The sequence below is a fragment of the Proteus hauseri ATCC 700826 genome (genome assembly GCF_001654965.1).
Classification (GTDB): Bacteria; Pseudomonadota; Gammaproteobacteria; order Enterobacterales; family Enterobacteriaceae; genus Proteus; species Proteus hauseri.
Genome location: NZ_LXEV01000011.1, coordinates 173,015 through 230,685, shown reverse-complemented (window position 1 = coordinate 230,685; position 57,671 = coordinate 173,015). Strand labels below are relative to the sequence as shown.

The following is a 57,671-nucleotide window of genomic DNA, read 5'->3' as shown; positions in this document are numbered from 1 at the left end:
TGGTCATACCAAGCAAAGTCCCCCACGGGTAATAATTCAACACCCGCTTTAGCTTGTTGTTCCCAATGACGGGCACGTAGTGTTTTACCAACTTCAATTAATTCTGCTTGAGAAATTTTACCTGCCCAATAATTTTCTTGCGCCTTTTTTAGCTCTCTATCTAAGCCGATACGCGGGAATCCAAGTGTGTGATTGCGAATTGTCATCATTAAAATCCTATTTTTAGCCGTCTAGATGTTTACACATCCATAATCTACAGGTAGTGTATAAATCACAAGCGCAAATTTTTCATCAACAACCTGAAGGTTTCTCATGATAGAAATAAAACATTTAAAAACGATACTGACTCTTAAGCAAACAGGCTCTCTGGCCAATGCTGCTAATCAGCTACATCAAACACAATCAGCTCTTTCACATCAATTTAGTGAATTAGAACATCGTCTGGGCTATCGAATTTTTGTGCGCAAAAGTCAGCCTTTGCGCTTTACATCACAAGGAGAAGTGTTATTACGCTTAGCGCAAGAGGTATTGCCTATCGTGCGTAGGGCTATTGAGGAATGCAATGAACCTGGAAGTGATAATCTCAATATTGCTATTGAATGTCATAGTTGTATTCAATGGTTAACACCCGCGTTACAGCAATATCGCCAAGCATGGCCTGAAGTAAATGTTGATTTTCATTCAGGTGTGACGTTCGATCCTCAACCTGCTTTATTACAACAAGAGTTAGATGTGGTACTCACTTCAGATATTTTAGATGATACCCGTTTAAACTATACCCCACTGTTTGATTATGAAGTGAAACTGGTTTTATCACCGGATCACCCTCTTGCTAATCGCTTACATATTCAGCCACAAGATTTAATTTCAGAAACACTGTTTATTTATCCGGTACAGAGAGAACGCTTTGATGTATGGCGTCATTTTTTGCAACCAGCAGGTATCACGCCACATTTTAAGCATGTTGATAACACACTATTATTAATACAAATGGTTGCTGCCGGCATGGGGATCGCTGCACTACCTCATTGGGCCGTTGAGAATTTTGAAAAACAAGGGCTAGTGGTAACAAAAACATTAGGTGAAGGGCTATGGAGCCGGTTATATGCTGCAAATAGAGCAGGAGAACAACATCAACCGGCAATTCGTGAATTTATACGCTCAGCGTGTCAGCATGCGATTAACAGCCTTCCTTTTGTGAAGCAGGTCGGTGGATCCAACGCCTGTGGATCCATAGAGACGCCACAATTAAGCTCGCGCCTATGATAAAACTAGGCCAATTAGGATGTTGCTGCCAAATAGAAAAATTCACTAATAATCCCGCTGGAACCATCATGTTATTCATAATAGCAAGGGTTCCAGCATCCACTTGTGTGGCGCCGTAGTTCCACATAAAGTAACCTATTCCAGAAGCACCAATTCCCAACCAAAGTAATACACCCCATTGCAATGAGGTTGTTGGTACTTTTTGCCCATCACCAAAACATATCCACCCGACCAATGCGACCACACATGCACCAATATAAAACCATGAAAATGCATGATGTTGAGGAATAGGATGGATCTCCATTAGTCGTTTATATCCCACTTGTCCGATAGCAAAGAAAATATTAGCAAGCTGAACTAATAACAGCCCATACCAAAAATCATCACTTAAATGGTCATAACGAATAATTGCCGCGCCCAATACAGCAAGCAGCGAGCTAAATACATAACCCCAACGTAGCCGCTGACGCTCTAATAAATCATAAATTAGCGTGACATAAAGCGGTGTTAACACAGTAAAAAGCAAAAACTCGGCAACCGTTAAGTAGTTATAAGCATGAAAAACAAATAAATACATAATGCCTAGCTGACACGCGCCCACACACATATAAAGCAAAATCACTTTAGCTTTAATACCTTTCCAACGTAAAAAAGGTAAAAAAACGAAAGCGGCTAAAGAGACGCGAATAAGAACTGAAAGCCAACTATCAACCTGACCCGCAAGATATTCGCCGATCAAGCTGAAAGAGGCTGCCCATAACAGGGTTGTAATAACGAGCAGCCACATAATTAATTATCTTTCTCTACTAACAATGCTTCCATTAAATCCAACTCATGTAGCAATAATTGAAGGGTTTCATTGCTGATTTTTCTAGTTGCACGTAAATGATAAAGCTCACCACGTTCAGCACGTAATGCTGTCAAACGAAAACGCCTTTCGAGGTCTTCTTCCAACATATTATGAACCATCTCATCTTGCGTGGCGGTTCGACGCCTTAAATATCCCGTTACACGAGATGCAACTTCGTTAATTTCTTCAGCATCTAATTGTTCTTCAGTGCTTGCGGCTAAACGCTCTTCCATTTTATTAAGACTAACAATAGCCACTTCTGCCATTACTTTTCTGGCATAGCGCACTTCGTTTTTATCTGCTTCTTTATCTGTCGCCTGTATACCTTTTAGTAAGAAAGGCAGTGAGATAATCCCCACCAAAATAGAAAGCAAAATAACCCCAGCTGCGATAAAGATAATTTGATAGCGTCCAGGGAATGTACTGCCATCAGTTAAAAATAGCGGAATAGAGAGTGCACCAGCTAATGTTATCGCCCCACGAACCCCCGCGAAAGAAGACAACCATAACTCACGAGTAGTGTAATTTGAAAAGTCTAAAGGATGCTTTTTCATAAAGATACGGCTTATCTTTTTCATCAGCCATAACCAAGTGAAACGCAAAATGAGCAGTGCTAAGTAAATCACAAATACAGCCGCAAACAACATCCAAACTTCCACTTCTGGATCTAAATCGGCTTGAATAACAGAGCTAGTCCAAATAACAGGAAGCTGTAGCCCCAGCATAATAAACACAAGGCCATTGAACACAAACTCTAACATTGACCAAACGCTATCAGCGCGTAAACGCATAGCTAAAGGCGCATTACGAATAACGCCGGATTTACTAATTGTCATACCTGCCGCAACTGCCGCAAGAATTCCAGAAAAGCCGATATGCTCTGCAATTAAATAAGAAGCAAAAGGTAGCAACAACATAAAGACAATTTGTGTCGCAGGATCATCACCGCTCCAACGGCTCATTAATCTTAATGATTTGCTGTAAATTAAAGTCACACCGATACCGGCAAGCAAACCACCCACAGCAACTTTAAAGAATTCAAGTGTTGCGCCACCAACAGTAAACACCATAGTGCCCATTGCGACTGCAACAGCAAATTTTAAAGCAACCAGACCTGAAGCGTCATTCATTAACGCTTCGCCTTCTAAAATACCCATTATTCGTTTAGGTATTCGTCCTTTCCCCACAATAGAAGAAAGTGCGACAGCATCGGTAGGTGAAAGAACCGCGGCAAGGGCAAAAGCAGAAATCAGAGGAATACTTGGCATCATCCAGTAAATAAGATAGCCAATACCCACAACCGTGACCATAACAAGCACAAGCACAAGGATGAAAATTTCGCGCCCATTTTGAATAAACTCACGCGTTGGTGTTTTCCAGCCATCAACAAATAACAGAGGTGGAATTAATAGAACGAGAAATAATTCAGGATCAAATGTGACATGCAAACCAAACTGAGGCCATGCCAATAAAGCCCCTATAACAATCTGTATTAATGGTAACGGAATACGAAAAGGAATAACTTTTGTAATTAAACCTGAAACTGAAACCACCAATATTAAAATTAAAATAGTAAAGAAAATTTCCATGTTACCCTTACATGCCCATTTTTACCCTGAAAACTGCTATCTTCACGCTAGATGAAAAGAACCCCTGCTTAATGATAAAGAATACACACCTGTAAAATCTAAGCACTATGCCTATTCTTTACCTTTTCTTATTTTAAACTGATTCTTCTTTAACCCATGAGTAATCATTTAAAATTAAGATTAATCGTACTTTAATTGCTAGAACACATTTATCTTTTAAAAGATAAGCGTACTTTTATTAACGGCATATGAAAAAGAAAGAATACGTTTTTATTCCTATTTTTTGTTCTATCAATGTAATAGAGGGTATAAAACCGTAAAACATACAATAGTTAGAAAAAACTAGCCGATGAAAAACGATATTTATAAAAAATAGTTATAAAAATAGAGTATTCAACTTACGCTTCAATATTTTTTAAACGTGCCATCATAACAACATCACAGTATTTGCCTTCTTTAAATGCAGCATTTCGACGAATACCTTCAACTTCAAATCCTAACTTTTTATACAGATGCAATCCTTTTTCATTATCTGAATAAACCTCTAATTCTAATCGAGTCGCAGCTAACCAATTGAAAGCATAATCAATCGCCGTATTAATTAATAATTTCCCGACGCCTTTTCCTGAATATTCGGCACCAACACCAATACCAAAACTGACAATATGCCGACGTCGAGGATGTGAATCAAGGATCAACGCTAAATGCCCAGCCACCTGATCATCGATAGTCGCAACAAAGTTAGGAATACCTTGCTCTGCAAATTCAGTAAGTCGTTTTTTCCATGTTGTGACGGAAGGATAAGGAAACTGACAAGTACATATATACAGATCAGGATGCATATACAATTGCTGTATTGCACCCGCATCTTCAGGTTCACTATGTCGAATTTTTATTTCTTGCATATGTTCTACCAACTATTTAATAACTAGCCTTAATTTCGACAATAGCGAATAAAAGTAGATAAATAAATAGCAAAAAGGCGGAATAAAGATATATTCCGCCTTTTGTTATTAAACCTGATTATTTAAATTAAATTGCCCAGTGCCCCGCATAAAATGCCACTAATGCAATGGTAATTAATACTGTACCAATATTGAGTTTACGCCATTCGCCAGCAAATATCCTACCAATAACTAAGCAGCCAAAACCTAGCATAATACCCGTGACAATATTACAAGTAAGAACAATAAATACAGCACACACCATGCCAGACATTGCATCAACAAAATCACTAAAATCAAGCTTAGTGACATTACCTAACATTAATAATCCTACATACATTAAAGCAGGTGCAGTTGCATAAGCTGGTACTAAATAAGATAGTGGCGATAAAAAGAGAATTAGTAAAAATAAGATCCCGACAACCGTTGCTGTTAATCCGGTTTTACCGCCTGCTGCGGTTCCTGCGGCTGATTCGACATAAACTGCGGCAGGGGCTGCACCAATTACCCCTGCAAAAATACTACTTACTGAATCCGATGTTAACGCTTTGCCACCGTTAATAATTTGCCCACGTTTATCAAGTAAATTGGCTTGACCTGCAACGGCGCGAATCGTGCCTGTAGCATCAAAAATGGCTGTCATGACTAAAGCTAACACACTAGGTAATACTAATGGCTGTAAAGCACCTTTAATATCCATTGCAAATAATAAAGAAAGTCCTTCTTCACCTAATTGAGGCATTTTAAATACGCCTTGATATTTTACATTAGGATCAAAAATAAGCCCGATAATAGAAATAGCAATAATCACTAATAATACGCCACCGGGTACTTTACGTTTTTCTAGGCCAAAAATCGCAGCAAGTCCACCAATAGACATTAAAACAGAGAACGAAGTAAATTCGCCCATTGCAACAGGAAGTCCTTCAAAAGGATTTTTTATGACTAATCCAACGCTGTTGGCCGCAATTAAAAGTAAAAATAATCCGATACCAATACCTGCACCATGTGCGATACCTGTAGGAATATTTTTTAATATCCAAGTTCGAATGCCAGTTAAAGAAAATAAAGTAAACAAACAGCCCATTAAAAATACGGCACCTAAAGCAACAGGAACCGAAATGTTTTGCCCTAAAACAAGACTAAAAGCTGTGAATGCGGTTAGCGAAATCGCACAACCTATCGCCATTGGTAAATTAGCCCATAATCCCATTAACAGTGAGCCTAAACCTGCAACCAAACAAGTGGCAATAAATACGGCTGTATGTGGAAAACCGGCTTGTCCTAACATACTAGGAACGACAATAACAGAGTACACCATAGCAAGAAATGTTGTTAAACCTGCGATCATTTCTTTACGAACCGTGGTTCCTCGAGCGGTAAGTTTAAAATAGTTATCTAGTTTACCTGTTGCTGCTGATTGATTAGCGGACATTACATTCCTCTGACATAAATACGGTTCTCTATCCATCAATACGAAAACGATTACGTATAAATAATAATATCCTCTTCAGAAGTAAAAATGAGGAGAGGAAATTTAGGCGCAAACGTTTGTTTTTCAGCGTGGATAAAGCGATAGAATTTGACGCAAACGATTATCTGGTGAATTTAGGGTAACAATCAAGCAAAAAAATGCTTTTTACATAAAAAAATCATAAAAAGATAGTTCAAAAGGGATAAAAAAGAAAAGAAGAGCATAGTGACCTACACTCTTCTAAATTTGATTTTTCATTATTAATAAAATTTTCAATATTTACCATATTAATAATTAAAATTAATTAATATATTAATCTATTGTTATTTTTTCTACATTTCCCTAGCTTGGCTATTAATCATTCAATTCTTCATCATTAATCTGCTTAAAAAGCACTCATGTACTACTATAAAGTTAGTTGAGCTTGAACAGTTTTAGCAAATAATTTCCTATTCAATATTAATATTTCTAGATTATTCTTAATAAACTAAGTTAAATAACCTGGATATAAATGATAATTATATTCAATTCATAGAAAACAAATGGATAGAAGACTATCTTTAAGAAAGATACAAAATAGAAAGAAATGATTTAGACAAACAATAGAAAACAAATAAGACTTACTGTATATCACCTACTTAACTATCGCACTCTACAACTTACAGTAAGTAGGTGAAAAAACGATTAAATAAAGCATTCCATTACGGAGTACTCTTGTTTAGCGCATCGACACTCACATTAAAACGCTCTAATGTCGAAAGTAAAAATAGCCCCGTCATCACAACGAGCAAAAAAGGCAACGATGACGACGATATCTCAGACATTGCACCAGCTAGGAGTGGTCCAGAAAGATTCCCAATCCCCCATAACATCGCGGCAGAAGCATTTGCTACCATTAAGTCATTACCAGAGAAATATTGTCCAATTTGTACCAATGCAATGGTATAAATTGCGCCCGCAGTTGCACCCAATACTAATAAAAGAGGCCAAATTAAAATAGGATGAGACATAGTCACTGGCAATAACAAGCTAGAAAGTAGTGTGATCACCCCGCAAATACGATATAACCTTGTCCGATTCATATGATCAGCAAGCCAACCAAATGGCATTTGCATAATGGCATCACCGGCAAGAATGGCACTGATCATCATTGCTGCTATCGCTTCAGTGTGTCCAAGGCTTAAACCATAAATAGGGAACATCGACAATACCGTGCCGTCGAAAAAAGCAAAAAATAAAATACCACCACAAATAGCAGGTGCCACTTTAACAAAGCGGAAAATAGAAAAATTAGGTTCTTCAGTATTTGTTGGTAATTTGTCGCCTTTTTTCTGATCCATCATTAAAAATAGAACAATAGAAATAAGATGAATAAAAATGCTAATTAAAATAGGTGTTTTATCCGCGACGCCATAAAGCGCAATAATAGAAGGCCCTAATAATTGGCTAATAGTGAACACTGTTGTATATACCGCTAAAATACGCCCTCTTTTGTTATCTGGCGAAAGCTCATTAATCCATGTTTCGCCTAAACAAATCATCACTCCACTAGCAATCCCTGTAATAAGCCGTAAAGGAAAGAGTAACTCAAGCGGTAATGTGCTCATTAAAGGCAACAAGCTAATAGCAGATAGCATTGTCGCCAATAACATCGCAAAACGTTTACCAAACCATTGCACAATACGTCGTGCAAAAGGCGAAATAATTAACATACCAATTGCAGGCGCAGCCGAAATAAGTCCAATAATAGATTCACTAATTCCTGCTAAATTAAGGCGTAATGCCACCATAGGAATAGTTAATCCGATAACAATACCGATAACACCAATGCTTACTGTAATAGTTGTTATCGCAAAAATTTCAGATTGACGATAATTAGGATGAGACATGTCATTTTGTTTCTACAGGCTGTAGAAACCTCTTTATAAAGGAAATGGGTTAAATAAAATATTGTCGTATTATAGGGGATTAGAAATAGATAAACATGCTTAAAAGTAGTAATAAACCAGCGAAAGATCTTAATTTGTAGTAGCTCGATCTCTCGCTTTCACAATATTCTCGTTTACATAATAGTTGGCTTTAATCTTAAGCAAAGTAACGATAAATCAATACAGTGCCAGAAATTAAAACAATAGTGTAAATCACACCCATAAATCGCTCTTTAGACATCCGTAAAGTGAAATGTCGGCCTAACCAAATACCCGCTATCATTGCGGGTAAAAAAATGAGAGCGAGTTGCAAAATTTCTAATTGCCAGTAAATGCCAGCAAAAAGAAAAATAATAACCCTCGTTAATGTGCTAAAACCAATTAACGTTGTTTGAGTAATACGAAACGTATTTTTATCTGCTATTCGCCCTGATAAATAAATAGCATATAAAAAACCACCACTGCCGAAAAGTGCACTAAATACACCGCCAATTAAACCAAAGGGATAAACTAAATGCTGAGAAAAACGACTCTCTTTCTTTTTCCAACATAAGGCATACAGCGCATAACAAGCAGCAAAGACACCTAACAGAAGCGAGAGTAAATCAGGTCGTGTGGTTAACAAGATAGCAGCGCCAACTAAACTTCCGATAATAATTAAGGGAATAAGGTAACGGATCTCTTTAAAATCCGCTTTTTTGCCATCTCTTAAAACATTAATAACCGCAGCGGTTAAATCAATCAATGCTAGTAAGGGGACTATTGTTGATAATGGTAAATAAAGTGCCAACACAGGGCCTGCAATTAATGCCGAGCCGAAACCCGCCATGCCAAATATAATATAAGCAAAAAATAAGGTAAGAAGGCAGACAATAATATCTGTCCAAGAGAGCAATTCGATCATAATTAACCTTGAATAATTATCATTTATAGCCAAGATATTAGCTTAGTAACTGAAAATCGAACAGATGGCGTAAAACTATTCACAAAATACAGTAGAAACAGAGTCTCATTTTCCCGAATGAGCCTAATTAGTGCTATTATCTAATGCGAATAACACTTTTAAACTGATGATATCTTGAATTGGCAATGAACCCACAACCCACAAAGAAAACCAATGAATACCTTGGTAATAAAGTCAAACAGTTAAGACAATCCCGAAATTTGTCACTTAATGAGCTATCAAGAAAATCAGGGATCTCCAAGGCAGCATTGTCCAAATTAGAATCTGGCGATTCTAATCCTAGAATAGACACGCTAGAAGCGATTGCAATAGCCCTTGGCTTCCCTTTAGGTGATCTATTTAGTTTTACACGAGAAGAATATCCTCGTTTAGAACGCCATAAACCGATTATTGGTGATTATGCTCAGGAATTTAAATTCCGTATTGGTATCGGGAATATTACCGAAATTTGGCATATTGAAATGAAACATGGCGCAATTATTAATAGCCCTGCTCATGCCGATGGTACCCAAGAGCATATTATGGTCTATTCAGGAAAACTGATGATGCGCTTTGCTAATGATGAAACCGTATTATTAGAAACTGGCGATTTTTACGCATTCCATGGTAATGCACCGCACTCTTATATTTGTGTTGAAGGACATATGCGCGCTTCCGTTATTATGTCTAGTCCGAATCAACAACATTATCACCACCGCCCTTAAACTCTTTTCTGCCTTTATCACACGATAATTAATAAACTACTTATACTGTATTTTATTATCGTGTGTTCTCAATTTATTTTTATTTATTTTCAGCTATGTTTTAAATAGTGCTGTAAAAACAATAAGGATACTTGAATGAGTGGAAATCATGAACATGCAGATGTAAAAGCATTACCTGAATCACGCTTATTAATTGCGTTCGGTTTAACATCATCATTTATGTTAGTCGAATTTATTGGGGGATATCTAACCGGTAGTTTAGCATTAATTTCCGATGCTACGCATATGATGACAGATGCTTTTGCTCTTTTACTTGCACTAATTGCTATTCATGCCGGTAGAAAAACCGCTGATGTCTTGCGAACTTATGGTTATGCACGCTTTGAAATATTAGCAGCCACCATGAATGCTCTTATTTTAATGGCTGTTGCTTTTTATATTTTATATGAAGCCTATAAACGTTTATCTTCTCCTCCTGAAATTCAATCTGTTGGTATGCTTATCATTGCGCTAATAGGTCTTATTGTTAACTTAATTTCAATGAAAATGCTCGCCAGTACAAAAGACGAAAGCCTCAATGTAAAAGGCGCCTATTTAGAAGTTTGGGCTGATATGTTGGGCTCAATTGGTGTCATTATTGGCGCTGTGATTATTTGGCTAACGGGTTGGGCGCTCGTTGACTCGATTATTGCGGTATTAATCGGCTTTATGGTCTTTCCACGAACTTGGATATTACTTAAAGAGTGTCTGAATATTTTACTTGAAGGTGTGCCACGCGGTATCGATTTAATTAAGGTTACTAATACCATTAATAATACAGAAGGGGTTATTGACTCTCATGATTTACATTTATGGGCGCTCACACAAAGTAAACTTATTTTAAGTGGTCACATCGTTTATCAACCCAATGCCAATCATGAAGAATTAAGAATTCACCTTGAGCAACAACTTCGTGAGCAATTTCATATCAATCATATTACGTTGCAGATGGAATGCGAAGACAGACAACATCTAGAAGAAAACCACCATTAAAACAAAATACGCTGATATCCTTATAAAGTTCTGGCTCTCTCTTAATTATTAAAGAGAGAGCCAGTAACAGGCTAATTAATTTAAATAGCTTTCCATCTGCTCAAAAACACGCAAATCATCACTAAACCTGACTTCTTTAACATCTTCTAGTTTTTCAACCTGACTTACCATCTGCATTAAACGGTCATCTTTCTGTACTAATAACCAAATACGACTTTTATCACTATTTTTCATTGGCAAACAGAGAATGCCATCAACGTTAAATGCACGACGAGCAAATAATCCACAAATATGAGTCATCACACCAGGGTGGTTGCGAACAATTAGCTCTAACGCGATAGGTTGTGTTTGTTGTGACATAAATTAAGCTCCTATCATATCGGTATTTGCCGCACCTGGCGGAACCATTGGAAATACTTTTTCGTGAATATCAATCATTACATGAATTAAGCAAGGGCCTGGTTTATCTATCGCAGCTTGTAGTGCTTGTTGCGGATCTGCTTCTTGGTTTAAATCACAGGTTTCTAATCCAAAACCTTCAGCGATACGAATAAAATCAGTTTGATAAGGATAAGCCGCAGCATAAATACGCTTATCAAAAAAGAGTGTTTGTTGCTGATGAACTAATCCTAATGCCTGATTATTTATCAAGATAATCTTAATATCCAATTGGTGTTCAGCCGCCGTTGCTAGCTCTTGAATATTCATCATAATGCTACCATCGCCTGAAAAGCAGAGGACTTTTTTATTCGGCTCTGCTAACGCAGCACCAATTGCCGCTGGCAGTCCAAATCCCATCGTACCTAATCCCCCAGACGTTAACCATTGTCGAGGTCGATTTAATGGATAAGCTTGTGCAACCCACATTTGGTGCTGACCAACATCTGTAGTAATTATCGCGTCATCATCAACACAACGCGCTGCGGCTAATACAATGCCATAACCACTAAGAATGTTTTCTGAATTTTTCATTTCCAGTGGATATTCTTGTTTCAATGTATTTACGCGCTCTATCCACTCACTGCGCTTATTATTATTAATAAGTGGTAACAGTAGTGATAACACCGATTTGGCATCAGCATGAATCGCGATATCTGGTTTTTTGATTTTGCTTATTTCCGCTTTATCAATATCCACATGAATAATTTTGGCATTAGAGCAAAATTTTTCTGCTTTACCTATCGCACGATCATCAAAGCGGGCACCTAAAACGATTAATAAATCTGACTCTTCTAACACAAAGTTTGTACTACGCGCCGCGTGCATTCCTAACATACCTAAATACAGAGGATGTGAAGGTGGCATTAATCCTAATCCCATTAAGGTCATGGTGGTAGGAAGATTATTTTTCTCTGCCAGTTCAATCGCTTCTTTGCAGGCGTCGGCACTAATAATGCCACCACCAAGATATAACACAGGATTTTTAGCTTGATTGATCATTTGAGCCGCTTGAATAACTAAATCCGTATTAAATGGCGGCACCAGATCTTTTTGTGGAATGGGCGGTAAATTATCAAAAGTAATAGTGGCTTGTTGGATATCTTTTGGTACGTCAACCCATACCGGGCCAGGTCTGCCTGACATGGCTAAACGAAATGCATCACAAATAATTTCAGGTAAATCTGCAATATCACGCACTAAATAATTATGTTTAGTAATGGGAATAGACATGCCATAAGTATCAACTTCCTGAAAGGCATCTGTACCAATCATTGCAGAAGAAACCTGCCCTGTAATACAAACCAGAGGAATAGAATCCAGTTTAGCATCAGCAATAGCAGTCACTAAATTCGTGGCACCTGGGCCACTCGACGCGATACAAACCGCGGGTTTGCCATTAGTTCTAGCAATACCTTGCGCAATAAAACCAGCGCCTTGTTCATGGCGAGTAAGGATATGACGAATAGATTGGCTTTGGCTCAATGCATCATACAAAGGTAAAGCGGCACCACCGGGGATCCCTGCAACCGTTGTAATGCCTTGCCGTTCCAGTAAATAAACGATTAATTGCGCGCCAGTAAAGGTTCTTCCTGTGGCATTGTCTTGTGATGCACCCATTTCTCTGTGTCCTTCATTTTAGGCCGGACTCCAATGGGCGGTTAGAATAAAAAACCCCGCCCGGTTTGTGCGCCGGCGGGGTTGCGAAACTGTGTTGATTCGGACCCGTTACGGCGCTTTGCCGACGACCACCACCACACGCACGACAACCACAGCCGCAATGTGCGCTGTTAGTCGTAGGCCTTGTAGTAGAGTAGTGATGATCATGGGTTACCTATCAATTTATTTAGTGATGTGTTTATTTGTTGTCTGTATTTAAAAAAACATAACTTATACAAATTAACAACCTTTTTTTACGGTTTATTTTTTATTGCCATTAAAAACGAGATCTTGATCACTGATATGAGATGCAAAAAAAAAACCTTAGTTTGGAATAAAAAACTATATTAACTTGCATTATTAGCATAATAAAAAACAAACTCAGTTAAATAAATACATCAATCACAAATTATAAAAGTGCCACTTGCACCAATAATAATGTCGCTGACAGTACAAACATAAATAACACCATTGGTATAATAAACTTGAGCCATTTATTATAAGAAATATCTAGCATTTGCAGTGTGGCTAATACTAATCCTGTTGGTGCTAAAAATAACATAATATATTGTCCCCAATTATATGCTGATACCACCATATAACGAGGAACACCCACAGCATCCGCTAATGGTGCCATAATTGGCATTGCTAATACCGCTAATCCTGAAGACGACGGCACAATAAATCCCAAACAAATAAAAACCAATAATTGTGCAATTAAAAATAAGCTTGGTGGCATTCCAGCAACCATATGAGACATAAATTCGAGAATAGTATCTGCTATTTTTCCTTGTTCCATAACAAGGTTAACACCACGAGCTAAACCAATAATCAGTGAAACTCCCACTAATTCTGAAGCACCATGAATAAAACCATCAATTGCTGTTTTTTCTTTTAAACCCGAGATAAAAATAATGACAATGGCGATGGCTAAGAAAAGTGCTGCCATTTGTGGAAACCACCATCCCATATGCATAACACCCCAAACCATAATTGGGAATGCGGCAACAAATAAGCATAAGATGATTTTGCGACGCCAAGAAAAATCAAGTATCTCATTAGGATCATAATGACTTAAAAAACGCTGTTTAAAACTTTCTGCATTTTCATAATTATAAGAAAAAGAAGGGTCTTTTTTAATTTTCTTACAATACCAATATAAATAAACAATAACGCCTATTGTGCCAATAATAAGCCCAATAGTACGAAAACCAATCCCTTCAATAAAACTTATCCCTGATGCATTAGAAGCAATAACCACAGAGAAAGGATTTACAGTTGAGAATCCAGCCCCCATTGACGAAGCTAAGAAAATAGCCCCAACACAAACAATAGCGTCATAACCTAGGATTAAGAATATTGGTACTAATATGGGATAAAAAGCGACCGCTTCTTCTTCAATCCCACAACTGGTCCCCCCTATGGATAAAATAATGGTGACACCAAATACCACCAAAAACTCTTTTCCTTTAGTTCGATTAGCCAGTGCTGATAAACCCGCATTAAATGCACCCGTTTGATTTACAACACCAATTAAACCACCTAGCACTAAAATAAAAACAATAACGTCAGCCCCCTCTATTGTCCCTTTCACCATGCTTTCGGTAATATCCATAATACCTTTGGGCTGCTGCGCAACTCTTTCATAAGTACCGGGTATCGCAATAGGTTTTTTTATTGTTCCATCAGTAAATTTATCAATTTCAATAGAAACATTTAAATTATCTAATGTTGACTGAGTAGCAGGTAATATTTCACTAGAGCCATCTATTTTTGCCACAATTAATGATGAATCTACGGAGTTATAACTTAATCGTTCATATTCTCCTGCTGGAATAATCCATGTTAAGCCAACCACTATTACTGTAATTGCAAATAAAATAGTAAAAGCGGTCGGAAACGCAAACTTTTTAAGTTTCATAGCGTCCTCGACTTAAATAAGGGAGTAAACTCTGCTAGTAGAGATAATATCTATCTAACAGAGTTAATTATTAGAATTAATTTTTAGTTAAAGATGATTAGGATATTAATTTAGTGTTATTGTTGTACCCGTTTTCCCCTCTAATGCAGATAACGCATTATCTAATGAAGTAATAATAGCTTGAGATGAAGAACCTCTTTCTTTAATAAAATTAAGACAAGCTTCTACTTTAGGTAACATACTCCCCTTAGCAAACTCACCATTATTTATATATTCTTGCGCTTGAGAAAGCGTTAATTTATCTAAATTCTTTTGCTTAGGTGTATTAAAATGGATCGCCACTTTATCTACAGCAGTTAATATTAATAAAGTTTCTGCTTTTAATTCGACAGCTAATTTAGAACTAGAATTATCTTTATCAATAACAGCATCAACACCTTCTAATACACCATTTTTACGAATAACAGGGATCCCCCCACCACCGACAGTAATAACCACCACGTTATTCTCTACTAATTGCTTAATAACCAAAGATTCAACAATTTCTAATGGCTTTGGTGAAGGAATAACACGACGATATCCTCGTCCGGCATCCTCCATAAAATGAAAACCATGCTCTTTTTGAATTGTCTCAGCTTGCTCTTTAGTATAAAAAGCCCCTATCGGTTTGGTGGGTGATAAAAAAGCAGGGTCTTGTTTATCAACCACGACTTGCGTTACCACCGTAGCGCAACTGTTATTCAGATTTCGTGCACATAATTCATCATTAATCGCTTGTTGCAGATGATAACCAATATAACTTTGGCTCATGGCACCACATTCAGCAAATGGCATATAAGGAGTACCAATATTTTGTTGTGATGCATAATCCATTGCCAAATTGATCATACCTACTTGAGGGCCATTACCATGGCCAATAATCACTTGGTAGCCCTTTTCTACTAAATCGACTATCGGTTTTGCCGTTTTTCTTACTATTTGTTTTTGCTCTAGTGGCGTATTTCCTAGTGCATTTCCACCTAAAGCAATGAATACCTTTTTAGGCATTTTAATCTCCTTGCTTTAGCTTAATGTTGCAAACATCACTGCTTTAATGGTGTGCATACGATTTTCAGCCTGATCAAATACTTTAGATTGGCGAGATTCAAATACACCATCAGCCACTTCCATTTCGGCTAGGCCAAATTTTTGATAAATATCTTCACCAATAATCGTCAAGCGGTCGTGGAATGAAGGTAAACAGTGCAAGAAAATTGCATGCGGATTTGCCATTTTCATCATTGACTCATTCACTTGATAAGCTTTTAGCAGACGTATTCTTTCATCCCAAACACTATCTGGCTCACCCATAGATACCCAAATATCGGTATATAAAACATCCGCATCTTTCGCACCTTTTTTAATATCATCAGTGAGTGTTATTGAGCCTTCATTTTCAGCCGCAATTTCACGACACACTTTCACCAACCCTTCTTCTGGCATTAATGATGCTGGGCCACAAGCTGTAAAATGCAGACCTAGTTTGGCGCAAACCACCATTAAAGAATTCGCCACATTATTACGAGCATCACCAAAAAATGTCAGTTTCAAGCCTTTTAAATGGCCAAAATTCTCTTCAACAGTTAGCATATCTGCCAACATTTGTGTTGGGTGAAATTTATCTGTTAACCCATTCCATACTGGCACTCCTGATTTTGCTGCCAGCTCTTCAACCAGAGACTGATCAAAACCACGATATTCAATCCCATCATAAAAACGTCCTAAAACCCGCGCAGTATCTTCAATAGATTCTTTCTTACCCATTTGAGATGAACCAGGATCAAGGTAAGTCACTCCCATGCCTAAATCATATCCAGCAACCTCGAAAGCACAACGCGTCCGTGTTGAGGTTTTTTCAAATAACAAAACAATATTTTTGCCTTCAAGTGAGCGATGAGGAATTCCCGCCATTTTTAATGATTTAAAATGTTTAGAAAGCTTCAATAAATATTGAATTTCATCAGAAGAGAAATCGAGTAATTTTAAAAAACTTCTGCCTTTAATATTAATAGACATAATAATCCTATCTCCTAATTATTTTGAGAATAATAGAGTGAAAATACGTTATTATTAAAAATAGAAACTCACCCGATAATATTGAAGGTCAATATAATCAGGGAATATTTGCATACTATTAGAGAGAGAAAGCGAAATTATCCGTTAAATACAGAGAAATGAAAGCATTGGCGCTGCTTATACATCATGATATGTGTAATACGTCTTATATGAGGCGTTTTCCTATTATTATTTTCCATAATACTAGCACCCTCCTATATAGGTATTTAAACGAGGGATTAAGTGAAACATATAGGAAATAATATTATTGTGACTATCATCTCAATTATCTATTTATAGCTAAAACTAGTTTTAGTTATAAATTAAGGGTGAAAAACACATACTGTTAACACTAAAAAAATGATAGCAATATATTATGGCCATTATCTTATTAATCTATCTCGATTAATTAGTAAGTATAAAAAATAGCTATAAATTTTATAAGATTTAATTTATAGCTGTTTTTTAAAATTATTTTTTATTAACATTACAGATACATTAAATATCAAAATAATCTAGCTAACATCATCACCGCACTACAAATAATTAAAAAAAGCGTGGCATATTGAAATACGCGATCAGGCATTCGGGTAAGCAACCACTTTGATAGCGGAATTGAGATTAAAGATCCTAAAAAAAGCATCAGAGCAAGATGAACATCAGTGTGGCCATCTTGCATATAAGCTAATGCTGAAGATCCCGATAACAGTGTTGTGGTAAAAATAGATGTACCAATGGCTTGTTTAATAGAAAGATTGGCATAACGCAAAAGCAAAGGCAGCACGACAACCCCGCCACCGACCCCTGTTGCACCTAATACTACACCTGCACTTATCGCCGGTAATAACAATGCACGAATATTTAATGGTACAAGTTCTGTACTATCATTAACGGTTTTAGTCGGTAATGAAAAAAACATACGCTGAATAAACAAAAATAGAGAAAAAACTATCGCAGCAACTACCAGCGCATTGATTCCCCATTCGACTTGCTGCTGATACTCATTTAATGAACCTAAATAATTGACGAATATACTGGCTAAAAAGGTACTTGGTAGCATTATTCCTAATACAATTAAGGCGCGTTTAAAAGGAATATTACCTAAACGAAAATGCATGTAAGAAGAAGTTACTTTCATTAGCATAGAGAGCAAATTAGCGGTTGCTACAGCCATTAATGCATCCATACCAAAAAAATAAGTTAAAACGGGTAAAACAATAACACCACCACCCACACCTGTTGTGCTAATAATTAAACCAATTGCCGCACCAACAGCTAATATGGTGACTAATAACATTTACTGATTCCCCTGCATAACAGCTTGTCGTCCTTTTAATAAGGCTCTTTCTGCTTGCTCATTTACCAATGTCATATATTTAAAAAACAGCACATCAAATGCCACCATTTGTAAAACTTGAGGAGTAATAACACCTAATTGGGAGTGCTGCTCATCATAGAAATAAGGCAAAGTATAATCAGCAAGTCGTGTTGCTTCATCTTGACCGAAACGGGTTAACGCGATAGTTAAACACTTATCTTTTTTTGCTGATTTTAGCATACGGTTAATATCAACCGTGTTTCCCCTCGCTGTCACCGCAATGGCTAAATCATCGGAAGATAAATTGGCAGAATAAGCTAATTGAGCATGCAAATCGGGGCTAAATAAGGCGTTTTTATTTACTCGAATTAATTTATGAAAAATATCGCTCGCAACCACCGAAGATGCGCCTATACCAAATAAAACAATACGTTTTGCCGACACCATATTTTGAGCTAACACATCAATAGTGTTCGCATCTAATAATGCTAATGAATCCTGAATTGCACTGGTAAATAAATGACCTGTTTTAACAATAATCTGTTCTGTCGTATCTGTTTTAGCTAAATTTCCATAAAGTACATCGCCATTGTTTTTTTGTTGCTTTTCTTCTGAAAGGTAATCAACTTTAAATTCAGGATAACCGCTATATCCCATTTGGCGAGAAAATCGGATAACAGAGGCACTGCTAACACCCGCTTTAAGCGCAAGCTCTGCCGCATTCATACTGGCAATATTTTCGCTATTTTCCAGTAAATAACGCGCTATACGCTGTTCAGTTCCTTTGCCTTGCATGAGTAAATTTTCAAGCTTTTTTGTCACTGTAGACATGCTGTTATCCTTTTTATTATCGATTTTTTTCTTACTTTTCTGGGTCTGTAAATCCGATGATCATACTGGCAATAAAGCCAACAACCCACGCCCCTAATACAGCAATTAAGAATTTAGTGATTTGCCCATCACCAACTAAAGGAATTAATGATAAACCCGCAGTACCAAATGGAATAATAATGCCCACTTGGAAATAAGCCATTAATGCGCCCCCAGCAGCACCACCAATACAACCCGCGATAAACGGTTTTCCTAGTGGCAATGACACACCGAATAATAATGGCTCACCGACACCAAAAATTCCCACAGGTAATGCACCCATTAATGTTTTCTTTAAGCGCTGATTTTTAGTACGTAAATAAACCCAGAAACAAGAACCAACTTGTCCCATTCCCCCCATGGCTAAAATAGGGAATAAATAATTTAACCCGAAGGTATTTAAAATCTCAGTATGAATAGGAATTAAACCTTGGTGTAACCCTGTTAATAATAAAAATAAGAAGCTACCACCTAAAGCAGCACCCGTTACAACAGCACCGCCACCTTGATTTAATAACGATAACGACACACCTTGTGCCAATAATTGATTAAGATAATGACCAATAGGTTGGAAAATCATTATCGCTACTAGGGAAGAAACTAGAATAGTGACAAATGGCGTTAAAATAAGATCGAGGCTTTCTTTAACAATGCTACGAAACCATAACTCTAATTTTGAAGAGAACACCACAACCATTAATACTGCAAAAATTCCGCCGCTATTTGGCTGTAATTTTTCACCCAATAAAGTGATATCTGCAAGCCCTGGCATCGCCAGTAACCCTGCCATTACTGCACCAATAGAGGTTGATGCACCTAATTCTTTTGCCGTATTAATACCAATCATAATAGAGAGATAAGCAAATACGGTGCTACCAATTAATTTAAATAATTTAAATAACTCAGGAAACTGTTCGACTAACCCAGGAGCTACTAAGCGAATAATATTAATTAGCCCCATAATCAAACCACAGCCAATTAACGCTGGAATAGTCGGAACAAAAATAGCAGCCAACGTATTCAATGTACGGCGAATTGAAAAACCTTTTTTCACTGGTGTTGACGCTGATTCTTCGTCGCTATTTTCTGCATTTTTTTGCATGCGCTTATTCATAATAGAATAGACTTTTGCTGCGGTTCCCATTCCAACAATAACCTGATGCTGTTCACCATTAAAAACAACACCTTTAACGCCTTCAACTTGTTTTAACGCATCTGAATTAAACAGTGAGCCCTCTTTTAAAATTAAACGAATACGGGTCATACAATGGGTTAAGGTTGCGATATTTTGAAACCCACCGGCTTGTTTTTCTATTTCTAATGCTAATGTATCGAGGTGTTCTATTTTATTAGCCATAAGTGTGCCTGCTAGAATTTAAGAGTATTGACTCATCTTGTTATTAGTTAAATAGAGCAAGTTGTTGTTGTAGTGAACGATAAGGGTATTGCTGTGTGATCTGCTCTACCTTATCCACGCTAAGGTGTAACTCATACATTAAAATGGCTTTTCGTGGATGATAATCAACCATATTTAACAGCTCTGCGGCTTTTTCTGCTGTGATACCACACACTTCGCTCACAATACCTTCAGCACGTCGTTGAAGCTTTTCATTACTCGCAATAACATCAACCATAAGATTTTTATGCACTTTTCCAAGTCGAGTCATCACACTGGTGCTTAACATCCCTAAAATCATCTTTTGCGCAGTGCCACTTTTCATTCTGGTTGACCCAGTTAAAACTTCAGGGCCAACATCTGGAGCAATTGAAAAATCAGCAATATCACTCATGATGCTTTTACCGCGTGTAGTAATAGATACGGTTAGTGCGTGAATTTTTTTGCCATATCGCAATGCTGCCACGGTAAATGGTGTTCGACCGCTGGCTGCAATACCAATCACAACATCTTTTTCGCTCACATTACGGCGATGGAGTTCTTCAATTGCGGCACTTTGGCTATCTTCAATATTTTCAACCTCTTTTAGCATTGCATCATGCCCACCAGCGATAATAGCTTGCACAAGTGTTGGCGATACACCAAAAGTAGGCGGACACTCTGCGCTATCCAAAACAGCCAATCGACCACTGGTACCCGCACCAACGTAAAAAATACGTCCACCTTTTTGTAATCGCTCAGTAATGGCTTCCACTGTTTGAGCTACGGCAGGTAACACTTTCTGAACCGCTTGTGCCACTGTCATATCAGCGCTGTTTATCAAGGTGACTAATTCTAATGCTGTTAACTCAGAAAACTGAGCTGTTTCTTGATTACTCTCATTTATAAGACATTGGCTCAATGCATCATCTTTCATCGCAACAACCTTAATGAAACCAAATTTCACACAAAAATACATCCTGTGAAATTTTATTTCAATCTAGCCTGTTACTATTTTGTGAGATCAATCACACTAAAAAAATTCATAACAAAATATTTTGATAGATAAGAAATTGTCCAACATCTCGCATTAATGCCGTTTTTTTCAAAACTAAATTTGATAGCACTATTATTTTTATATTCTCCTATCTCAATAAGATAGGAGAATTAAATGCAGTTACTTTAGCGATTAAATAGAATTATTTTTATTTGATAAAAATAAGCCAAACTCTTCAATACTCGGATATGACGATTGAGTCCCTTTACCTGCAACACTTAATCCTGAAAACATAACTGCTTTATTTAACGCCTCTTCAATATTACCTGTGTGCACATAATAGTGAGAGAAACAGCCAATAAAAGCATCGCCGGCACCACTAGTATCAATAGCATCGACATCTATTGCTGGAATATATTTTTCTATTTCGCCGTTCATCCACAGTGCGCCTTTTTCACCTAATGTCACAATGATATTTTTAAAGCCTTTCTTCAGCAAAAAGCTAGCTGCTTCTCGGATTTCATCCATTGTGGTGATTGGCATTGCAGTTAAAATTTCAAGTTCTGTTTCATTAGGAACAAAAAAATCACATTGAGCAGCAATAGATAAATCTAACGTTTTTGAAGCGGGGGCAGGATTAAATAACACAGGAATTGCGTGTTTATTACCAAACTCAATGGCGTGATAGACCGTTTCAACTGGGATTTCTAATTGCAATACGATAATTTTGCACTTTTTCAGGCTCTCTGCCGCTCTATCAATATCTTCTGGTGATAAATGTTGATTGGCGCCTTTCACAATTAAAATGCTATTTGATGATTTGGAAGTCACAAAAATAGGCGCAACCCCACTTGTGGTGCTGGGTACTTTTTCCACATAACGAGTGTTAATACCATAAGACTCTAAATTCATAATGGTGTTATCTGCGAAAATATCATCGCCCACTTTTGTTAGCATCATCACTTTTGAATTCAATTTTGCAGCAGCAACCGCTTGATTTGCCCCTTTACCACCACAACCAATTTTAAATGCCGGCGCCTCAAGGGTTTCTCCCTCTTTTGGCATACGGTCTATATAGGTGATCAAATCCACCATATTTGAACCAATCACTGCAATATCCATAGCGCCTCTTACTCTTATGTGAAATTAATAATGTTATAAAAGTTACATTTTGATAGGTGTATAACAATAACATGTTATTTAAATATCATTTGTGATTGTTATCGTGTTAGAACAGCACTAATATGTTGCCAAAATCACATGAGTGATAAATAACAATCTTCTATTAAGGAATACACTATGCGTCCATTAGCTAATTATATCGATCATACCCTTCTTGCTGCAGATACAACTGAAACACAAATCAAGACATTGTGTGCTGAAGCTGTAGAACACGGTTTCTTCTCTGTTTGTATTAACACTTCTTATATCCCTTTAGCAAGAACTTGCCTTGAAGGCAGTGATGTTAAAGTCTGTTGTGTTATCGACTTCCCATTTGGTGCTGGTTTAACAGCAACTAAAGCATTTGAAGCCGCTGAAGCAATTCGCCAAGGTGCACAAGAAGTTGATATGGTTATCAATATCGGTATGTTAAAAAGCGGTCGTTTAGACTTTGTAAAACAAGATATCGAAGCAGTAAAAGCGGCTTGTGGTAACACAACACTGAAAGTTATTTTAGAAACGTGCCTATTAACTGATGACGAAGTACGTTTAGTTTGTGAAATGTGTCGTGAGATCCGCGTTGATTTTGTGAAAACATCAACAGGATACAGTACAATGGGTGCAACAGAGCATCATGTTGCTTTAATGCGTGCAACAGTCGGTGACGAAATTGGTGTAAAAGCATCTGGTGGTGTTCGTGATCGCCAAACTGCACTGAATATGATCAAAGCCGGTGCAACACGTATTGGTGCTAGTGCAAGTGTGGCTATTGCAACAGATTCAGATGCACCAGAATCAAACTACTAATTATAGTTAGCGTGCATTTTCTCGGTGTACGCAATTAATTAACACAAGGATCCTTCGGTGATAGAGACCAAACAGCACGAACGTTTGCGCCGCCTCAGTGAATGTATTAAACGCTCAGGTCGCATACATCTTAAAGATGCCGCAAGGATCCTTGAAGTTTCAGAAATGACTATCCGACGTGATTTAAATTCGGATTCAGAAAACCCATTTCCAATGTCGCTGCTTGGTGGTTATATTGTTGCATTAGCACAACCCCATGCTGGGCTAATGGCTACATCAACAGACATTATTACACCTGACCAAACCCAAGAGTTACATATTCCTAATCTTGCTGCGGGCATGGTTTCAGAGGGGGATGTGTTATTTTTCGATAATGGTCAATCTATTCCCACTCTTATTGAGCTTATCCCAGATAACCTTCACTTCACGGGAATTTGTTATTCACATCGGGTATTTCTTGCATTAAGTCAGAAAAAAAACGCTACCGTATTACTCTGTGGTGGAGAATACCGTCCTAAAAGTGACTCTTTTTATAACCCAACCCAACCTTCTTATCTTGATAGCATTAATCCTAAAAAAGCCTTTATTTCAGCTGAAGGTGTACATCTCGATTTTGGTGTTACCTGTTACAACATCGACGATCTGTATATGAAGAAAAAAGCGATGGATAAATCTATTCGTAAAATCCTATTAACGAAATATCACTGCTTTGATGAAACAGCAACAGGAAATATGGGTGATTTAGCGCTATTTGATGTTGTTATTACCGATAGAAAATTAACAGATGACTATGAAAATTATTGTCGAAAAAGCTCAGTAAAAGTTATTTATTAGTTTTCCGTTTAGTTTTTATCATTAACTAAAATAGTTATTTAACAAAAGTAAAACTTAAATAAAATAATCTACTTTTATTTTTATCTACTCCAAAAATCAACAATAAACAAAACCAGTTTTCCATTGCCAAAGCAAAAAAAAGTGGTTACTATGCCCGCGATTTTTTATTAAACACTCATTTCACTTAACTGCAAGGAGGTATCCCATGACAACAATTAATATGAATACTCTTTGCGGACAATCTCAGAAGTAATTCTTTTTTCCTTCTTTTTGCTGTCCGCCAATCAATTTATTTTTTTATCCTTTACATTATATGGATTGGTATATGGACAAGTGTGTTCATTATTTATCTGACCGTGTTTGTTATATCGCGTCAGATGATACTTGGATTGAAAGCAAAGCAATCCAACAATTAGAAATTACTGCTCAACTCCCGAATATGGCTTATGTGGCTGGCATGCCAGATCTGCATCCCGGCCGTGGTTATCCTATCGGCGCAGCCTTTTTTTCTGTTAACCGCTTTTACCCTGCTTTAGTTGGTAATGATATTGGCTGTGGTATGACGTTATTTCAGACCGAATTTAAAAACAATAAACTCAATTTAGATAAGCTGGAAAAACAATTAAGCCAAATGAGTGATATCGCCACTTCTGAATGGCTAGAAGAAAATTTGCCAAAAGAGAGACAAAATCATCCTTTCGCAGGCTCTTTAGGATCTATTGGCGGTGGCAATCATTTTGCTGAATTTCAACAAATTGACCAAGTTGTAAATGAAACCCTGTTTGCACAAAGTGGTATTAATAAAAAACAGGTGTTGTTATTAGTGCATAGTGGTTCTCGTGGATTAGGACAATCTATTTTACGAGCCCACACTGAGCAATTCGGCCATAAGGGTTTAGAACAAGACACTGATATGGCAAGCGATTATTTGCTCGCTCATAACGATGCACTTCGTTATGCAGAACTTAATCGTCAATTAATTGGCGAAAGAATGATGCAACAGATCCGTACTCATGGTCATGTTATTGCGGATGTTAACCATAATTTGGTTGAGCCTTGCGAATTGCATGGTCAACAAGGTTGGTTACATCGTAAAGGGGCAACGCCTGCGCACCATGATCTCGTCGTGATCCCCGGCTCTCGTGGTGACTATAGCTATATTGTGAAGCCCATTGCTTCTGATTTAAGCTTAAATTCGTTACCTCATGGCGCGGGTCGAAAATGGATGCGTACAGAATGTAAAGGCCGTTTATCTCATCGATTCACGCCATTGCAGCTTTCTCGCACATCACTAGGCAGTCGCGTTATTTGTGCCAATAAACAATTGATTTATGAAGAAGCCCCTCAATCTTATAAATCAATTGAAACCGTAGTAGAAAGCATGGTGAGTATAGGTTTAATCCAGGTTATCGCACGTTTAAAACCACTGATAACTTACAAAACCAGTGGGGAGATAGCGTAAATGTTATTACAATTTTCCTCAGCTCAAGGGCCTGAAGAGTGTTGTGTAGCCGTTGAAAAAGCGTTGCACTACTTTTTAAAATCGGTTGAAAAGCAACAAGTAAAAATCGCGGTACTTGAAAAAGAACCTTCTCGTTATGGTTTAAAATCAGCCTTAGTTTCTATTGAAGGTACTGATGCGCAATCTATTGTTCAACAATGGACAGGTTCAGTGCAATGGCAATGTGCAAGCACCTTAAGACCAAAGCACAAACGTAAAAATTGGTTTATTGGTGTCGCTTGTTTTGAGCAGCCGGATGAAATTAACGATAACGAGATTGTGTTTGAAACCATGCGTTCTAATGGCCCCGGAGGTCAGCATGTCAATAAAACAGAATCTGCGGTAAGAGCCACACATATCGCCACAGGTATTAGTGTAAAAGTACAATCAGAACGTAGCCAACATGCTAATAAAAAGCTGGCTAAACAACTTATTGCATGGCATTTAGATAATTATATGATGAAGCAACAAGCCTCATTAAATAGTCAGCGCCATATTGCTCATCATCGCGTTATTCGTGGAAACGCAGCACTGCGTTTTTCAGGTAACGATTTTGTCCCAACGACTAAATAAGTATTATTGATATAACAAAATCAAAGCCACGATTTAAATCGTGGCTTTGTAAAGACAAAAATACTCTGCAATAAGATTTTTAAATCACATCACAATTGCAGATGCAGCTAATGCCACCATCATAAAAATAAACACACTATCATAACTGTCACCACTCGCTTTAATTAAGATACCTATTATTGGTCGTCTGTTGATAACGATATACTCACGATGGTATTTCCCCATGATTGGCCAGGTAACATCAGAGAATAGTGTAATGTGATTGAGTATATGTATGTCATACAGGGTAAAAAACGCTTATTTACATCTAAGCTGCCTTTCACCTTTATCTATTAGAAAAGAAAAAAGTTGAGAATAAGCGATTACTTGAATTAATCATAGTGAATAAAAATAGTAACGATAATTTATCTCAATTAAATAAAGAAAAATACAATTTTAAAAAACCATCACGCAAAATATCAAACTATTATTCAAGTATTAGATCAATCTTGACATACTCTAGACAGAAAAAAAGTAGTAGAAATATTAGAAATAAGTATTTTTACACTATATAGAAGAATGAAGAAAGTATAATCACTCTAATTAATTTGTTTTCTGTACAACTATTTTATATTAAAGATAAAAAAACAAATCATTTTTAGACTATTATTTAATGAGCTTGATGATTTATTAATGAATAAAAATTTAACTTAACACGATATCATTTAAAATTTTGCTTATCTTAACACATTAAATGACTCCGTATTTGTAACTAAATATATTACTCATAAAGTAAGGTTAAACTATCTTATAATAGAATACTTATTATGAATTAACGTAACACGTTGAAAGTGTTAATTATATATATGTATTATTCATTGCATTATTAATGAATTAAGATTTTTTATAAGAAGATTTTGTAACATTGTCTTTAAGACATCATTCAATAAAATCACTAAACTCCTTTCACATAAGCCCATTTTAATGTCATAAAGAACCCAGCATTAATTATAAATCAATAAATATATCTAAATATGAGCTTTATTTAATAATTAATGCTAACAAGCTATTTTATAAAAGATTATATCTTGTTATTTAATTTATCTGTTTAAAGCACTTGTATATTCAGGTGACTTTACTAGATTTATAATTGGTAATAGTAAGTTAATCTCTAAATTAAATAGCACCTAATCTGTTTTCATTGAGAAAACAACTACTATTTATATAAATCTATAGAGGTCATAAAATGACTATTTCGACAAAGAAACTTCTGCCTATCGCTTTATTGGTTTCAGCAATGACAACAAGTGTAGGTGTATTAGCCGCTGAAACACAATCAGGTACTTTATCCTTTAAAGGATTAATCTATTCTTCTTCTTGCATCATTGATATTAATGATACTAATTCACCTAATGCGAACGTATTGATGGGTCGTTATCCTACTAGTGCATTTAGCGGAAAAGATTCTGAAGTTGGTGGCGAAAATGGTAATGGTAAAATTGAAATTACGCTAGAAAACTGCCCACCTGTTGGGAAAGTAACACTTAAATTAGATGGTAAAGCAGATAGCAGCTCTGACCAAACCTTAGCATTAGATAACCCAGCCGATTCAAAAACTGCGCAAAACGTAGGAATCCGTATTTATAACGCTAAAAATCTATCCACTCCGTTGATTATTAACGGAAGTAAAACTGAATCTATTGATGTAGAAGGTGCCGACTCTACTTGGACAGCTGAGTTTGTTGCTAAATATATTAGTACAGCAAACACCGTTTCAGCAGGTCAAGCTGATGCAACACTGAATTACACTCTTACTTATCAATAATAATTAAACGCAGGTTAATGTTTTAACCTGCGTTTTTACATAAAGGTTGTCATCGTTATGTCTTTTAAAAGAGCACTTTTAGGATTAGGACTTATATTTAGCACAGTAACATCAAGCTTCGCAGGCTTTGGCTTAGAAACAACACGTGTTATTTATAATGAACAGAGTAATAACGAAGGCTTTGTAGCATTTAATACCGATAAAGACACCAACTACTTATTACAATCTTGGATTGAAGATCTTAATGGCAAAGTCACACAAAGTTTTGTTATTACACCCCCATTATTAAAACTTGTTGCACAGCAAAAAAACACACTACAAGTGACTAAAAATACGACATTACCCAATGATGTCGAATCGATGTATTGGATTAATGTAAAATTTGTTGCCCCAAGTAATGAGAATTTAGAAAATGTTTTACGTTATTCTATGACTAATAAAATAAAACTAATTTATCGCCCACAATCTCTTAGTAATATCAATGTTGAAGAAGAAGTAAAAACACTCAAGTGGTCAGTAAAAAATGGCAACTTAGTTGTCGTTAATAATTCACCTTTCTTTGTAAATATCGGAAAAATATTTATTAATAATAGTGAAATTGAAGAAAATCCTGGTTATCTCCCCCCCAAATCTGAAACTGTTATAAAAACTAATAAAACACCAAATAATCAAAGCAAGATACAACTGCTTTATATTGATGATTTTGGCAAAGGTGTTCCAGTTGATTTCAAATTATAACTAAGAGATTTATTTTAAGATGAAAATGGAAAAGGGAATGGATAATTATTTTAATAAATCTTCACTCTATTTATTGATAGCGGGAGGTTTATTTACCTCTTTCAATACTTCAGCAGATGATTATTATCCACCTAATCTATTGAATATTGAAGGTAGCTCACAACAGATTACTAATGAAGATCTCAGTGTATTTAGAGAGTCGTCTATTGCCCCTGGCTATTATCATGTTGATTTTTTTATTAATAAAAATCGTATTTTTAATCGTGAAGTTGAATTTGCATTGATGGATGATGCTGAAAATAAAAAAATTCTAGTGCCATTATTAACAGCAAATGAGTGGTATCAAGCCGGAGTTGATATTCCCAACCAACTGATTAATCAAGATGATCAATTTGTTAATATTAGTCTTATTGAGCACGCTGTGGGTGTACTCGATTTAAACAGAAGCCAGTATGTTTTGACTGTGCCACAAAAGTATATTAACGAGAATAGAATTCAACTTAACGAAATAAATAATTGGGATTCTGGTATTCCCGCAGCTTTAGTTAACTATTCATTTTCATCTTTTAATCGTCGTAGCGATGGCAAAACCAACGACAGCTATTATGGTAATATTCAAAGCCAAGTTAACTTTGATGCATGGCGTTTCTATAATTATTCTACATGGGCTAAAAATGAAAATGGTGAAAGCCATTGGAATACATTAAGCAATGTTCTTTCTAGAGATATTTATACCTTAAAAAGTGAATTACAATTAGGAGATCTTTACAGCTCATCCCAACTATTTGACTCTGTTAAATACCGTGGCTTGAAGCTAATGACAGATCGCCTAATGACACCTTACCAAAATAGAACTTATGCCCCTAGTGTTGTTGGTATTGCTAATTCAGAATCAATCATCACCATTACGCAAAATGGGCAAGTTATCTATAAAAAGAGTGTTCCCGCAGGGCCTTTTAATATAGTTGACTACTCCCCAATGAGTAGTGGGGGGAATTTATATGTTAATGTGAAAGAATCTGATGGCTCAGAAAAGAATTTCATCGTGCCTTTTTCTTCTATAGCCAGCTTAGAGCGAAAAGGTGAAATAAAATATAGCTTTTCAACAGGTAAATACGACAGTCACAACAGTGGTGACGGTAGCTATTTAACCCAAGCTGAAGCTTATTATGGTTTAACGGATTACGTCACACTTTATAGCGGTTTATTGGTTGCTGATAAATATCAATCTTTTGGCTTCGGTAGTGGACTTAACTTGGGTAGTTATGGTGCTGTTACCGCAGATTGGCTCTATGCAAAGTCAACCGTTAATCATGACGAGTCTTTAAATGGTAATGCCTTTAGAGTTAATTATTCAAAAAATATTGAGTTAACCAATACCAATGTTTCGGTAGTAGGTTATCGCCATTTTGATGCTAGTTTTCTTAACTTCAATGATGCCATGGAGTACAAAGATAAAGAATATCAGGTAAATGATGGATTAAAAAATGAATATACCATGTCCATTAGCCAACCTTTATTTTCAAATAACTCATCAATAAACTTAAACTCTATTATATATAAGTATGCTGATGGCAAGAATATTAGCTCTTATAATGTTGGTTTTAATAGCTCTATAAATAAAATCAGCTACAGCATTTATTATACTTATTACGATGGTAATCGATTCGATAATAATGATAAAAATACTTATGATTTAAGCATGAATATTAGTATCCCATTAACATGGCACGAAAACTATGTGTGGGCAAACTATGCTGTCTCAACTAATAATAATGACCAAACCTTGCATACCGCTCGTTTAAGTGGAACCTATGGTGACAGAAATCAAGCAAGCTGGGATGTTTATCAAGGTTATGGCAATAAAGGTGTTAACTATAGTGGTGGGTTAAATGGTTCTTATAAAACGTCAAGTGCTATTGTAAATGCCGGTTATTCATATTCAAAAGATAGACAAAACTTTAACTACGGAATAAGTGGTGCTTTAGTCGCGACACAATATGGCGCAGTACTTGCCCCCTCATTACAACAAACTAATGCTTTAATTCTGACGAAAGATACAGCAGGTGTTGAAATCATTAATGGTCAGTCAGTCAAAACCAATGGTCGTGGTTTAGCAGTTATTTCAGGGATGTCTCCGTATCAGAAAAACAGTATTAGCATTGATACTCAATCTATACCAGCGGATACTGAAATTACGAATAACATTATTAGTAATGTTATTCCGACTAAAGGTGCATTAATTCTTGCTGACTTTGATGCTAAAAAAGGATTTAAATTCTTACTCACATTAGAAACACCTGATAACAGTATTATCCCTATGGGTGCTCAAGCAGATATTGGGCAAACAGAAAAACAATTAGTCGCTAACTTTAATCAGCTTTATTTTATTGCAGATAAACCACAAGGTGATATTCAGGTTTCTTGGAAATCTGATGGTAAAACATATCGTTGCCATGCCAATTACAATGCAAATAATGAATCATCAACCAATGGGTTATATATCTTAACGACTGAGTGTAAATAAGGAAATAAAATGACTAACAGTAAAAAGAAAACCAATAATTTATTATTTCTTACTTTTATACTTGGTCTATCCTCGACCTCGTTTTATAGCTATGCGGCACCAAATTGCGTTAATAATGGCGGTATTAAACACGGTACAATGGATGCAAAAGCAGGTACTGTTGAATTAACCGGTTCAATTAAAAAGAACCAAGAAATAGGCCGTTTTACCTTTGTACGAGATGGCTATGACGTTTCTGTTGCAGATTGTCCTGATGGCGCAGAAATTTATGGTTATGCCACCTATAGTGAAGCTAGTGGTGTTATACCAACCTACTATATGGATATCGATGGCAGACCTGCTTATTATGTTGTTCGTAATGCTCCTATTGTTGGATTAGATGATTATGCTTATGTGCTAATTGATAATAAAACACAGCTCTCTTTTAGAAGTCAGCCAGGACAGGAGATCCCTGTAAATGACAATAAGCTCTATTCCAGAGATGCGACAGTTATTGTCTATGCCACTAAAGATAATCCTAAGTCACAACGTTTTACTACCCAATATATTGGTTCAGTGTTAATTAATCGCTTTAATTCAGGTGGTGGTACAACAGCAGTAGGTTTTAGTTATCGTCTTTCTGTTAATATTATTAGCGCACCAACCTCATGTAGCGCTGAAAATACGGATCTTGTTATGAACCTTCCTAGAATATCAACATCGGCATTTCCTAAAATTGGTTTTCCAACTGAACAAGCTTATGCAGAAGATAATTTAAGAATTAATTGTACAGGTAATGTTTCAGCCAAAATAAAACTAATGGCAAACAATACAGCAAGTTATGAAGGTCAAGAATCGGTCATTAAAGCCGATAATGAAGGTAGTCGCGATAATGCACAAGGTATTGGCTTTGTTGTCTCATCACCCTTGAGCAATGATACACGATTAGTCAATAATCAATTTGTTAAGCTAGCAAATTTAACCAGTGGCACAACAAGTGTGCCGTTGAAAGCTGAATATTTTCGTTATGGTGATGAAGTTAAACCCGGTAAAGTGAATGGCTCAGCTAATTTTGTACTTGAATTTAATTAATATAAAAACCATTAGAAATTAAAAAAATACGATATTCAATGAAAAAAGCGCTATTAAATTATCTTTAATAGCGCTTTTTAATAAACCAAAAGTATTAATTAAGGATAAGCTGCAATTAATACCGCAGTACCACTATAGTTACCGCCATCGGCGTTCTCACCTTTCAATATACTTTCAATTTGAATCTGCTTATATTGCCCTACTTTTGAAATAAAGTGTTGTCCCTTATTTCCAGATTCCGCATCAATCATTTGAATTTTACTGTAAATAGTTTTATTTGTACCATCTACTTTTAATGGCAGTCGCTGCTGTGAATCATTATCTTTAGTATAAAGTAATTCAAATTCAACCGGTGTTGGAATAGCGTGATCACAAGAGAAATTAATCGGTTTAACTATTCGACTCTCATATTTTTCTGCATTTAATACACCATGATTAATAATTAAACTACCACCTATATCTGTTCGGCATTCTGCCGGCGAAATAATTGTTGCACCTTTTAATCTCATTGGTGCCGTAACATCTTGTATCGCCATAAATCCTGGTAATTTTGAAAAAACTTCCGATTCATTTCTAAAATTACTAAATGCTCTGGTATAACCGGCAAAATCCGTTGATGGGATGACCGTGACACCATCGATATTTTTCTTCTTAATATAAATATTAATTTCTATTGGAAGGTGAGCATAAAAATCACTCATTTTTCTTGTGCCACCATCAAATCTGCTGGCTTCATTACAATAAGGACCATAAGCCCGGATCCACCCCAAACCCATTCCTGGTAATTTTGAAAGGTCTATGGTTAAAAAGGTATTGTAGCTTAGCTGATAAACTTTACGGCCATTAATGGTATAAGGCATTACAGGCATATACATAAACACACGATGGTAAGAATTAGATGTATAGCTAGAAGTTTGAGCACCTGATCCACTATTAAAAATAGCACCACCATTACAATAGGCATTACCTATTCTTTCTACACCACCTTTAGTACTACTTGTATTTTTTATTTCAAAAGTAGTACCAACCTGATAAAAAAAAGTACCATCAGAAGCCACGGTAGGATTTTTAGAAATTGTTGCTTTTTGCTTACTTAAATCAATTAAATACCCATCTGTTGATGATACCGCTTTCGCTGCATATATTAACGGACCGCTAGGCCTAGCTGCTTGTGCAGAATTAATTAACGAAATTGCACCAATTATAATTAAAGGTAGATTAATACCTAATTTTTTTATCTTTCCAAACAATGAATAATATTTACTCATACTAACCTCTAATTATAATCAACTAATAACGAGACATTGGCGGTAAATGGCCCCATTTTTAGTTCTGTACCCGGTTTATTTGCAACCAATTGTGTGCTTAGTGAGATCTTCCCTGAATTGCTGCTGCTAAGAATTGGTGTAATACGTTCATAACGTTGAACATTAATTTTACGCTTGCCGCTGGTAATATCCGAAAACTCTATTCCCAGCTGGTCTGTTGTTGTGGCTAATACATCAACGCCATTATAAGAAAAATAACCATTATCTTTAGGTGAAAGATATAAGTTCATCATTTTATTGAGGTTACAATCTTTAATTAATACATCAAAATTTCTTGGTGGTGTTTTTACCACGGCATTAACATCCACATTTTGAAAATCGATAAATAATTCTTTTGCCCCTTTGTCATCTGTTACTGTACATGCGGGATTAACTAACAGTGCATTAACTGTAATATAAATTTCAGCTGATGAAATAGGCACATATAATAGGCCAAGGGTTAGCGCAATTAGTCTTTTTTTCATTATCGCTCCCTATTGATAATCAATATTAAATGTAATGGTAGAGGAAAATGCGCCCTCTTTTAAATCACCAGTAATAGGAGGCCTAGCATAAACTTTAAAATTCAGTAAATTTTGTTCATCTTTACCACTTACCATTACGCGTGACATATCAATTTTTTCATTGAACTTTATCGCTGCATCATTGCTATCAAGTAAGCCTAATAAAATATTAGATCCCCCTTCCGTCTTTAAATAGCTCACACCTTGATCTGTTACAAGGCTATTACTATTTAATTTTATTGAAATCATTTTGTTTAAATCACTGACATAGCAGTCAACAATTGGAATTGAGAAATCAATGGATTGAGAACGACCATATTCGTAAAGATATTTACTGCTTATTTTATCCAGCTGAACTTCTAAGTTATAAGGTGATTCAGGTAATTTACAGCCGGTTGATACCAAATTTCCCATAAAAGAGATATCTAATGAACCACCTGCATTGCTATAGCTAGTAAAGCTACATAATGGCAATAATAGATAAATTAACTTATTCATAATAAATCTCCATTAAATAGCTATGAGCACCTAATTCACGCGCTTCAAATTGCAGTGAATTTCTACCATTTTGTAATAAGAATTTATGCCGTGATAGCACGTGATCATACTCAATAAATGAAAGATTTATTGGTGTTGGCGGTGACATACCCTTTACAAATAAATTACCAGCACCACACTGAGATAAGTTAGCGGTAATAAGAAATGCATCATAAGAGAGAAATTTATTTTTTGGACGATAACTCTTAATATGATAATCAATAAAATCACAAGGTGAACTTATAATATTCGCCGTCACATATAAATAACCACTATTTCTATTTTCATAAATATCTTGAACATTTTTAGTCGATGATAAATCTACTGTTTCATCAATAGAAATGTTCTCTGCATAGACATAACTCCCAGATAATAAAATTATCACAGATAAACATGTACTTTTTAAATAACGTAATTTCTGGGAGCTCATCTCTTATTCCTTAAGTTACATTTCTTTTTCTACAGTACATTTTGCTGCATCACACTTAAATTTCAGTGTTGGTTTTCCGCCGTAGTCATTAATAATAGTCATATAAGGAACTGTCGTTTTTGCCATAGCAAATTCGTGGTCTGATTTAGGTGGGATCATAACTACATCAAATGCACCCGTTTCAGCCGTTTTTTGGCTTGATGCTAACCCAATAACGGTTAAATAAAATGGTGTCACATTATTAACAGTATATCCTTTAGCAGATGGCGTTAATGTCACGCCATGAAACCACATGCTATCTGCTTGAGACAAAATACCTGCTGGGCGATAAAACAGTTTTACGCGACTTTGTAAGGCGATTTGTAACACGTTCGCTTCTTCAGATTTTGGTGGTACTTCACGTAAGTTATAGTAAAAAACAGACTCCCTATCTTGTGGTAATGACGCGATAGACGGTGTTGTACTGATTTGAACAATACTTGATGATTTAGGATCTAACCGCTGAATAGGCGGTGTCGCAATTAATGGCCCAGTGGTGAGTTTTTTCTCATTAGAATCATCAATCCAAGTCTGAGCTAAATAAGGAAGCGTTGGATTATCATTGCGAATAGTAATATTAATAGACTTCTCAGAACCCGGAAAAATAATTCGAGTTCTATCTAAAGTTACTGCGCTTTGAGCAACAGTAGAGACCCCCATTAATGAGATGAAAAGAGTAGAAATAACGGTGTTTTTAAGTTCTTTTTTCATTGTGATTAACCTTTATTAGCATCACTTACATGGCATTAATAGCATTTGTGTTTTTGGATCTATGGTTTCAGGAAGACTAATGGTGCATCGTTTCTCATTTCCCCAGAACACACCCAATTCGTCATTTTCCGCGACACCAACTACCCATGCCACGCCTTCGTCACCCACAATGCCTAATTCAACATTATCTTTATTACGGATGCTTGCTCCAAATGGCGGATGTTTACCATCACTCATCTTAACTGTAGCAAACAACTTATACCCTTTAATGACTTTCATCTGACGATAACCTACCGCACCACGCGTTAAAGTTACGTCAGTCATTGTATCTATTGCATCGTAGTTTTCAGGTAACGCACTAACATCTATCGCGGCAGATGAACTACGGAAACTGGTTACGCTAGGAATTATCGCTAAGCCAAATGCATTTGTTTTCATTGATTCTCCTTCTATAGGTACGCCTGATATACCTGGAGTTTCAATAAGTAAACGTGTATCGCCATAAGCTGGTTGGTGAAGTACAAGACCATGAGATGTTCCTGTTAAACCGCCAGAAATACTTCCGCTTAAGCTTTTATATTGACCCGGAACATAGCTCGCACTTGCCGCAGCATTTGCTAAGCTCATGTCTTTACTGACATAACCACTAAATGAAGATTCGTTATCAATGGCCTGACCATGCGTTAAGCCTGCATTCATGCTATAGCTTAAACCTTCGTCATATCCACTATAGCCAACACTATGGTTGTAACGTCCTTTCTCATCAGTTTTAGTATATTGTTCAGAGAAAGTAAGGTTTCCACCTTGATCAAAAGGTACTGATACATAAAGGTTTAAGGTGTCGTCGTTAATCCCTTCACGCTGTGATCTAAAAGCAGAAAGCGTGAGGTTAATATCACGAATTTTTATTTTAGATAGCGAGAAGCGAGTATTAGCATAAACACCGTATTGAGTCTGAGAGCGGCTATTCCAGAATGTATTATGTTGATAGTTAAACGATAATGAAAAATCATCAAAATATTTATTTAAATAAACTTGATAGCTTTCTTTCGGTGAATAGGCATCTTGCCCTGTTCTTCTTTCTTCCATCGTTTGACTAATTGTTCGGTAATCTTCATCTGTAAAACGATAGCCTGCGAAAGTAATATTTGTTTTTACTTCATCAAACGATTTTGAGTAGTTCACTCGATAAGAACGACCCTGTTTATCGCTATCTGATAATTTGGCGAATGATTGGTTAATATCAAAAGATAATGCACCAAACATAGAAAGGTCACGACCAATACCTAATGCAATAGATTGATAATTTTGTGCTAATTGGCTACCACCGTATACGCTCCATGCGTTACTGACACCATATGAAACCTCACCACCAATAACCGTATCGCCAGTTAATTTATGGTCATCATAACGTGTTTTACCACCAACTAATTTATAACGAACTTGTCCTGGTCGAGTTAAATACGGCAGTGTTGCCGTAGAAATAGTAAACTTACGCTCTTCACCATTATCTTCACGAATGGTGACATCCAATTGACCTTGAATTGAGCTATCTAACGTCTGAATTCTAAAAGGTCCTGGTGGTACAGTCGTTTCTAATACAATACGGTCTTGGCTTTTGACAATAATGGTCGCATTCGTTTTTGCCACACCCACAATATCAGGGGCATAACCAACTAGCTTAGGCGGTAACATACGATCATCACTTTCTAGCGTGATACCTGTATATTGCCATGCATCAAATAACTGAGAGTAAAAGTAATTTTCACCCATCGTTAATGTTGCCGCTAATGCCTTGATAGAACGATATGCATAAAAACGATTAAAATCGAAATTATGAGATTCTTGGTTATCGTTATTTCCACCGCTTTCTTTCTGATAGCTCATGCTATAGTCGCTACGAAAACGCCAAACCCCCATATTAAAGCCACTAGTACCATTCATTGATGCATAAACTGATTTTGAACCTGAGTTATATTTCGCACCACTTAGTGACAAGGTGTAGTCTACAAATGCACCAACGATCCCCTCTTCCCAGCGAGAAGGTGGTACCCAAGAAGGATCTGAATATTGTAGCCATGTTTGTGGCACTGTTAATTTCAGTGCTAAAGAAGGAAGGTCGAGAGTTAAATTTGTCCCTGTTAAAGCAGATAAATCTAAGCATTGATCGTCATGATAAACTTTGACTTTCTTTTCCGCTTGTTCTGTTAATCCTAATAATTCTAAATTATTTTTAGGAATACAGACGGTATTAAAAATATTTTCAGAAGAGGCGGTTTTTTCGACAGGAAATACACTGATTTTTTGGCTTGGGCCTATTCGCTCACCATTACTGAAAATAGAAAGGTGATAATCCCCTGGCATAATATATCCAGAGCTATTGAATTGACTAATATCAATATTAGCAGCATCGGAAGCATCAAGAATATCAGTATTAAATTCTACAGAATAGGCATAGAAGCACGGTGTCATTGTTAGCAATAAGACTATTTTTGCCATATTTTTAGAAATTAGCATATCCATCCACCGTGATAATGTGACCAAGCGAAAATAAAATGGTTATTTATTTATAATCAATTGAAAAATAAACAAATGCAGAATATTTACCTGCTTCAATAATTTGATTTGTAAAAGCAAGTTCCACTTGGTACTTCAATTCCGGATCTTTTTTCGCATCTTGACCGCGATATATAAGATGATCAATATAATAAGGCCGATTAGGAGGAATAATATTTCCATCTTCATCTAAAATATAAAACCCAAGCCCTTGTGAGTTGCCAGACATTGAAAATATAGAATCATTATTTGCTTCTAATCCATTAAACTGAATATTTAATGATTTTTTGTCTGTATTACTATATTGACTAACACAACCCGATAATCTTATATAAAAGCTTTTCCTTAAACTTTCCCTTTTTACTTTATTATCAATCATCGATAGTGCAATATCCGAAAAGTCGATGTATTGATAACGATCTTCCATTTTTATAGAGCAAGGTGATGCAATAACTGATCCCGATAATGTTGCATTTGCTTTCAGAACTTTAGGCTCAGCCGTGTCATCAAAAGCAAAAGAGACCGATGATGCAAAAAATAGTACTCCCATCATATTTAAAATAGTTAGATACTTATTTTTATTAAAATTCATCATCTCATTACCATTAGATAAATATGTATAGGGGAATATCCCCTATACATATATTGGTGCATTATTCGTATGAAATACGGAAGTCAGCGATAGCAGAGAATTCGCCTTCTTTAACATCTTTAGTAACGTCAACAGCTTTTGCTAAAGCAGTAAACTCAAGTACGTTAGTACCTTGTTTGTTACGAATTTTTGATAAAATATCTGCTGCTTCACCAAATTTGTAAGTATCGATAGCGATACCAACGTTGTTTTCTTTAGCTCTGTCAGTTGCTAACAGAGTGTTGGTTGTATCAGCATATGAACGTCCATCAAATTGGATTTTCATAGTCTTAACAGGTAACCATGCACCTTGGTCATCTTTTTTGAATTTGTCGAAATTACATTGTTCTAATTTAATAGTGAAAGCTTTTTCTCTTTCATTACCTTGTTCTAAGAACACACGTGAAATTTCGCCAAATTTAACAGTTTGGTTTAAACTTTCATCAGCAATATTACATGGAGAATCAACAACTGAACCTACGAAGTTAATTACACCATTATTTTCAGCCATTGAGCCAAAAGAAGCTAAAGATAAAGCAACAGCAGCGCCAACGATGCTTAATTTATTGAATGTCATTATGAATACCTCAAAAGTAAGTTAATATCTGACATGACGTCATTTTTTTAAAATATCAAAACCCGTATTAATTAAAAAATAATCAAGATTTACATATAGAATAATAAAAAATCCAATCTACAAAAAATAATTAAATTTAATGAAAATTAATAATAAGAATTAACTTTAATTATTAATTTAATCACCAAATCTTGTTGCAAATATATTAATCCTTGAAAAACTTATTTTCAATTAAGTATATTTACAATGAACTGATAGATTATAATATGGATCAAATAATTCAGATGGTATAAAAAATTAATCAACTCAAAAAACGAGTAAAAAAACAATACTTAACACTATCAAACAAAATAAGATAATCTACTTACGAAGAGAGAATAAAATAAAGACACTCTAAATATGATTAAGTTCTGGATGTTTTATATAAAATTAAGATTATTCTTGCACATTAAAAATAAATAAAAATGATCAAATTTACACACCGAGGGAGTAAAATAAACATAAATATACAAATTTAAACATAATTGAAACAATTAGCATGAAAAATAAAAAATAATAATAACCTGTAAATAGTATTTATCTTAAAATATCATTGATGATAAAGTCTATATTTAAATGAAATATCTAATCGCATTGGAGAAACAATTAAATATTAAGTAGTATTGCTTACATTAATTAAAGACAAATAAAAAATAGGTAATATTACCTATAGGTTAATATTGATAATAATTAAAGAACAATCATCATTAACTGTATCCATAGTTTATTGACGATACTGCTTTCATGATTTTTCTATCTTGCCTTTATCTTCAAACTCACCGCCACAGCCTACATCATATAGTTATTAAATAATTTATCTGACGTACAAATCTAGTAAGTGCACAAATATTTAGGACTAACTTCATTAACCAAGCCAATTAGTCTGATGACTAAATTCAATTTCATAAAATTGTTTTTTTAGCCAAGCGTCTAAATTATGCACAAATAGCGATGAGATTTTTAATCTTGACCACGTATTGGCCATTTAAAAGATATTGGTTGAGAAGTATCAACCAAATGCAAATCATTATCTTTTGAGGTCTATCACCAAGCAACTATCCCTCAATACTATCTTTATAATTACCCCGATTAAAAGTCATGGTTACATCAACAAGAAATCGCGCTGAACTAACTAACGTTTCTTATTCAAACAGTGCTTCACTAGCAAAATCATCTGCGGATACAATTAATGATTATCACAAATGACACCTCAGTACTTACTGGATGAATAATTCCTACTTCAATATCTCTATACGTATTTTGCAAATGACAAAACCTTGAGTGTGTAAATTTCCACGATCCTGATCCTATCACTAAGTTTTTTAGTTTTCGTTTGCACTAACTAAAACTTAACCTGAGTGATTAAGGAACGTTCATCTTTGGGAGGCAAAAAAGAGTGAAAAGATAATTTACGGCTACTAAGCATAGATTGAACTAGCTCATTTTATACACAGCGGGTAAGACCTAGGATCAAATTTGGTGCTATCTAGTACTAATAAGCATCTAAATCAGATTGGTTAAAATCATCGATTGACTGTACTAAAATTTTTAGAAAAATAAACAAGTCATATACTCAGCTTTCAATAATTCTATTACCTACTAATTTCTACTATAAAACACCTTCATCAATTCTATTTACAGAACAACTATGCTCTCGCTTACTTTGTCATTAACTTACCTATTATTAATAATGAGGTAAGTAAACTCACCTATGGTTAGCGTTTTGTTTTCTATAATTATGTTTTTTTTTCAATTTATTAGGTTGTATTAATCTTCTCTTATAAATTTCATTCTAAGACCTATTGATACTCTTTTAATCGGAATAAGAATAATACTTATCACTAACTAATCAAAATAAGAATAACCCTTATCATCACCTCATCAAAATAAGAACTATACTTATCACTGCATCTTAAAAAATATATAAAAATTAATTTATCTCATACTTTTCTTATTATCATTTTAAACATTTTAAATACCAATCTTATATTGACTCTCTTATTTAGATATTATTTAATTTCATTTGTAACAAACTATTTCTAATAAATTCCCACCGTTAAAACGATGATATTTTTTTGTTAAAAATATTATTAAATACAATAAATCCATTTTCAATATTAAATAAAATTTATTTATAAATCAGTATACTAACTTCTGATTAGTTGACTTGTGTTATTACTTTGATCTGTTTTGACGATCATTAAAGCAATTTTGATAGTCTATAGCTATCATATGAGAGTTATTGATCGGTATTATCGTCTTTAAAGATATTTTTTAATTGTATATAGTTTCCTTAAGTTAAATATAGAAATATATATTCCAGTAGAAATACTTAATCTATTAATTAGCAAAAATTATATATCTTATTGCTGGCAAAATACATTAAGTAGGAGAAATTAAATGAATAACAATACTAATGATGTTATTGACTTAAATATCAAAACAGGAGCATTTATAAAAAAACATCGTATTAGTAAAGGGTGGAACGGTGTTTTATTTGGTAGTTTACTTTTCATTAGTCAGCAACAAGTTTCTAGATATGAAACTGGAAAAAATATTTTGTCCATCACTATGTTAAATCAATGCTTAACTGTATTAGGTTTGACATGGGATGATTATATTAGAGAAGTCATCTATAAAAATACTGATATAAATAACATTGATGTAATCATATAAAGAACAAAAAGAGTTATCAAAGAAGTTTTAAAATTCTATTTTTCCATTTATTTGGCATGGCCGCTATTTAATAAAATTATTTAGAATACGTTGATAATACTATATATATAAAATCAATTAGATTTTATATATATAGTGATATTTTTTGTCTGGTAAATAATCATGTTTATATTTATTCATAACTAATAAAAGGTGTTAAAAATGAAATTATTAAAAGTATCTGGTCTAGCTGCAGTATTAACCCTGGCGTTTGCTGGATATGCTAATGCTGCAACTGTAACCGTAAGTGGTGGTACAGTGCATTTTGTTGGCCAGATTGTTGCTGCTGGTTGTTCTGTTGATAGTGAGTCGATGAACCAAACTGTTGAAATGGGCCAAGTAAGAACGGCAGCCTTCGCAGCTAAAGGTGACAAATCGGACGCTAAAGATTTTAATATTACTTTAAATAATTGCGATGTTGCTATTGCAAAAAATGTAGCTTTTTCATTCTTAGGTCAAACTTCTACAGCTACTGATATTTTGGCTCTTTCTGGTACTACTGATGGTTCAGCAAAAAATGTTGGTATCAACATTATTGACCAAAGCGGTGTTAACTTAAAAGTTGATGGTAGTACATTTGGCGCTAAAACTGCATTAGTTAATGGCCGAAATATTATTCCTTTAACTGCTCGTTATATTTCTACAGGTGATACTGTACAAGCTGGGCAAGCAAATGCCGTAGCTACATTTAACGTTCAATATGATTAATTGATTGTAAGGCAGATATGAGAATTTTAATTTTCATATTTGCATTAGCTTTACCACTTTTAGGGAATGCTAAAAGTGGTAATCTAAATGCAAAGACGAGTGGGTTTACTTTCTTTCATGGAAGTATTGTTAATTCTGCATGCCAATTAGATATTAGTGGAGATTATCAAGAGAGAGATCTTGAACGAATTATTGATTCAAATATAAAGCAAGAAAAAGACATTATAAATTTATTAAAATATTCATTTACACTTAAAGGATGTAAAAGATACATCTCGGATGGCGTTATTGTCTCATTTAATAAAGTGTCTTCTACAAATCAAGAAGTCTTAATGGTGAAATATGATGGCAATATAAAACACCATACAGGTGTTGTTCTTTTTGATCATAATAAAAACCTGCTTGTTGTTAATTCAGACTTTGATCCTAATTATCAGTCAATGGACGATGCCGTTGAATTTTATTTAATTGCAAAATACCGTCTACTTAAAAAAGAAAAGCGAGAGCTTACTCCAGAAATTGTTGCGGATCTACTTATCAGCTATCAGTAAAAATAAAGTTGGAAACTTAAATGATATTCAAAAATAAAATTATTGAAACTATAGTACTAATTATAGGAATGATGAGTGTGTCATTATCGACACAGGCAGGCGTATCTTTAGGCACAACAAGGGTTGTTTTTCCAATAGATAAAGAGCAAGTCATATTACCTGTTAGCACTAGCTTAGATGAGGATGCTTATCTTATTCAATCATGGATAGAAAATAAAGATGGAGAAAGAAGTGATCAATTCGTTATCACACCTCCTCTTTTTATGATGCAAGGAAAAAAAGAAAATAATTTACTTATTCTTAATAAAAAAAATGTGGAATTACCTAAAGATAGAGAATCTTTATTTTGGGTAAATGTTAAATCAATACCGGCTTCTGATAAAAAAGATGCTGATAAAAAAATACTTCAGTTTTCTATTACAAATAGAATAAAAATGTTTTATCGACCTGAAGGGTTGTTAAAAGCATTAGAAGAAGCGCCTAATAAATTAGAGTTTTCTATTGCTAATAACTCGTTAACAATAAAAAACCCCTCACCTGTATTCGTGACCATCGTTCAATTAAAAATAAATGATAATGAACTGAATAATATAATGGTAGAGCCTTTAGGTCAGGCAAATATCCCTATTAAATTCAGCTTAAAATCAACTAATGAAGTTAGTTATGAAACCATTAACGATTATGGTTCTATGACTCCAAGGAATACAAAGAAAATATAAAAATTTCTATACGGATGGGCTGGATGCATTATGAGAGAAGATCACAAATTAAAGAAAAGTACTAAGTATAATATTACTTATGCTTTTATTGTTTATATTGTCAGTTTTAGTTCATCTGCACAAGACCTATGGTTTAACCCTTTGCTTTTGTCTGATGATGTCGAAAATGTTGCTGATCTATCAAATTTTGAGAAAGGTCAAGAAATCCCTGATGGTTTTTATAAAGTAGATGTTTATATTAATAACAATTTTTTATCAACATTAACTTTAGATTTTAAGTTTAATATTGATAAAAAAAGAATGCAGCCATGTTTTAGTGAAAATGAAATTGGCATTATGCCAATTAAATCCGAGTATCTACCCGAAGAAATAAAAACATGCACGACTATAGACGCTATTTTTCCTGATGCAACAACCGATTTAGATATTGGTAAGCTACGACTAGGTATATCGATACCACAAGTATATATAGATAATAAAGCAAGAGGGTATATTCCAGCTAGCCAATGGAATAGTGGCATTAATAGCGCCATTATTAATTATACTTACTCTGGTGGTAATTACGATTACAAGGGTAGCTCTTCTAATCGCCATTATTTAAACTTAAGATCCGGATTAAATATTGGTGCATGGCGACTAAGAGACTATTCGACATGGAATTATAATAGTAGTAAACAAGATTCTAAAAGTGAATTTAACCATGTAAATACAACCTTATCTCGCGATTTAGGACAATGGCGCTCGCGATTAGTACTAGGGGACACTTATACATCATCAAACTTATATGATGGTGTCAGTTTTAGGGGTGTTAAGCTCACTTCTGAAGAATCTATGTTGCCCGATAGTCTGCGTAATTTTGCGCCAGTAGTACGTGGTATTGCTAAAGGTACTGCGGTTGTATCTATAAAACAAAGCGGATATGAAATTTATCAAGAAACCGTTCCTGCGGGGCCATTTGAAATTAATGATTTAAATTCCGTAGGTTCTGGTGGTGATTTATACGTAACAATAAAAGAAGCTGATGGTAGTTCTCAATCATTTGTTGTCCCATGGTCTTCCTTACCAAATATGCAACGCGAAGGTGGCTTCCAGTATTCTATCAATTTTGGTGAAGTAAGAAATGCGGGTGCAGAAGTTGAAAAAAATAAATTCATTCTAGGTGAGTTTTATTATGGATTAAAAAATGATTTAACTATCTTTAGTGGTACTCAGTTATCTAAAAATTATAATAGCTTTACATTAGGTAGCGCCAAAAATTTAGGCACGTTAGGGGCGGTTTCTATTTCAGTCACACAAGCTCATGCCAAGCTTGCCGATAATAGCTCTCATGATGGGCAACAATTTGAAATATCTTACCAAAAGAACTTAGAAAAAACAGATACAGATATTCACTTTGCCGGGTATCGTTACTCAACAAGTGGTTATTATGATTTTAATGATACTAACTACAAACATATGAGTCAGAATAAATATGACAATGATGATAATTATTACTATGACTTAAATTTTAAAGTAAAAGGGAAAACGAGTATTAGTATTTCGCAACCGGTAGGAGTTGGTTCGATATATTTAAGTGGCGAGAATAAGACATATTGGAATACCTCTAAAAAAGAAACGTTATTGCAATTAGGTTATTCAACTAGTTATAACAGCATTTCTTTTAGTACAAACTACTCGAATAATAAAACGGTTTGGGGTGATAAAAATGATCAAATGTTATCCTTCAATATGTCAGTCCCGATGAGTTTATTTTTATCTCCTGATAGTACTGCTATCTATAAAAATAGTTATATTAGTAATTCCTTTGTGTCAGATTTAAATGGTTCACTCAATGATCAAATGACGTTAAGTGGCAATTTACTTGAGGATGATGCTTTAAGCTACAATATCTCTCAAGGGTATAATAAAAATGAAAGAACATTATATCAAAGCAGTATTTCAGGAAGTTATTATTCACCTAAAGTGCTCTCTAGTGCGGGCTATTCTTATAATAAAGACAGCTCACAGCTCTACTATAGTTTATCAGGTGGTGCATTGATCCATTCTGGAGGCATAACCTTAGGGCAGTCTTTAAATCAAACTGCTATTTTGGTTAAAGCGCCTGGCGCCAGTGATACACCAATAAGTGGGCATCGAGGTCTCTCAACCGATAGTCAAGGTTATGCACTTATTCCTTATGCTACTAATTATCGCGTTAATAGAGTGGAATTAGATATAACCCAGCTACCTAAAAATGTTGAAATTGAAAATGCGATAGTCAATGTGGTACCTGATAATGGTGCAGTTGTGCTCGCCAGTTTCGAACCTCAAGTGGGATATAAGGCCTTCATTAATATAAGTTATAAAGGAAATCCAATACCTTTTGGTGCTATTGCAACGTTAGAAGGTAAAAATATTTCATCTTTTGTTGGAGATTCTGGACAAGCTTATATTACTGGCTTAAGTGACAAAGGAATAATTAATGTGAAGTGGGGAAATCAAAAAGAACAGACTTGTTCATTTGCATATGAATTATCAGATGCTGAGAAAAGTCAGTCTATTGTAAACATCTCTGCTCAATGTCAATAATATTAAGGTGAATGATGAATAAGCCATTTTATATTTTACCTATAATTTTACTTTTCTCTTTTATGCCTATCATTGCTGATGCGAAAACAGAAATAATTATTAAAGGACAAGTTTGGTCTAATTCTTGTGAAGTTGCCGTGGGAAGCCAAAACTTTACTGTCGATTTAGGATCCAATGCCAATAAAAGCTTTTTAGATTTAAATCGAAGAGGACCTAAAAAGAGCTTTAATATTATATTGAGTCGATGTGGAGAAACGGTTCAGGGTGCATATTTAAGTTTTAATGGAGAGCAAGATCCTTCTAATCGTGATCTATTGAAATTAAATAGTGCTCCAGCGGCAGCAACAGGAGTCGCTATTATGATCACAGATAATAATAATACTCTGATCCCAATAAATAAAAATAGGGCTATTACTGTTAAGCTACAACCAAGTGTAAGTAATGTTATTAATTTAAATGCGGAATTAGTTTCTGTTCGCTTACCTGTCACTATGGGTAAATTTACAGCAACTTCAAACTTTGTACTTGAATACCTATAAAAGAAGGTTCTTATGACTAAATATATTGTTATCTGTATGCTATGTTTATTCAGCCTACCTTCATTAACATATGCAAAGACAATTAAGTCTTCAACAGTCACAATTAATGGTAGTGTTTTAGCAAAGCCGTGTGAAATTATTCCATCTAATAAAATAGTCGACTTAGGTGACATATTTACATACAAAATGAATCCTTATTCAGATTGGGTTGACTTTGATATTAAAATGACTAATTGCCCTAATGTAACAAATAAAGTTTCAGCAGTGTTTATTGGTGATTTTAATGCTCAAGGGGGTTATTTTATTAATAAAGGAACATCAACTAATGTTGGTATTCAAGTTAAAAATAGAGACAATAATAATTTACTTCGCTCCGGTGAAACGATAGAAAAAAATATTGTGAATGATTCTGATATTTTAACTTTTAATTTATCGGCAAGAGCATAAAAACTTTCAGGTATTACTCAGTCAGGTACACTACAGGCAAATATAAACGTAACATACACTTGGCTTTAGTGATTAAAATAAAAAGAGATAAACAGTATGAAATATAAATTACTTTGTTATTCACTATTTTTAATTTCATCATCAAGCTATGCTATTGATGTCTATTGTGGACCTGGTTATGATGATTTTAATGTCGTTAAAGGACAAGGTGTGCCTGGAGATCAAGCCAGTCCAATAACTCTCGTTACAAAACCAATAATAACGCCAGAAGAAGCATATACTAACGGTTTATCAGTATTACTTCCTGTTGAATGTGGATTTGTCTCTCATAAAAAAATTAATGGTTATAAAACTAATAATAATTACATGAATTTCGGTGGTAGCTGGAGCCCGACGATTGAGAATATAAATACACAATATGTGGATAGAGTTCCTGACCCTGGTCAATATAGAGGTGATAGAGTACCACAGAATAATAATAAGATGCGTGCTATTGCAAATGAGCAGACTAGAAATAATCTTATTTTTTTAAAAAGTAATGTTACAGAAATTCCACCAAATACAACACTATTTAAACTCAGATTACATGGTAGGCTTGATCTAGCAAATACAAGAGATGAGAATTTTACAACTTATATTAGAGTTGTTACTGGCAGTAAAATTCAGATCCAAAATCCTACCTGTGATTTCAGCGCGACAAATACCATCGTAAATTTAAAATCTTATAATGGTGGTGGTTCTACATCACAACAGATACCTTTAGAGATTAATTGTAATTTAGATAATACAGTAAACATTACATTAAAAGGGCAAGCTGAAAGCAGTAATTCATCTATTTTAAAAAATACATCAACTAATAATCCAGCAAAAGGAATTGGTTTTAAGATATTTGATATGAATGGAGATACACTCAGCGTTAATATACCCAAAGCTTATCGATTATATGCTAACGAACATAAAAAATTGTTTAGTACAGACTATGCGCCTGTTCCTTCATCAAGAATAAAAGCGGGGAATGTACAAAGTGTTGTAAATATTGAGATGGAATATAATTAGTTAAGATATTTAATTGTAATTAAAGATTACATTATTTTGTATCTCTGCATTTAATTTACTAATGTAAATAAGGCAGATTTTATTCATTATGATAGTATTAAAAATTATTAATGATATTTTCTACAAAATGATTATTAAAGGTGAATAACTTCATTGATGCCGAGTATCGGATCAGGTTTTCACCTTTTTTCTTTTTTATTTCAAGATATATTAACATTTTGATATAGAAATAATAAATTAAAAAATATCGGCATAAAATTAACAATCATTCAAGTAATTTTATTAAATCAAGATTATCATTACTCAATTTTCCTATTTCCCTATTTTTCAGTTACTCCTTAATTAAATTAGATTCTATTACATGACAGTGTGGAGGATCTAACTTAACTATGACTGCAAATGAGTTTGTTCAAATTAGAGCTCTTTATATTGATAATTATGCGTCATCAACGAACCGAATTAAGAGTAGTTTCGTTGAAATAAATTAAGGATTTATTTATGAAGTTGATAAATAATGCCAAACATACAGTTGCTAAAGAATATAGTTGCTAAAGCGACAGTAATGCTTGATAAGGCTGGGCTCGAGTATCTGGTTATGATAATAAAAGCGACTTATCATATTCCAGATAATAATCAGCTTTCAAGCCCTATTATTCCATCGCAACCACGGGTTTATTCAGATATAAGAAGGTAACAAAATAGATAAATCATTTATGACATATATAAAAAAGAATGATTGGGAAGAACTACCATTCAAATCGATTAGAAATACTAACACTACGACATTTTTTACCAGGAACAACACGGATTGATAAGATATGACCAACAAAAATATTTCGATTTGCAAAGAAATTGCCATCTTCTCCTATGATGAACATTAATCAAATCAATCCAATTTTATTCATTAATAAGCATATTAATCAGTATGTTATAAAAAATCACTAATAATCAAGAATATAAATATTCAGTTGAAAATACTACCGCTGATTCTTAACATTCTTAATTAAGTGTTACCGTCACTTCTGCCGATGCAGTCACTTTGCCGTAAGGCAACTTACCATCGCCCCCAGCACAAAGACGCCATAGAACTGGATTAATAAAACTGGCTGAAGGTTGATCTTTAGTGATATGTCCGAGTTTTATGTGGGTTGCGTTATCAAAAGGAATACCTCTTCCCGTTAAACCACAGCTGCCATCAAAAGATTGCTGAGTTCCTTCAAGTTGGCCAGTTATATATCCGCCCCCTTCCTTTAAACTTAATTTACTCATATCGTTCCCGTAATTTCCCGATACGCTCTTAAAGGTCAGGTTAATATTACTATCAATAACCTCATCACCCTGTGAGCAATAGGTCTCAATGGTGGTCATCTTACTGGCTAACTCTTTACCCGCCTCATTAGAGTGAATAACATCACCAAAGTTAATGGTAGGTGGGGTATTAATATTGCATTCAAGTGTTGATACTTTAAACTCGACTGTTCTAGGAAAAATAGATGAATCACTGCTAGGGGAATTTGATGAGCCGGTTCCTAAAACAAATGACGATATAAAAGAGGCTGTTGTTGTTTTTTGTGTCCCATCTGCTAAGAGAACCCAATATCCACTCATTTGTGCGTGATATGTCGAATAACCAGCAACTAGCTCTGTTTTATTCTTTAATGATACACAGTTTGCTTTATCATTTATGATTTCTAATTTAGGTGAACTTGCAGGCGCATTTGATGTAATAAATTTATTGTTCCCAAAAGATCCATTAAATGAAACAATTTTATTACTTCTGTAATCCTTGTACTCTCCCATAAAATTACCCACTACAGCAAAATAAAGTCCAGGAGTGACCACTGTGGCATCATAGCCTTGAATATGGACGACATCTCCTGGTGTTGTTATTGAGCCATAAGGTCTACAAATTGCATAATATCCTCCACCTGGGCGGTATAATGTACTCGTAGTTGTTAGAAAGTCTGTGTAGCTAGCGCCACCACCAAATAAGTAAGGGTTATAATACGGATTTTTTTCTTGCAACAATTTGCTGGTAAAAGGTTTCCCTTGCCACACAATTCCCGTTCCTTTTGGAATAATAATCACCTCGTTGGCTTGCACTATCGAGGCGATCACAAGCAACCCGCTCAGTAACAATAAAGCGAGCATTTTTTTGACTGCGTTTAAAGATAAGAACGAAAACATCGGATTTTCTCCTACTGTGAAGACCTAATGAATAACCTGTTGTGTTATTTTTGTTGAGCCACCTAATTCATCCAATAGGCTCCATTCAATAGAATATTCGCTCTTATTTTTTGACAAGGCGGGAGAGACATATCGCACTGTCCCTAAAGGGGGAAGCATCCTTCTTAACGATTCTTTATCTATATTGAGTCCCTCTATTGTTAAATGGTCGAATGTTATCCAATACGGTGTAGGATTGATTATCTCCACTGCACCCTGTTTGATACTGAACGTTAATTTCTCGCTGTCTGGTACTTCTTCGATAAACCATTTCTCTAAGGCATTCGGTCGATAAAATAATTTCAAGTTAATTACCGTTGAAATCGACATATTGTTCTGATTCATTTCACTGTGAATGATGGGGATTGCTTTTAATGAAATATAAAAAACAGACTCTTTTTTATCATCCAGTAACACACTCGGTACCCGTCTAATCAGTAGTTTAATCTCACTTTTAGGCTCAAAACGAAATAAAGGAGGGGTGACCATAAAAGGTTTTTTGTCACTTAGTGTTGAGTCTTCACTTAGGCTTTCTGCCTCCATAACCAATCCCGTATTCGGATCCACGCTGTGTATCACTGATTGCAATAAATAGGCGTTATCCGTTTTATTATTGACTTGTAAACTAACCCCTTTCTCATCACTTTCATGGAAAATTACCCGTGTAAATAATAGCGATAGTCCAATATTGGTATCGACCTTCTCAGCCTGTGCCGGTAAGCACAGACAGCACGAGAACATCAGTCCCAGTAACAACCCTTTCATCCTCATCACGCCCTCTTATATGGTTTATTGGCAATCCGCAGTATATTCAATGACTGGGGTATTTTTATCCTGTGGTGCGCTCTCTATTGGCAAGGTGTAATTCACTTGACAGGTCTGCTGGGCATCATTCCCCCACCGAACCGTTAACTGCCCTTGTGATGCAAGCCCCGCGAGATAAGCCTCTCCATTGTCGCCCACCACTGAAGTATTCGTTTCATCCCCTACAACCGATACCAGCGCCCCAAAAGGGAGCGGTTTATGCTGGCGCATCAGCGTCATAATCACTTGATAACCCACTTTGGTATTAAATTTCGTGTAAACAACCGCGTCTTTGGTGGGATAGAGTTGATGAATCGAATTATCGACTTCCACGTTGTTCGGTAAAGAATAGATATCCAGAGAAACGGGGTTTTTATTGTAAGCATTGCCTATCGGCACTAAGGCAAAACCCTTGTTATTGATGGTCCCAATACCCGAATTGACTTTGGTGCCCGCAGCTTGTTCAGCTTCCACTAAGGCCAGCGGTGATGCTCCCACATAACGGGCTAACGTTACCCCATAAGGATGGGCAATGATCCCACCATTAAGACTACCTGATAAGGTATTGTAATCATTACTGTAACTGTAGCCTAACGCACTGTTAGACACCTCACCCACATAGTTAATATTTAAATTGCTATTATTGTTGGTATTTTTATCTTTGCTGTAATCTTGGTCAACGGAGATCCCTAGCCTATCTTCTAAAAGAGAAGTTCTTAACCCTATATTTTGCGTAGTATTACCATGGTTTCCCGTATTAATCGCATACGATAACGAGGATTTCTCGGCCAAGGTAGAAGGATTAAATATACTGAAAGGAACTTGCATCCCTATTGATAAACGCCTATCTTCTGGCCAATTATTATATTCATCTTTACGCTTTTCAATATTATACGTAACAAAATAACTAACTCCTTTTAATGTGGCGTTATACGATAATGACACTCGTTTATTGACTTCATGGCTATTCCAATAGTCTTCCCGATTCCCCGATAAAATTAGGGAGCCGTAACGACCTAATTGTTGACTTATACTGACTTGGAAATTATTTTTACGCTTTGCTCTGCCCCACGATAATAATCCATTTTCATCAATTAAATTCGCATCATTAAAACTGTAATAATCTTTGGTGGAATAACGATAAGCAGCTAAATCAAAGGTTGTGCCCGTTGACAACATATTTTTGGCGTAGCGGACGCGGTAGGATTGTCCATTTTTCCAATCATCCATCCCATTTAATTTTGCCCGTGATGTGGTTGCATCAAAAGAGATTGCGCCTAAAGTACCTAGCGATGTACCAATTCCGACAACGGATGACATATAGGTATTCCCACCCATTGCGCCTCCGTAGAGGGTGATATTGTTGTGCAATCCATAACTAAATGTACCTAATGCAAACTTTGATTTCTCTGAGCCTGACGCATTATATTGCCCCGCGGAGACTTCATATTTAAAAGCCCCCTCTCGTTCCATGATAGGTAAACTGCTGCTGGCAATCATCTGCTTGCGAATAGAACCGTCGGCTTCTTGGATAAAGACTTCTAATTCCCCTGAAAGCTGAGTCTGTCTTAAATCGTCAATCTTAAACGGCCCAGGTGAAACATAGGTTTGATAGACTGTATTGCCATTTTGCTTCACGAGCACTAAGGCATTGGAATTTGCATATCCCGTAATGACAGGTGCAAATCCACGTTGAGATTGTGGGATCATCTCTTCATTTGAGGACAGTGAAATCCCTTTAAAAGGAAAGGATTCAAAGATACTCAATACCGGCATAATTTCACCGAGTTGTAAGGTCGATTTTAACGATTTGATATCACGGTATAATCGCACATTATTAAAATTATTATTGGTGCCGGTATTAGAATTACCGTGGCCATCGTATTTATTATAGTTACCAAAATAGTTAAAACGAAAACGCCAAGCTTGGAGATTCATACCTCCAAACACTTGAGCTAAGACGTTTTTCATATTCGCCCCAGATGTGTGGGAGGATGTGCCCATCAGCGAATAGTTAAAGAGTAACGCCGGGATCCCTTCATCCCATAATGTAGGATCAACTTCACGTTCCGATTTATTTTTCATGATTAACTGAGGAAAGCTCAGCTTTAATTTTAAATCCGAGGTGATAAACGTTGCTCGATAATCAGGAATAAGAGCGATGATATTCTCTATCGGGGCTTCTTTCGGTAAGTTTTTAAGTGCGGGAACATTCTCCACATCCACACCCAGCGCCTTCAATTGATTGGGCGTAAAGACGGGCACCAGTTTGTATTCTTTATTCAAGGCAAACTTGACCATTTTCTCTGGCATCACTTTTTCATTCACGCTGACTGAGACTAAATAATCCCCAGGCGAAATATCCCCGTCTTTTGAATAAAAAGAGAGATCTAATTGACTATCTTCATTCCCACTAATAAATGCTGGATCAAAATATTCTGCTGCAAATGTTTTGGTTGAGTAGAGCGAGAATAAAACCGCAAGGGTTAACAGGCTTAAAGAGTGAATGCAATTATTATCAACCACGTTGAGTTTTTGTTTATTTTTCACACAACACCTACATACATTTTAGTCAAGAGGAGAGTCATTCAATACGAGGGTGTTGTATAGTTGAACGACACCACTCTGAAGCAAAGCCATAATCATTAATCGTTTGCCAATGAATTTGTGTATTGGGTGGGATCTTTTTATTATAAATAAAAGACCCTTGTGCCAACGGTGAAAGCATTAATGTGTTAGATAAGAGATTTTTTTTGTCATCATTGAGTGTGACCGTCACTAACGTAATAAAATACGGGGTATTATTTTTTAAAATAATCGCCTCGTTCTCCTGATTTATCTCAATAAAGCAATCATTGTCTTTTTTCTTTTCGGACAATGCCGCTGGGCGAATAAAGACCTTAATAATATTTCGTAAGCCTACTGCCACCGTATTTTTATTTTCTTCAGACGCTTTATCGAGGGCGGGAATAGCCAATACCGCCAAATACCCGAGTGATTCCACCGACGCCTCGGGGCTATTTTTTTTATACAATTTAATGGGTCTCGATTCATGGGCGGCCAATTTAAATAAAGGCGGAGTGATCATGACCGTATTATTTTTTTTGTTATTATCGGGCGACTCAAGTAAATCTGATTTAATTAAATAGCTAGTGTTTCCATTATTAATAATTTGAATCGTTTTACTGTCTTTATCTAAAATGACACGTGTCGTGCCTAATACAATGCCGTCATCAGCAAGGGATAAAGAATGAAAAGAAATAAGAAATAAAATACACAAAAATAAATATATTGATTTCATCATTTTTAATTAATCATAAAGAAGGTCAAAACTCACAATTGCTTTAATAATGCCGGTCTCGACTTTCGCTTTATCACAGGTTTCGCTATCACCGCAGGCCATCATGGCATAAAATTTGGTATCCAAATTGAGTGTTGAGACTTTATAGGTTTGGTGATAATCAATAATGTCATTATTTTTAAGTGAGATATCCGAATAACTCGGCTGAGTATCACTGTGATACAATAAAAACCCCATATTTTTGACGGAAGAGTCCTGGGCTTTAAATAACCATTTTCCATCACTAGTATTAAATCCCAACCCCGAGACTTTTAATTTAGGGGTAATGCTGTCTTGGCCATCCACGGCATTACACCGTGAAATATTCAAAATAAAATCACGAGCGCGAATAAGGGTATGCGGTTTAATTTCATTATTCATCACTGGATCAAACTTAATTTGACTCTGTGAGACCGATAATTCACAAGCCACCTTCACAACATTGGCTTCAAAATTAATGGTTGCTCGGGATAATGCAAACACACTTGAAGAGAACAACGTCAGTAAAAAAAGAATGAACCCACACAACACCGGCTTATTTTGAATATTCATACATGCCGCCCGAATCATTAATTAAAGTCCATTGGAATTGATGTGGGATTGATGGGCTCTTTTTCTCGGTTAACGTATATTCAAAGGCGTCATAAGGCGGCAACATGCCTTTTCCCTTTAAAGGCACTTGTTGACCATCCACTTTAACATTCACCAAGGTAATGTAATAAGGAGAGGCATTGGATATTTTTAATTTATTGTCTAAAGCTTCGAACCGTAAATTTTCTTGGGCAGTCTCAATACTCATGGGTAAATTTTGGGGGCGATAGAAAAGTTTTATCACCGACGATATACCAATATTAATTCCCCCTGAGATATTTTTTTCTTGTTCTTCTTTATGATCAATTAACGGGATCGCTTTACTGTTGATATAAAAAATAGATTCGCGATCTTGAGGTAACGACGTCGCCTCTTTAAGTATGATTTTCACATTCGTTGATGACTGCGGTGAAATTTTGACGATAGACGGTAGAACATAAAATATTTTTTCTTCTGGTCCTGAGGGGGTTTTTAATGTCACTGTTTGGGTTAAAACCGATTCCTCTTTAGTGTTATTAATTAGCATTAAAGGGACCCCTTTTTCCCCTTCATGATAGACCACTCTTAGTGCCCCTAATTGGTAAGAGATCCCAGCGAAAGTATAAGCGGGGCATAATGCCACCATAGCGGTAAAACATAATGTCAAAATCGATTTCACAACGTATCCCCCTGATATAATAAAAAGGGAGGTATTCCCTCCCTCATTTCTATTTATTCATAAACAAATGAGAATAAAACAGGTGCTTTAAATGTCCCAGTAGTCACAGCCGTATCGGTGGCAGTTGAACCATAAGCAGCGGTTAATTTTAAAGACACATTGTCCAGTGAGGTGTAATCATCACCTTCCGCAGGTGCGGAGATTTCAGCCATTTGAACAGATTTACCATTTTCAATTGGTTGTTTTTTATCATCTAAAATCATGACACCTGCATTACTGGTTGGGTTTTTACTTTTTTGTAAGAAAATGTTAGTGCTTCCTGGTACGGTATCACCGTTAATTTCAACCAGTGCTTTACCCGCAGTTTTTAGTGCATCACAGCCACTTAATGTTAATTGAAATTCAGTTTGACCCTCTGCAACAGGGGTAGAGGCGGTAGTGAAGTCAGAAGTACGCACACTCCCTAAAGTCACTTGGTTTTGACCATTAACATTGACGTCGCAGCTCACCGCTTGGATATTACCTAAAAACTCAATGTTAGTTTGGTTAGCCGCTTGTGCTGAGCCGATCCCCATTAATAAGAAAGGGACTGACAGCGCGATTAATTTAGTACGCATAATTAAATACCTTTGAAAAATTAAAATGACACTTATTCGGTTATATTCAGAAAACAATGTCTCTCGATATAACCCCTTTTTTTAAAAAAAAGAATCAGCCTATCATTGACTCTTTTTTTAAAATGATGTTCAAACCTTTTTAAAAGACAGCCTAAGTCCGTGGTCAACCACCCCACTAAAAAAGATAAATAATGAAGAACCTGTAATAAAAATAAAAAGTAAAAAATATATGCAAAGAGAGGGTGCACTTTTCTATTTATATTTCCTTTTTCATAATATAATCAAGAAAATCAAACCAATCTTTCTCTAAGATAATTAAAATGACATTTAAGGTTTCGATAT

At 35.4% G+C, this 57,671-nt stretch carries 55 protein-coding genes (2 of these 55 running past the window's edge); 20 read left to right on the top strand and 35 right to left on the bottom strand.

Annotated features, from left to right (window positions below):
• A protein-coding gene (gene metE / locus M997_RS03555; RefSeq protein ID WP_064718726.1) for a 5-methyltetrahydropteroyltriglutamate--homocysteine S-methyltransferase crosses the window boundary here: on the bottom strand, positions 1–206 show its 5' portion. Its footprint begins 2,068 nt before the window's first position; the window shows 206 of its 2,274 coding nt (coding positions 1–206); its start codon is at positions 204–206; the stop codon falls past the left edge of the window.
• 106 nt (positions 207–312) lie between these two features.
• Between metE and metR the strand changes: the two genes are divergently transcribed.
• Positions 313–1,266 carry an HTH-type transcriptional regulator MetR gene (gene metR, locus M997_RS03550; RefSeq protein ID WP_064718725.1) on the top strand — a complete coding sequence of 318 codons (954 nt, stop codon included), beginning with the start codon at positions 313–315 and terminating at the stop codon, positions 1,264–1,266.
• Here the strand turns inward: metR and M997_RS03545 are convergent.
• The 6 genes from M997_RS03545 to M997_RS03520 all read right to left on the bottom strand — a co-directional run bounded on the left by M997_RS03545 (position 1,181) and on the right by M997_RS03520 (position 8,955).
• Positions 1,181–2,053: a carboxylate/amino acid/amine transporter gene (locus M997_RS03545; RefSeq protein ID WP_064718724.1), complete on the bottom strand. Its 873-nt coding sequence runs from the start codon at positions 2,051–2,053 to the stop codon at positions 1,181–1,183. The two genes, metR and M997_RS03545, sit on opposite strands and share 86 nt — an antisense overlap.
• A 2-nt stretch (positions 2,054–2,055) precedes the next feature.
• Positions 2,056–3,705, bottom strand: coding sequence for a Na+/H+ antiporter (locus M997_RS03540; RefSeq protein WP_064718723.1), 1,650 nt, complete (start codon positions 3,703–3,705; stop codon positions 2,056–2,058).
• A gap of 398 nt (positions 3,706–4,103) precedes the next feature.
• On the bottom strand, positions 4,104–4,610 hold the full coding sequence (locus tag M997_RS03535) for a GNAT family N-acetyltransferase (RefSeq protein WP_064718722.1): 507 nt from the start codon (positions 4,608–4,610) through the stop codon (positions 4,104–4,106).
• A gap of 127 nt (positions 4,611–4,737) precedes the next feature.
• Positions 4,738–6,084 (bottom strand): NCS2 family permease, encoded by a 1,347-nt coding sequence (locus M997_RS03530; protein ID WP_064718721.1) that lies wholly within the window; start codon positions 6,082–6,084, stop codon positions 4,738–4,740.
• A gap of 740 nt (positions 6,085–6,824) precedes the next feature.
• Entirely contained in the window at positions 6,825–8,012 is a 1,188-nt protein-coding gene (locus M997_RS03525; RefSeq protein ID WP_064718720.1) for an MFS transporter, read from the bottom strand.
• Positions 8,013–8,208: 196 nt separating this feature from the next.
• The gene (locus tag M997_RS03520; RefSeq protein WP_064718719.1) at positions 8,209–8,955 is read right to left on the bottom strand and encodes a sulfite exporter TauE/SafE family protein; all 747 of its coding nucleotides are present in this window, start codon (positions 8,953–8,955) and stop codon (positions 8,209–8,211) included.
• 185 nt (positions 8,956–9,140) lie between these two features.
• On the opposite strand from M997_RS03520, the gene M997_RS03515 reads away from it, so the two are divergent.
• Both M997_RS03515 and M997_RS03510 read left to right on the top strand, forming a co-directional pair.
• The gene (locus M997_RS03515) at positions 9,141–9,719 is read left to right on the top strand and encodes a helix-turn-helix domain-containing protein (protein WP_064718718.1); all 579 of its coding nucleotides are present in this window, start codon (positions 9,141–9,143) and stop codon (positions 9,717–9,719) included.
• A gap of 135 nt (positions 9,720–9,854) precedes the next feature.
• On the top strand, positions 9,855–10,751 hold the full coding sequence (locus M997_RS03510) for a cation diffusion facilitator family transporter (RefSeq protein ID WP_064718717.1): 897 nt from the start codon (positions 9,855–9,857) through the stop codon (positions 10,749–10,751).
• A 75-nt stretch (positions 10,752–10,826) separates the two neighbouring features.
• Here the strand turns inward: M997_RS03510 and ilvN are convergent, their stop codons facing one another.
• Positions 10,827–11,111, bottom strand: a complete 285-nt coding sequence (gene ilvN, locus M997_RS03505) for an acetolactate synthase small subunit (RefSeq protein WP_064718716.1) — start codon at positions 11,109–11,111, stop codon at positions 10,827–10,829.
• Between the two features lie 3 nt (positions 11,112–11,114).
• A complete protein-coding gene (gene ilvB / locus M997_RS03500) occupies positions 11,115–12,809 on the bottom strand; it encodes an acetolactate synthase large subunit (protein WP_064718715.1) in 1,695 nt (564 codons plus the stop codon).
• A gap of 91 nt (positions 12,810–12,900) precedes the next feature.
• Between ilvB and M997_RS17905 the strand changes: the two genes are divergently transcribed.
• Positions 12,901–13,068 carry a hypothetical protein gene (locus M997_RS17905; protein WP_428838604.1) on the top strand — a complete coding sequence of 56 codons (168 nt, stop codon included), beginning with the start codon at positions 12,901–12,903 and terminating at the stop codon, positions 13,066–13,068.
• A 189-nt stretch (positions 13,069–13,257) separates the two neighbouring features.
• On the opposite strand, the gene M997_RS03495 is transcribed toward M997_RS17905, so the two are convergent.
• The 9 genes from M997_RS03495 to rbsK form a co-directional block, all read right to left on the bottom strand.
• Positions 13,258–14,769, bottom strand: a complete 1,512-nt coding sequence (locus tag M997_RS03495) for a YfcC family protein (protein WP_064718714.1) — start codon at positions 14,767–14,769, stop codon at positions 13,258–13,260.
• Between the two features lie 105 nt (positions 14,770–14,874).
• A complete protein-coding gene (gene arcC / locus M997_RS03490; RefSeq protein ID WP_064718713.1) occupies positions 14,875–15,816 on the bottom strand; it encodes a carbamate kinase in 942 nt (313 codons plus the stop codon).
• 15 nt (positions 15,817–15,831) lie between these two features.
• Complete coding sequence (gene argF / locus M997_RS03485) at positions 15,832–16,824, bottom strand: ornithine carbamoyltransferase (protein WP_064718712.1); 993 nt, start codon at positions 16,822–16,824, stop codon at positions 15,832–15,834.
• Positions 16,825–16,961: 137 nt separating this feature from the next.
• Complete coding sequence (speFL, locus tag M997_RS17840; RefSeq protein ID WP_106426928.1) at positions 16,962–17,063, bottom strand: leader peptide SpeFL; 102 nt, start codon at positions 17,061–17,063, stop codon at positions 16,962–16,964.
• 305 nt (positions 17,064–17,368) lie between these two features.
• Positions 17,369–18,160 carry a sulfite exporter TauE/SafE family protein gene (locus tag M997_RS03480; protein WP_064718711.1) on the bottom strand — a complete coding sequence of 264 codons (792 nt, stop codon included), beginning with the start codon at positions 18,158–18,160 and terminating at the stop codon, positions 17,369–17,371.
• Positions 18,161–19,012 carry a MurR/RpiR family transcriptional regulator gene (locus M997_RS03475; protein WP_064718710.1) on the bottom strand — a complete coding sequence of 284 codons (852 nt, stop codon included), beginning with the start codon at positions 19,010–19,012 and terminating at the stop codon, positions 18,161–18,163.
• 31 nt (positions 19,013–19,043) lie between these two features.
• Positions 19,044–20,408, bottom strand: a complete 1,365-nt coding sequence (locus tag M997_RS03470; RefSeq protein WP_064718709.1) for a PTS transporter subunit EIIC — start codon at positions 20,406–20,408, stop codon at positions 19,044–19,046.
• Positions 20,409–20,451: 43 nt separating this feature from the next.
• Complete coding sequence (murQ, locus tag M997_RS03465; protein WP_064718753.1) at positions 20,452–21,363, bottom strand: N-acetylmuramic acid 6-phosphate etherase; 912 nt, start codon at positions 21,361–21,363, stop codon at positions 20,452–20,454.
• A 252-nt stretch (positions 21,364–21,615) separates the two neighbouring features.
• A complete protein-coding gene (gene rbsK / locus M997_RS03460) occupies positions 21,616–22,545 on the bottom strand; it encodes a ribokinase (RefSeq protein WP_064718708.1) in 930 nt (309 codons plus the stop codon).
• 177 nt (positions 22,546–22,722) lie between these two features.
• Between rbsK and deoC the strand changes: the two genes are divergently transcribed.
• The 4 genes from deoC to prfH all read left to right on the top strand — a co-directional run bounded on the left by deoC (position 22,723) and on the right by prfH (position 26,299).
• Positions 22,723–23,391, top strand: a complete 669-nt coding sequence (gene deoC, locus M997_RS03455) for a deoxyribose-phosphate aldolase (protein WP_064718707.1) — start codon at positions 22,723–22,725, stop codon at positions 23,389–23,391.
• Positions 23,392–23,448: 57 nt separating this feature from the next.
• Complete coding sequence (locus tag M997_RS03450) at positions 23,449–24,225, top strand: DeoR family transcriptional regulator (RefSeq protein WP_064718706.1); 777 nt, start codon at positions 23,449–23,451, stop codon at positions 24,223–24,225.
• 325 nt (positions 24,226–24,550) lie between these two features.
• Entirely contained in the window at positions 24,551–25,687 is a 1,137-nt protein-coding gene (locus M997_RS03445) for an RNA ligase RtcB family protein (RefSeq protein ID WP_064718705.1), read from the top strand.
• Positions 25,688–26,299, top strand: a complete 612-nt coding sequence (gene prfH, locus M997_RS03440; protein WP_064718704.1) for a peptide chain release factor H — start codon at positions 25,688–25,690, stop codon at positions 26,297–26,299.
• An 84-nt stretch (positions 26,300–26,383) separates the two neighbouring features.
• Here the strand turns inward: prfH and M997_RS17405 are convergent, their stop codons facing one another.
• The gene (locus tag M997_RS17405; protein ID WP_156510803.1) at positions 26,384–26,524 is read right to left on the bottom strand and encodes a hypothetical protein; all 141 of its coding nucleotides are present in this window, start codon (positions 26,522–26,524) and stop codon (positions 26,384–26,386) included.
• A gap of 1,000 nt (positions 26,525–27,524) precedes the next feature.
• Here M997_RS17405 and M997_RS03435 point away from each other — a divergent pair.
• From M997_RS03435 to M997_RS03420, 4 genes are read left to right on the top strand one after another with little or no spacing between them, the layout of a single operon-like run.
• Positions 27,525–28,103: a fimbrial protein gene (locus M997_RS03435; RefSeq protein ID WP_064718703.1), complete on the top strand. Its 579-nt coding sequence runs from the start codon at positions 27,525–27,527 to the stop codon at positions 28,101–28,103.
• A gap of 57 nt (positions 28,104–28,160) precedes the next feature.
• The gene (locus M997_RS03430) at positions 28,161–28,841 is read left to right on the top strand and encodes a fimbrial biogenesis chaperone (RefSeq protein ID WP_064718702.1); all 681 of its coding nucleotides are present in this window, start codon (positions 28,161–28,163) and stop codon (positions 28,839–28,841) included.
• 19 nt (positions 28,842–28,860) lie between these two features.
• Entirely contained in the window at positions 28,861–31,368 is a 2,508-nt protein-coding gene (locus M997_RS03425; RefSeq protein ID WP_239994694.1) for a fimbria/pilus outer membrane usher protein, read from the top strand.
• A 9-nt stretch (positions 31,369–31,377) separates the two neighbouring features.
• Positions 31,378–32,439: a fimbrial protein gene (locus M997_RS03420; protein ID WP_064718700.1), complete on the top strand. Its 1,062-nt coding sequence runs from the start codon at positions 31,378–31,380 to the stop codon at positions 32,437–32,439.
• 98 nt (positions 32,440–32,537) lie between these two features.
• Here the strand turns inward: M997_RS03420 and M997_RS03415 are convergent, their stop codons facing one another.
• The 8 genes from M997_RS03415 to M997_RS03380 form a co-directional block, all read right to left on the bottom strand.
• On the bottom strand, positions 32,538–33,707 hold the full coding sequence (locus M997_RS03415; RefSeq protein ID WP_064718699.1) for a hypothetical protein: 1,170 nt from the start codon (positions 33,705–33,707) through the stop codon (positions 32,538–32,540).
• Positions 33,708–33,715: 8 nt separating this feature from the next.
• A complete protein-coding gene (locus M997_RS03410) occupies positions 33,716–34,231 on the bottom strand; it encodes a fimbrial protein (protein WP_064718698.1) in 516 nt (171 codons plus the stop codon).
• Positions 34,232–34,240: 9 nt separating this feature from the next.
• Positions 34,241–34,768: a fimbrial protein gene (locus M997_RS03405; protein ID WP_064718697.1), complete on the bottom strand. Its 528-nt coding sequence runs from the start codon at positions 34,766–34,768 to the stop codon at positions 34,241–34,243.
• Complete coding sequence (locus tag M997_RS03400; protein ID WP_064718696.1) at positions 34,761–35,237, bottom strand: hypothetical protein; 477 nt, start codon at positions 35,235–35,237, stop codon at positions 34,761–34,763. The genes M997_RS03405 and M997_RS03400 overlap by 8 nt, the downstream gene beginning before the upstream one ends.
• A 15-nt stretch (positions 35,238–35,252) precedes the next feature.
• Positions 35,253–35,987 carry a fimbrial biogenesis chaperone gene (locus M997_RS03395; protein ID WP_064718695.1) on the bottom strand — a complete coding sequence of 245 codons (735 nt, stop codon included), beginning with the start codon at positions 35,985–35,987 and terminating at the stop codon, positions 35,253–35,255.
• 21 nt (positions 35,988–36,008) lie between these two features.
• Positions 36,009–38,504, bottom strand: coding sequence for a fimbria/pilus outer membrane usher protein (locus M997_RS03390; protein ID WP_109406135.1), 2,496 nt, complete (start codon positions 38,502–38,504; stop codon positions 36,009–36,011).
• Positions 38,505–38,550: 46 nt separating this feature from the next.
• Positions 38,551–39,135, bottom strand: a complete 585-nt coding sequence (locus M997_RS03385) for a fimbrial protein (RefSeq protein WP_064718693.1) — start codon at positions 39,133–39,135, stop codon at positions 38,551–38,553.
• Between the two features lie 61 nt (positions 39,136–39,196).
• A complete protein-coding gene (locus tag M997_RS03380; protein ID WP_064718692.1) occupies positions 39,197–39,751 on the bottom strand; it encodes a fimbrial protein in 555 nt (184 codons plus the stop codon).
• A 2,439-nt stretch (positions 39,752–42,190) separates the two neighbouring features.
• On the opposite strand from M997_RS03380, the gene M997_RS03375 reads away from it, so the two are divergent.
• From M997_RS03375 to M997_RS03340, 8 genes are all read left to right on the top strand, one after another.
• Entirely contained in the window at positions 42,191–42,466 is a 276-nt protein-coding gene (locus M997_RS03375; RefSeq protein ID WP_064718691.1) for a helix-turn-helix domain-containing protein, read from the top strand.
• Between the two features lie 201 nt (positions 42,467–42,667).
• The gene (gene fimA, locus M997_RS03370; RefSeq protein WP_064718690.1) at positions 42,668–43,213 is read left to right on the top strand and encodes a type 1 fimbrial major subunit FimA; all 546 of its coding nucleotides are present in this window, start codon (positions 42,668–42,670) and stop codon (positions 43,211–43,213) included.
• Positions 43,214–43,230: 17 nt separating this feature from the next.
• Positions 43,231–43,764, top strand: coding sequence for a fimbrial protein (locus tag M997_RS03365; RefSeq protein ID WP_064718689.1), 534 nt, complete (start codon positions 43,231–43,233; stop codon positions 43,762–43,764).
• Positions 43,765–43,784: 20 nt separating this feature from the next.
• Positions 43,785–44,483: a fimbrial biogenesis chaperone gene (locus tag M997_RS03360; RefSeq protein WP_064718688.1), complete on the top strand. Its 699-nt coding sequence runs from the start codon at positions 43,785–43,787 to the stop codon at positions 44,481–44,483.
• Between the two features lie 30 nt (positions 44,484–44,513).
• Complete coding sequence (locus M997_RS03355) at positions 44,514–47,051, top strand: fimbria/pilus outer membrane usher protein (protein ID WP_064718687.1); 2,538 nt, start codon at positions 44,514–44,516, stop codon at positions 47,049–47,051.
• A 14-nt stretch (positions 47,052–47,065) separates the two neighbouring features.
• Entirely contained in the window at positions 47,066–47,590 is a 525-nt protein-coding gene (locus M997_RS03350; protein WP_064718686.1) for a fimbrial protein, read from the top strand.
• A gap of 12 nt (positions 47,591–47,602) precedes the next feature.
• On the top strand, positions 47,603–48,037 hold the full coding sequence (locus M997_RS03345) for a fimbrial protein (protein ID WP_064718685.1): 435 nt from the start codon (positions 47,603–47,605) through the stop codon (positions 48,035–48,037).
• A gap of 96 nt (positions 48,038–48,133) precedes the next feature.
• Complete coding sequence (locus tag M997_RS03340) at positions 48,134–49,093, top strand: fimbrial protein (RefSeq protein ID WP_064718684.1); 960 nt, start codon at positions 48,134–48,136, stop codon at positions 49,091–49,093.
• Between the two features lie 999 nt (positions 49,094–50,092).
• Here the strand turns inward: M997_RS03340 and M997_RS03330 are convergent.
• The 8 genes from M997_RS03330 to M997_RS03295 form a co-directional block, all read right to left on the bottom strand.
• Positions 50,093–51,280, bottom strand: coding sequence for a hypothetical protein (locus tag M997_RS03330; protein WP_064718682.1), 1,188 nt, complete (start codon positions 51,278–51,280; stop codon positions 50,093–50,095).
• A gap of 24 nt (positions 51,281–51,304) precedes the next feature.
• Entirely contained in the window at positions 51,305–52,090 is a 786-nt protein-coding gene (locus tag M997_RS03325; RefSeq protein ID WP_064718681.1) for a fimbrial biogenesis chaperone, read from the bottom strand.
• A gap of 18 nt (positions 52,091–52,108) precedes the next feature.
• On the bottom strand, positions 52,109–54,649 hold the full coding sequence (locus tag M997_RS03320) for a fimbria/pilus outer membrane usher protein (protein WP_239994697.1): 2,541 nt from the start codon (positions 54,647–54,649) through the stop codon (positions 52,109–52,111).
• A 58-nt stretch (positions 54,650–54,707) separates the two neighbouring features.
• The gene (locus tag M997_RS03315) at positions 54,708–55,427 is read right to left on the bottom strand and encodes a fimbrial biogenesis chaperone (RefSeq protein ID WP_064718679.1); all 720 of its coding nucleotides are present in this window, start codon (positions 55,425–55,427) and stop codon (positions 54,708–54,710) included.
• Positions 55,428–55,433: 6 nt separating this feature from the next.
• Positions 55,434–56,015 (bottom strand): fimbrial protein, encoded by a 582-nt coding sequence (locus tag M997_RS03310; RefSeq protein ID WP_064718678.1) that lies wholly within the window; start codon positions 56,013–56,015, stop codon positions 55,434–55,436.
• Complete coding sequence (locus M997_RS03305; protein ID WP_064718677.1) at positions 55,999–56,712, bottom strand: fimbrial biogenesis chaperone; 714 nt, start codon at positions 56,710–56,712, stop codon at positions 55,999–56,001. Before M997_RS03305 ends, M997_RS03310 begins: the two co-directional genes overlap by 17 nt.
• 53 nt (positions 56,713–56,765) lie before the next feature.
• Positions 56,766–57,329, bottom strand: a complete 564-nt coding sequence (locus tag M997_RS03300) for a fimbrial protein (protein WP_064718676.1) — start codon at positions 57,327–57,329, stop codon at positions 56,766–56,768.
• A 256-nt stretch (positions 57,330–57,585) separates the two neighbouring features.
• Positions 57,586–57,671, bottom strand: partial view of a helix-turn-helix domain-containing protein gene (locus M997_RS03295; protein WP_064718675.1) — the final stretch only. The gene runs 184 nt beyond the window's last position; 86 of the gene's 270 nt are visible here — the last part of the coding sequence; its start codon lies beyond the right edge, outside the window — the gene reads right to left on this strand; its stop codon occupies positions 57,586–57,588.

Coding starts and splice junctions, on each gene's coding strand:
- metR (WP_064718725.1), top strand. CDS start 313: ATGATAGAAATAAAACATTTAAAAACGATACTGACTCTTAAGCAAACA.
- M997_RS03545 (WP_064718724.1), bottom strand. CDS start 2,053: ATGTGGCTGCTCGTTATTACAACCCTGTTATGGGCAGCCTCTTTCAGC.
- M997_RS03540 (WP_064718723.1), bottom strand. CDS start 3,705: ATGGAAATTTTCTTTACTATTTTAATTTTAATATTGGTGGTTTCAGTT.
- M997_RS03535 (WP_064718722.1), bottom strand. CDS start 4,610: ATGCAAGAAATAAAAATTCGACATAGTGAACCTGAAGATGCGGGTGCA.
- M997_RS03530 (WP_064718721.1), bottom strand. CDS start 6,084: ATGTCCGCTAATCAATCAGCAGCAACAGGTAAACTAGATAACTATTTT.
- M997_RS03525 (WP_064718720.1), bottom strand. CDS start 8,012: ATGTCTCATCCTAATTATCGTCAATCTGAAATTTTTGCGATAACAACT.
- M997_RS03520 (WP_064718719.1), bottom strand. CDS start 8,955: ATGATCGAATTGCTCTCTTGGACAGATATTATTGTCTGCCTTCTTACC.
- M997_RS03515 (WP_064718718.1), top strand. CDS start 9,141: ATGAACCCACAACCCACAAAGAAAACCAATGAATACCTTGGTAATAAA.
- M997_RS03510 (WP_064718717.1), top strand. CDS start 9,855: ATGAGTGGAAATCATGAACATGCAGATGTAAAAGCATTACCTGAATCA.
- ilvN (WP_064718716.1), bottom strand. CDS start 11,111: ATGTCACAACAAACACAACCTATCGCGTTAGAGCTAATTGTTCGCAAC.
- ilvB (WP_064718715.1), bottom strand. CDS start 12,809: ATGGGTGCATCACAAGACAATGCCACAGGAAGAACCTTTACTGGCGCG.
- M997_RS03495 (WP_064718714.1), bottom strand. CDS start 14,769: ATGAAACTTAAAAAGTTTGCGTTTCCGACCGCTTTTACTATTTTATTT.
- arcC (WP_064718713.1), bottom strand. CDS start 15,816: ATGCCTAAAAAGGTATTCATTGCTTTAGGTGGAAATGCACTAGGAAAT.
- argF (WP_064718712.1), bottom strand. CDS start 16,824: ATGTCTATTAATATTAAAGGCAGAAGTTTTTTAAAATTACTCGATTTC.
- speFL (WP_106426928.1), bottom strand. CDS start 17,063: ATGGAAAATAATAATAGGAAAACGCCTCATATAAGACGTATTACACAT.
- M997_RS03480 (WP_064718711.1), bottom strand. CDS start 18,160: ATGTTATTAGTCACCATATTAGCTGTTGGTGCGGCAATTGGTTTAATT.
- M997_RS03475 (WP_064718710.1), bottom strand. CDS start 19,012: ATGTCTACAGTGACAAAAAAGCTTGAAAATTTACTCATGCAAGGCAAA.
- M997_RS03470 (WP_064718709.1), bottom strand. CDS start 20,408: ATGGCTAATAAAATAGAACACCTCGATACATTAGCATTAGAAATAGAA.
- murQ (WP_064718753.1), bottom strand. CDS start 21,363: ATGAAAGATGATGCATTGAGCCAATGTCTTATAAATGAGAGTAATCAA.
- rbsK (WP_064718708.1), bottom strand. CDS start 22,545: ATGGATATTGCAGTGATTGGTTCAAATATGGTGGATTTGATCACCTAT.
- deoC (WP_064718707.1), top strand. CDS start 22,723: ATGCGTCCATTAGCTAATTATATCGATCATACCCTTCTTGCTGCAGAT.
- M997_RS03445 (WP_064718705.1), top strand. CDS start 24,551: ATGGACAAGTGTGTTCATTATTTATCTGACCGTGTTTGTTATATCGCG.
- prfH (WP_064718704.1), top strand. CDS start 25,688: ATGTTATTACAATTTTCCTCAGCTCAAGGGCCTGAAGAGTGTTGTGTA.
- M997_RS17405 (WP_156510803.1), bottom strand. CDS start 26,524: ATGGGGAAATACCATCGTGAGTATATCGTTATCAACAGACGACCAATA.
- M997_RS03435 (WP_064718703.1), top strand. CDS start 27,525: ATGACTATTTCGACAAAGAAACTTCTGCCTATCGCTTTATTGGTTTCA.
- M997_RS03430 (WP_064718702.1), top strand. CDS start 28,161: ATGTCTTTTAAAAGAGCACTTTTAGGATTAGGACTTATATTTAGCACA.
- M997_RS03425 (WP_239994694.1), top strand. CDS start 28,861: ATGAAAATGGAAAAGGGAATGGATAATTATTTTAATAAATCTTCACTC.
- M997_RS03420 (WP_064718700.1), top strand. CDS start 31,378: ATGACTAACAGTAAAAAGAAAACCAATAATTTATTATTTCTTACTTTT.
- M997_RS03415 (WP_064718699.1), bottom strand. CDS start 33,707: ATGAGTAAATATTATTCATTGTTTGGAAAGATAAAAAAATTAGGTATT.
- M997_RS03410 (WP_064718698.1), bottom strand. CDS start 34,231: ATGAAAAAAAGACTAATTGCGCTAACCCTTGGCCTATTATATGTGCCT.
- M997_RS03405 (WP_064718697.1), bottom strand. CDS start 34,768: ATGAATAAGTTAATTTATCTATTATTGCCATTATGTAGCTTTACTAGC.
- M997_RS03400 (WP_064718696.1), bottom strand. CDS start 35,237: ATGAGCTCCCAGAAATTACGTTATTTAAAAAGTACATGTTTATCTGTG.
- M997_RS03395 (WP_064718695.1), bottom strand. CDS start 35,987: ATGAAAAAAGAACTTAAAAACACCGTTATTTCTACTCTTTTCATCTCA.
- M997_RS03390 (WP_109406135.1), bottom strand. CDS start 38,504: ATGCTAATTTCTAAAAATATGGCAAAAATAGTCTTATTGCTAACAATG.
- M997_RS03385 (WP_064718693.1), bottom strand. CDS start 39,135: ATGAATTTTAATAAAAATAAGTATCTAACTATTTTAAATATGATGGGA.
- M997_RS03380 (WP_064718692.1), bottom strand. CDS start 39,751: ATGACATTCAATAAATTAAGCATCGTTGGCGCTGCTGTTGCTTTATCT.
- M997_RS03375 (WP_064718691.1), top strand. CDS start 42,191: ATGAATAACAATACTAATGATGTTATTGACTTAAATATCAAAACAGGA.
- fimA (WP_064718690.1), top strand. CDS start 42,668: ATGAAATTATTAAAAGTATCTGGTCTAGCTGCAGTATTAACCCTGGCG.
- M997_RS03365 (WP_064718689.1), top strand. CDS start 43,231: ATGAGAATTTTAATTTTCATATTTGCATTAGCTTTACCACTTTTAGGG.
- M997_RS03360 (WP_064718688.1), top strand. CDS start 43,785: ATGATATTCAAAAATAAAATTATTGAAACTATAGTACTAATTATAGGA.
- M997_RS03355 (WP_064718687.1), top strand. CDS start 44,514: ATGAGAGAAGATCACAAATTAAAGAAAAGTACTAAGTATAATATTACT.
- M997_RS03350 (WP_064718686.1), top strand. CDS start 47,066: ATGAATAAGCCATTTTATATTTTACCTATAATTTTACTTTTCTCTTTT.
- M997_RS03345 (WP_064718685.1), top strand. CDS start 47,603: ATGACTAAATATATTGTTATCTGTATGCTATGTTTATTCAGCCTACCT.
- M997_RS03340 (WP_064718684.1), top strand. CDS start 48,134: ATGAAATATAAATTACTTTGTTATTCACTATTTTTAATTTCATCATCA.
- M997_RS03330 (WP_064718682.1), bottom strand. CDS start 51,280: ATGTTTTCGTTCTTATCTTTAAACGCAGTCAAAAAAATGCTCGCTTTA.
- M997_RS03325 (WP_064718681.1), bottom strand. CDS start 52,090: ATGAGGATGAAAGGGTTGTTACTGGGACTGATGTTCTCGTGCTGTCTG.
- M997_RS03315 (WP_064718679.1), bottom strand. CDS start 55,427: ATGATGAAATCAATATATTTATTTTTGTGTATTTTATTTCTTATTTCT.
- M997_RS03310 (WP_064718678.1), bottom strand. CDS start 56,015: ATGAATATTCAAAATAAGCCGGTGTTGTGTGGGTTCATTCTTTTTTTA.
- M997_RS03300 (WP_064718676.1), bottom strand. CDS start 57,329: ATGCGTACTAAATTAATCGCGCTGTCAGTCCCTTTCTTATTAATGGGG.